The following is a 57,141-nucleotide window of genomic DNA, read 5'->3' on the forward strand; positions in this document are numbered from 1 at the left end:
TGAAGTCATATCAGTTCAAGACTGGATCACTCACCTACCTGCCACGAGGGGGCGGGGTAACCCGCCCCCTCGCCAGGGGTGTACGCCTAGCTACTGCGAAGGGCCATCCAAGATGGTCCGCTGGTTCCGTAGCCGGGTTGGCAGCATTTGGCCGGCGTCAGGCGCACAATCGCGAAAGTCGGAGGGGCCGAGTCCCACGATGGCATGCGCTTCGGTACGGCCGTCGTCTCCCTCCAGGCCGGTGGCCAGGTTGACTGTCAACGTGACGGTCGAGCCGGTCAAGGCGACGGTTGCGGTACCCGTCACCGCAAAGTCTGATATTCTATGCACGTTGTACGTGCCGTCCGCGTTCCTCGGTGCAAAATACCCGCCGTCGATGAAGTGGTCCAGTCCTTGGCCGAATCCGCATACACTCCCCATGGCCGCCCCTGTGGTGCGATCGAGGTCGCTGTTGAAGCCGACCAGGAAGACCATCTCAGAAGCGCTTGGCGAGGCTCCAGCGGCTGGAAGGACGGGAGCCGGGCTCGTCCAGAGGCGAACCTGGAGGGTAGTCGTATCTCAAGCGCCCGCCGGAGGACGGCCCGCGCGCTGAGCGTCCTTCGAGCCGAGGATCTGTCCCAGGCGCCACATCGCCTCGGCCTGGCTCGCTGGCATCCGGTGCCTGTGCGACCACGCGCTCCAGCCACTCCGCCGCCTGCTGGCGGGCCCCGCGGGCGACCGCCGCTTCGGCGGCCCGCACCAGCCAGGCCAGAGCGCGCTGCGGATGCCCCCCTGCCTCCCAGTGGTGCGCGATCCGCGCCGGGTCGGCCGGAGGCCCTTCGAGATGGGACGCCACTGCCCGATTCAGGGCGGCGCTCGCGGCAGCGGGCGCGGAAGCCAGCACGGCTTCCATCAGGAGGTCGTGCGTGAACCGACCCCGCCGTGTGATCTGCGCTGCCTCGAGTTCGGCCACGGCGTCGGCCAGGCGGGTCTCGTTGAAGCGCAGCGCTGTCGCTGCCAGCGCTTCGGTGAACTCCGGGCCGGCGACCGCCATGACGCGCGCCAGCTGGCGCGCGTCCTCGGACAGCCTGTCCAGGCACTGCCGGATCACTGCTCCGACGCGCTGCGGCAGGGGGATGCGTCGGGGTACCTCACCTCCCAGCGCACCTGCTTCGAACAAGGTTTTCATCGTTTCGACGACGAACAGCGGGTTGCCGCCGGTCAACCTCATGACGTCCTCGGCCAGACGGTCAGGGTCCTCGATGCCCATACCGGACAGCAGATCCCTTACGCCGGCCTCATCGAGCGGACGGACCTCGATGAGGACCCCGATCCCCGCCGCTCTCCACCTGCTGTGCCCATTCCGCCGGCATCTCCGCCGGTCGGAACGTGTGGATCCACCGCAGGCCACCGGGCAACGGATCGGTTGAGGTGGTCTTGGACACCAGGTAGTCTCCGAACTCGACCCCGAACTCCAACGCCAGCCGCGTCTTGCCCACCCCCGGCTCGCCGGCCAGGAAAATGACCTCACCGGCGTTCCACGCGGCTTCCATCTGCGCCCACTCCCGCTCGCGGCCGGCCAGCACCGGCGGTCGGAGCAGCGCCGGGGGGGATCGGACTCCTGCGCCCGGCCGTCCCGGGCAGGACGGTGCCTCGCTCGATCTGACGCGCCAGAGCCACGGTCTCGGGCAGGGGATCGACACACAGCGTTTGTCTGAGGATCGCCTGGCAGCGGTGGTAGGCTTGGAGCGCCGCGGGCCGGTCGTTGTTCAGGTAGTGAAGCCGCATGATCCTGCGGTGGGCGGCTTCGGACACCGGCTCCATCTCCAGCAGCACCTGCGCGGTCGCCAGTGCGGCGTTGAAGTCGCCGTCGGCCTCGAACCGGTCGGCCTCGCACTCCAGGGCGGCGCGCTGGGCCTGGCGGACGCGCTCGCGCTCCGCGAGCATCCACTCGTCCAGCTCGTCGCAGTCCGCGTAGTCCATGCCTGCCAAGAGTTCGCCGACGGCGCTCGCGACGGGATGTCCCCGGCCTTGGGCCGACCCTCCGAGCACACGGGTGACGTCTACGTCCACGTTGGGAGCCAGCGCCAGGGGATCCTCCCCTCGGATGATCGGTCCGGTGGCGCGGAGGCGGTGCAGGAGCTGGCAGAGGTTGTTGCGGGCGGCGGACTCGCTGCTGTCGGGCCACAGCAGGCTGGCGGCGAGGGATCGGGAGACCGGCCCCGCGATGCCAGGTAGGCGAGGAGGGCAGCCGTCTTGCCGTCGAGGTAGCAGACGTCCCCGCGGGGCCCATGCAGGCGCGGAGCCCCGAGCAGGTCGAGGCGCCAGGGGTGCTGCCTCGTTGCATGTGTGGCAGTTTTCGAACGCATCTCGAACGCGGCCGGACCGGCTGCGGGCTGGCCGGGACGTGAGGCTGGACCGCCGTCGGAATTCTACGACGCGCGGGGCCGCAACTCCGCCCGCAGTCGCCACAATTCAAGGAACGCGCGCAGGACCACTCTTGGGTTGCCGCCGCTAGGCTTTCCCCACCGCCGCGGGTAGTGCGAGACGCCGACTTCCATGATGCGGGCGCCCCGGTGGGAAAGCCGGCACAGCAGTTCGGTGCTGACGAAGGCGCCCTCGGAGCGCAGGGGGAGGTCTGCGACCAGCGACCGGCGGAGGAGCTTGAACGCGCAGTCGATGTCCCGTACGCGCAGGCCAAACAGCGCCCGCACGAGCAGGTTCCACATCCGACCGAACAGCTTGCGGTGAAAAGGATCGCGGCGGCGGAGGCGGTAGCCGACGACCACGTCCGCTTTGTGCGTTTGGGGCAACAGGCGGCCGATCTCCCGGAGATCGAACTGCGCGTCGGCGTCGCTGAAGAAGACCCACTCGTGGCGGGCGGCGGCAAACCCGGTGCGGAGAGCGGCTCCGTAGCCGCGGTTGCGGTCGTGGCGCACCAGCCGCACCCGCGGGTCTTCCCGTTGCAGGCGGAGGACGACATCAGCCGTGCCGTCGATGCTGCCGTCGTCGACGACGATCACCTCGAACGGCACACCCAGAGCGCTCAGCACGTCCACCGCGTTTCGGACGGTGGTCTCGACGTTGCCCTCTTCGTTGTGGGCGGGGAAGAAGGCGGAGATCCCGGCCGGGAGCCGACCGCCGACCTCCGCCGACCGCCGGCGGTCGCTCACGCGCTGCTGCTCACCAGGATCAGCCCGAAGACGATCGCCGCGATTCCCGCGATACGGACCGCCGGGATGATCTCCTGGAACAGAAACGCCGACGCCAGCAGGACGATCACGTATCCCAGCGACAGCATCGGATAGGCGAGGCTCAGCGGCGCGCGGGACAGGACCACGATCCACAGCACGCTGGCCACACCGTACAGCAAGAAGCCACCGAGGATGTGAGGGCTGGTCGCGATGCGCCACAGCAGCATCCCGACGTCAGGGATCGCTCCCAGCCGTACCGCTCCGGCCTTGAGGAGGATCTGCCCGACGGCACCGAGCACGACGGAGAGGAGGATCAGCAAGACGACCGTCACGTTTCGCCTCGCAAGGTCGGTCTGGTGTTGGAACCAACGGCGGACGGAATCCACGACGCTACACCCAGGAGCGTATCCAGATCCACCACCGCAGCCAGTGCGCGGGCACCGGGTAGGCGGTGAGGACCGGTAGATAGTACACGAACACCAAAGCGGCGACAACCAGATACGCGGTCACCCAGCGCAGTCCCGTCCGCGCCGCCGCGGCGTCTGCCAGGGACAGCAGCGCCAGGTAGGCGAACGGCAGCGCGGGCAGCATGTGATAGACGAACAGCAGCCGCCCGATCACCGCGTAGGGCAGATAGGTCAGACCGAACCCGGCTGCCACGAACACATCCTCCAGCCGCCGGTGCGTCCAGCCGCGCCAGGCCACGAGTGCGATCGCGGGGATGGCTGCCCACCACAACAGCGGGTTTCCCACCGCGAACACGCCGGTCATCGTCCCGCCGGTGGCTTCGTAGTGGTACCACATCGGCCGCAGCAGCAACGGCCACGTCCACCACGCGCTCGTGTACGGGTGCGTCGCCTGGAGCGTGCTGTGGTAACCGTACATGTTGCGGTGCAGGCGCAGCACGTCTCCGAGGGTTTCGCCGCGGGCGAGGTGCGGGGCGTAGGAGGCCGCGTAGACCACCAGCGGCAGGAGCAGCAGCGCGGCCGCAGCGTGTCCAGGCCGCACGCGCATCGCACCGCGTCGCCAGGCGAGGATCGTGGCGAAGACGAGGACGGCGGTGGTCGCCGCGCCGGTCCACTTGGTGGCTGCTGCCCCCCCGGCGCACAGGCCGGCGAGATACAACCACCTCAGGCGGCCGCTGCGCAGCGCCGCCCACCAGAATGCGTAGGCCGCGACGGCGAAGCCGACGAGGAAGATTTCCGGTTTTGCGATGCGCGACTCCACGAGAAAGAACGGCTCGATCGTACCCACGAACGCCAGCAGGACGCCCTTGCGCGGGTTGTCGAAGACCCAGCAGCCCAGCAGGTACAGCGCCGCGATCAACAGGACACCGAACAGAGCCGGTGCCACCCGCCATCCTCGGGGGGTGAGGCCGAACACTCGCACGCCCGCGGCGATCAGCAGCTTGGACAGCGGCGGGTGTGTCCACTCGTAGATCGGCGCGCCGGTGAGGTACTCCTGAGCGGTGCGTGCGTAGTAGATCTCGTCGAAGTACTGCGCAGGTGGCTGATCGACACGCCACAAACGCAGGCCGGCCGCGGCGACGAGCAGCGCGACCACCAGCCAGATCGTCTGCGGATCCCTGGGCCGCGACAGGCTGACCGCGAGGTTCCGATCTCCGACCCCTGAGCCCCGGTCCGTGACCACCGGCCTTGATCGTACCGCTGCTGTTTGACATCGCCAAGGCGCCTGTGGTAGCGTGCGCGCTAGACCAAGGTGGTCAACGGGAAAGGAGGTGGTGCCCACTTGAGTAGAACACCCATCCCGGCCCACCTGGAGGGCGAAGTCTAGCAAGGCAAGTCCCGGCGGTGGGCCGGGACTTTTTGTTCGCCGCGCGGGTCGGCCCGCCACCGCCGACTCCTGTATACTGTCTGTGTCGGCGGCGTAGCTCAGTTGGTCAGAGCACGCGGTTCATACCCGCGGTGTCGTGGGTTCGAATCCCTCCGCCGCCACCACGACGGCCACGGTCATGCTCCCGCCCAGGACGGTCATTCGCCGGATCCAGCGCGACGTCGAACGTCACGGCCTGTTCGGTCCCGAAACCCGCATCCTCGTGGCCTGCTCGGGCGGACGGGATTCTGTGGCGCTGCTGCTGGCGCTGCGCGGATTTGGGGCGCCCTGGCGCCTAAGCCTCGAAGTAGGACACGTCCACCACGGCCTGCGGAAATCCGCGGACGCCGACGCCGCCTTCGTGCAGGGTCTGTGCCGCGACCTCGGGATGCCGGTGCACGTCGAGCGTGTGGAGGGGCTGGACGGCGCCGGCCTCGAAGCCCGCGCCCGCCAGGCGCGCTACGAGGCGTTGAGACGGATGGCGGAACGAGCCGGCGCGCCACTGGTGGCCACGGGCCACACGATGGACGACCAGGCCGAGACGGTCCTGCTCAGGTTGCTGCGGGGAGCGGGTCCCGGTGCGCTGGCGGGGATCCTGCCCCGGCGCACGCTGGGCGGGGGCGTCGACGTCGTTCGCCCCCTGCTGTGGACGCGGCGAGCCGACCTGGAGGTGCTGGTGCGGGATGCCGGGGTCGGCTGGCGCGAGGACGAAACGAACCGCGACTTGCGGATCGCCCGCAACCGCATCCGCCACCGCGTGCTGCCGGTGCTCGCCGAAGAAAACCCCCGCGTCGTCGAGACGCTGGCTCACGTCGCCGAGATCGTAAGAGAGGAGGAAACCGAGTGGGTGGAGCGAACGCTGCGAGCGCTCGCCGCCGTCGCGCAAGCGGAGGGCGGGAGCTGGAGAATCTCGCTGCATCGGTTTCGGGAGCTGCCCGTCGCGCTGCAGCGGCGCGTGCTCCGCGAGGTTGCCGCGCGCGCGGGAAACGAAGACGGGATTTCCTTCGTTCAGTTGGAAAACGTACGGTGGCAGGCCCTGCGCGGTCGGACCGGCAGCGAGACGACCCTGCCGGGCGGCCTGCGGGCGCGGCGCACGTCGGAGGAGCTCGTCATCGGCACACCGTCGGAGGAAGAACTGCCCGCGGTCGAGGTGTGTTTGCCGGTGCCCGGGCGCGTGCTGTCGACCGAACTCGGGTTGCTGGTGGAGACCTCGGTCGAGCCGGCGGACGCGCCGCGGGAACCGCGCGGCACATGGGAGGTCGAGCTCGACCCGGAGGTCGCAGCGTCCGGGCTGGTGCTGCGGAACCGCCGGCCCGGCGACCGCCTGAACCTTCCGGGTGTGCGCGGCGGGCGCAAGGTATCGGACGTGCTCACGGACGCGAAGGTACCGCGCTGGGAACGGGGCCGCGTCGGCGTCATCGCGGCGCCGAGCGGGGAGGTGCTGTGGGTCATCGGGCACCGGGCGGCCGCCCGGGCACGGCCGCGGGTGGGCTCAAAGCGGCGGGTGCGGGTTCGCGCGTGGCCGTTGATCGCATCCAACGGCTGAGCGGAGACCGCGCCGGCCGGATGCTATACTGATCGCGCCGGCCGCGTCTTCCGGTGGGACCGGGCGATCGAGGAGGTCGGTTCGTGGCCAACCGCTACGTGCGAAGCCTGATGGTATGGGCACTGGTCATCACCGTGGTGATGTTCGTGCTGGTGCCCATGTACCGGAGCACGCGGAACGTCCCCCGCCAGGTGGACTTCAGCGAGTTTCTCACCATGGTCGAATCCGGCCAGGTCGCCGGCAGGGTCGTGTTCAACGAGGACGCCAGCACGATCACAGGCCAGCGCAAGGACGGTCAGCCGTTCCGCACCACGTACTCGAAGGAGACCACCGCGCAGGTGCAGGCGCTGTTGCGCGAGAAGGGGATCCCGTTCGGGGTCGAAGCATCCGCCCGCAACTCGCCCTGGCCGAACCTGTTGAGCACCTTCCTCCCGCTCATCTTGATCATCGGCCTGTGGTTTCTGATGATCCGCCAGGCCCAGTCCGGCAGCAACCAGGCGATGTCGTTCGGCAAGAGCCGCGCCCGGCTCCACCAGGAGTCCAAGACGAAGGTGACGTTCGACGACGTCGCCGGCTGCGACGAGGCCAAGGAGGAACTGCAGGAGATCATCGAGTTCCTCAAGCACCCGAAGAAATTCCAGGCGCTGGGCGCGAAGATCCCGCGGGGCGTGCTCCTGGTCGGACCGCCGGGATCGGGCAAGACGCTGCTGGCCAAAGCGGTGGCCGGAGAGGCCGGTGTGCCGTTCTTCTCCATCTCCGGTTCGGAGTTCGTCGAGATGTTCGTCGGGGTCGGCGCGTCGAGGGTCCGGGATCTGTTCGAGCAGGCGAAGAAGAGCGCGCCGTGCCTGTTGTTCATCGACGAGATCGACGCCGTCGGTCGGCAGCGGGGCGCGGGTCTGGGTGGCGGCCACGACGAGCGCGAGCAGACGCTCAATCAGTTGCTGGTCGAGATGGATGGCTTCGACCCCAACGCCGGCATCATCGTGATCGCGGCGACGAACCGTCCGGACATCCTCGACCCGGCGCTGCTGCGGCCCGGCCGCTTCGACCGGCGCGTGGTGGTCGACAACCCGGACACCAAGGGGCGCAAGGCCATCCTGGAGGTGCACCTGCGCGGCAAGCCGCTGGCCGAGGACGTCAACGTGGACGTGTTGGCCAAGCGCACCCCGGGGTTCTCGGGCGCGGATCTGGCGAACCTGGTGAACGAAGCCGCGCTGCTCGCGGCGCGGCGCAACAAGCGCCGCATCACGATGGCCGAGTTCGACGAGGCGGTGGAGCGCGTCATCGCCGGCCCGCAGCGGCGCAGCCGGGTGCTGTCCCAGAAGGAGCGCGAGCTGGTGGCGTTCCACGAGGCCGGGCACGCGATCCTGCGCAAGCTGCTCCCGCACGCCGACCCGCCGCACAAGGTCACGATCGTCTCGCGCGGCATGGCGCTGGGATACGTCATGGGCATGCCGCCGGAGGATCGCTACACGCGTACGCGCGCAGAGCTGCTGGACGAGATCACGGTCGCGATGGGCGGCCGCGTGGCAGAGGATCTGGTGTTCGGCGAGGTGACGACGGGCGCCGAGAACGACTTCGAGCAGGCCACCGACATGGCGCGCCGCATGGTCACCGACTTCGGCATGTCCGAGAAGCTCGGTCCGATGTCGCTGGGCAAGCGGCACGGTCCGGTGTTTTTGGGGCGCGACCTGGTGGAGAGCCGGAACTACAGTGAGGAAGTGGCCTACGAGATCGACAAGGAAGTGCGGCGGATCATCGACGAGTGCTACGGCCGCGCCCGCCGGATCATCGAGAGCAACCGCGACAAGCTCGAGCTCGTCGCACGGGCCCTGCTGGACAAGGAGACGCTGGATGGGGAGGAACTCGAGCGTCTGCTGAGCGGTCGCCCGCTGGACGAGCCGGTGGAGGAACGGCCAGAAGCCGCTCCCGCGCCGACCGCCGCCCCGTCCGTGGCCGCGCCCGCGGCCCCGCTGCGCCCCAAGCCGGAAGCTGGGTAGGGCGGCGGGAGGGGACCTCGTGAGCACCCGCCAGTTGACCTACGGGGCGATCTTCGCGGCGCTATACGTCGTCATCGGGCAGTTCGTGACGCAGTACCTGCCCAACCCGATGATCCCGGGGGCCGTGATCGCGCTGAACATGACCGTCGTCGTGATCGCGGGCATTCTGTTCGGTCCGGCCGTCGGGGGGATGGTCGGCCTGGTCGGGACAGCCGTCAACTTCGTCCTCACGCCGACCGCGGCCAAACCGTTCGAGGGCTGGGCCATCCTGCCCCACACCGCGATGGGCGCGGCCGCTGGCCTGGCCCGCAACGCACACCCGGTGCTCGCCTCCCTCACGATCCTCGTGGGTCACGCGCTCAACGTGCTGTTCTACGTCGCGACTGGGCTGCTGCCCCTCCGCGACGTGATCGTCGCGGGATTCGTTGTGGGCCTGGGATTCGAGACGATCGTCGACGTCGGCGTGATCGTCGCGGCCGTCTACCTGCTGCGGCCGTGGCTGCAGCCGCGCGGCTAGCGTTGCGCTGTACCGTCCGCTGTGAGAGACTGGGTCGTGACCGCGGGCTGTCTATGGGTTTGCGCCCGCGAGCAGGTCCGCCGAACGGAGGACGCGGATCCCCAACCGTTCCCACTCCCGCCGCTTGTCCGCCACCTGATCGGGGAAGACGGGCCGCGCCGCGTCCTCCACGACCGTGACGGCGAACCCCGCACGGGACGCGTCGACCGCGGTGGCGTGGACGCAGTAATCAGTGGCCAGTCCGCAGATGTACACCTCTTCGGTGCCCAGCGCGGTCAGCAGACCCGCGAGCCCCGTCCCCTGGAAGCCGGAGTACGCTTCCTCATCGGGACGCGTGGCCTTCCGCACGATGTGCGTGATCGGCTCGCGGCGCAACGCGGGGTGGAAGTCGGCTCCGGGTGTGCCCTGGACGCAGTGCGCAGGCCACGGTCCGCCGCGGTTCTCGAAGGAGACGTGGTCTGCCGGGTGCCAGTCCTGGGTCGCGACGACCGGCCGACCGGCCCGCTGGAACCGCGACGCCAGCTCGTTCACGATCGGCACGATGCGGTCCCCCTCGGCGACGGCCAGCGCACCCCCGGGGCAGAAGTCGTTCTGCAGATCGACAACGATCAAAGCCGCCCGTTCCACCCTCGGCCTCCTGCGGTTCGCGTCGTGTGCAACGGGGTCGACCTTCGCTCCGGCTATAGTATACTTCGCCTGACCGGTGCTTGCGACCGGAGTCTCGTCGATCTCACTGCGGGACCACCGGTTTGCTCGGAGGTGAGGCATTGGCAAGGGCACGCGACATCCTCCCCATGCGCCCGGTGATCGTGTACGTCGTGGCGGTCGTCGTCTTGGGGCTGCTGCTGGCGGCCTGGCAGTACCGATACGAGCAGGCCCGACGCCCTCCTTCGCCGGACGTCATCGTGCGCAACCTGACGGAGTCGTTCGTCGGCGAGGACACCGTGAAGGCGGTTCGCCTGGAAGGGACGACCGCGGAGATGGAGATCTCGATGGACGGTGTCCGCGCGCTGCCCGCCGACCGCGCCCAGTGGCGGCAGTTCTTCACCGACGTCACGGATGTGGCGGCCGAGCGGCTGTTCCAGCCGCCTCCGCAGCTGGACGATGCGGTGGTGCGGTCCCTGCAGACCGTGGTCATCCGGTACACGCTGCAAGGGCGCGAGGTCGCGCGCGGCACGAAGACCCGAGGCGCCCAGCAGGCCACCGTGACGATGCCGCAGCCGTAGCTTCGGCCGTGTACGTGCTCAACTTCTACTCGACCGTGTTCGCCGAGCAGATCCGGCAGGGGCGCAAGACCGCCACAATCCGACTGGGGGACAAGCGTGGCAAGTATGAGGCGGGGACGCTGGTGTGGGTCACCGTCGGTCGGCGGTTCGGGGAGCGGCAGAAGATCTTCACTGCCGTCATCGATCGTGTCGAGCTCAAGCAGATCCGCGATCTGTCCCCGCGGGAGATCGAGCGAGACCACCCCGAACTGCGGCGGCACGAGGAGCTGATCGAGTTCCTCGCTTCTATCTATGAGCGGCCGGTGGGCATGGACGACTGGGTCACGGTCGTGCACTTCTCGCGGGTCCGAGAATCCAACCACGCCGTCAGGGAGCCGTAGTCGCCTCGCGCGCTCCGACCGCCGGCTTTCGGGGGTCGGAGCGGACGAACTCCGGCGGGACGGCCTCGGCCAGATAGACCTCGGGGCTGCCCGCATAGAACCGCACGCCGGCGTCGTGCGCGCGCCGGGCGTGGATCGTCAGTACAACCGGCTCGGTACCGTGCCGCCGGGCCGCCTCCAGAGCCTGGGCGGGCGTGAGCGAGAGGTGGACGAACCGGCGGCCCTGCGGACGCAGCCCCTCTTTGAGGACCGCCGCCAGCCGATCCCGTGTGGTCCCGTGGTACAACCACTCCGGCGGGCGCACGGGCTCCGACGGGGGCTCGACGTCCACGCTGTGCCCGTAGCGCGCGCGGACACGGCCCTCGCGGAGTTCGAAGCGGCGGCGTCCGGGCAGGGCCAGGACGGCCTCCAGGTCCGCTGCGGTCACCGTCTCCCATCCGCGCTGCGTCCGCACCGCCTCGAGCAGGGCATCGAGCGGGACCCAACCGTGGCGGTCCAAGGCCAGCCCGACCGTCTCCGGTCGGTGCCGCAGGATCAGCGAAAGCAGGCGGCTCAGCCGCTCGGCGCGGTGGCGGTTGTGCACGGTCCGAGGACTCCGGTGAAACGCGAGGACGACCACCCGTATGATACAGGAGCGAAGGCCGGCTGCGGAGGATGGCCGGCCCAGACGGGAGACGGGCGGTGGGACCCAGCAAGCGGATGGCGACCGGCGGTGTGCCGCGGCAGGAGATGCTGGTCGAGTGCGTCCCGAACATCAGCGAGGGCCGTCGGCCGCAGACGATCGCCACCATCGCCGACGCCATCACCGCCACGCCCGGCGTCCGGCTGCTCGACGTCAGCGCCGATGCGTCTCACAATCGCTCGGTGTTCACGTTCGTGGGTCCGCCCGAACCCGTAGTGGACGCTGCGCTGGCGGCGGCGGACGTCGCGGTACGGGCGGTGGACATGCGGACGCACCGTGGCCGCCACCCGCGGATCGGGGCCGTGGACGTCGTCCCGTTCGTACCCCTGCGGGGCGTCGACATGGAGACCTGCGTCGCCCTCAGCCGCTGCTTCGCCCGTGCGCTGTGGGCGCGCCACCGCATCCCGGTGTACTTCTACGGGTACTCGGCGCTGCGCCCGAAACGGCGTTGGCTTCCCAACATCCGGCGGGGCCAGTACGAGGCGCTGAGGACGGAGATCGTCCGTCCGGAGCGGCACCCCGACGTGGGAAAACCCGAGCTGCACCCCACGGCCGGTGCGACCGCCACCGGGGCCCGTGGCTTACTCGTCGCCTGGAACGTCAACATCGTCCCCGCGCGCACGGACGTCGCGCGCGAGATCGCCCGCCGCATCCGTCAGTCGTCGGGTGGGTTCGAGGGTCTGCAGGCGATGGGCGTAGACCTGGCGGAGCGGGGCGTGGCACAGATCTCGATGAACGTGCTCGACTACCGGCGCGCGCCGCTGCACCGCGTGTTCGAGGCGATCCGGACCGAGGCCGCCGCGCGCGGGGTCGAGGTCGCCGGAAGTGAGTTCATCGGGCTGGTCCCCATGGAGGCGTTGCTCGGCGCGGCGCATCGGCACCTCGCCACCCAGGGACTGCCCGAGCCGTCTTTGGCCGACGTCGGCGCCCTCGTGGAGGCCGCCGCGAAGTTTCTGCGCGCGACCAACCTGGACCGGCTGCGCGTCCTCGAAGTGCGGCTGGAGGAAGCGGCCGGCGCATCGAGGGAATAGAAGGTGCGGCGAGGAAGTGGCCGGAAGGGGTCCGCTTCCGATCGACTTCGGGTCGCCCATGGCGGAGGCCGTCGAGGTGAGGTTGGAACTGGAGGGTCACCGGTTCTTTCCCGGTGATCCCGTCGTCCTGTCCTTGCGCGTGCGGAACGGCACCGACGCTCCGACGGTGCTGACCTGGCCAACCACGCAGCGGTACGAATTCGTGGTCGAACGCGCGGGCCAGCGGGTGTGGACCTGGTCCGAAGGGCGCGCGTTCGCCGAGATGCTGGTCGACCAGACGCTGGGTCCTCGCGCCGAGACGGTCTTCCGGGAGGTCTGGCGTACGGCGGATCCCGGCCGCTATCGAGCGCGGGGTATCCTGACGTCAGCCCCCCCGCGCGCGTCGGCGTGGGTGGACTTCGAGGTCGTTCCCGAACCGATGGAGTGAACCGACGCGACAGCACATGGATCGCATCGTCCTGAGGGACATGGCCTTCTACGGCCACCACGGCGCCCTTCCCGAGGAGCGGGAGCGGGGGCAGGTGTTCTTCGTCGATCTGGAAGTGTCTTGCGACCTCCGCGAGGCCGGCACCACCGACGCGCTGTCGGCTACGATCGACTACCGCGACCTGTACGAGCGGGTGCAGGCGGTGGTCACCGGCCCGCCGCTGTGCCTGCTGGAAGCCGTGGCGGAGCGGATCGCGGCGCAGGTCATGGCGATCGGAGCCGTCTGCGCCGTGCACGTCGAGGTACGGAAGCCCCACGCGGACGTGGGGGGCGCTCTCGCGTACGCGGCGGTGCGGATCGAACGGACAAGGCAGCCGCAAATCGGGGAATCATTGGTGTGAGGGCGGACTCGCGTCGGACGGACAGTGAAAGCGGCGCAGCGGAGAGGGTCTTCCTGTCGCTGGGGTCCAACCTCGGCGACCGCGAGGCGAACCTCCGGCGGGCCGTTGCGCTCCTGTCGGAGCACGGGGTCGCGGTCGTCCAGCGCTCGGCGGTGTACGAGACGGCTCCCGTCGGCAGGACGGACCAGCCGCCCTTTTGCAACATGGTGGTCGAGGCTAGGACGTCGCTTGCGCCGCGCGCGTTGCTCGAGCGCCTGCAGGCCATCGAGCGTACCCTCGGCAGGGTGCGGGCCCAACGGTGGGGGCCACGGACGATCGACATCGACATCCTGCTGTACGGGGACCGGGCCGTCGCCGAGTCCGACCTCCAGATCCCGCATCCGCGCATGCGGGACCGCGCGTTCGTGCTCGTACCCCTCGCCGCCATCGCCCCGGACCTGGAGCTGCCCGACGGCACGCGGATTGCTGAACTGCTTCCACGTGTCGGCGACCAGGGGGTCCGGGAGCTGTCCGAATAGGTTCGTGGCAGGATGAAATGGTACGTCGCGGTCAGCGGGAACATGGGCAGCGGCAAGTCCACGCTCACGGCGCATCTCAGCCACCGGCTCGGGTGGCAGCCATTCTACGAAGCCGTGGAGGAGAACCCCTACCTAGCAGACTTCTACGCGCACATGCAGGCCTGGTCGTTCCACAGCCAGCTGTTCTTCCTGCTCAAGCGGTTCGCGCACTGCCGGCGGATCCAATCCCTGGGCGAGCCGGTGCTCCAGGACCGCACGATCTACGAGGATGCCGAGATCTTCGCCCGCAACCTCTACATCCAGGGGCTGATGGAAGACCGGGACTACCGCTTCTACGTCGAGATCTACCAGACGCTGGTCGACCTGTTGCGCCCTCCCGACCTCGTCATCTACCTGCGGGCCTCCGTATCCACCCTGAAACGGCGGATCGCGGCCCGCGACCGGTCGTTCGAGCGGCGCGTGCCCCGCGGGTACCTGGAGCAGCTCAACCAGCGCTACGAGGAGTGGATCGCGCGTTACGAAGCCTCGCCGGTCCTCGAGGTGGACGCGGACACCCTGGTCCTCGACGACCTGGATTGGATGGTCGAAGAGATCCAGGGTCGCCTGCAGACGTTGTTCCCCCTGGCACGCGGCGGCAAGCCGACTGGGGACGGGTCGTGACGTCGGGCGAATCGTTCCTGTGCAACGACGTGAGCGCGGGGCTGCGGACGCGGTACGTGGGGCAGCGCCTGCGCTGGTTCGACACGGTCGGATCCACCAACGACGTCGCGCGCACGCTGGCGTACATGGGCGAGCCCGAGGGCACCGTCGTGGTCGCGCAGACGCAGACCGCCGGCCGCGGGCGGCTGGGCCGCCGATGGGTCTCCCCGCCGGGAGGACTGTGGTTTTCTGTGATCCTGCGGCCGATCGCCGCACCCCACGACGTCCCCCTGCTGGGCCTGGCCGCCGCCGTCGCCGCTAGCCGAGGCATCGAGCGTGCCTGCGGGGTTCGGGTCGGACTGCGCTGGCCCAACGACCTGATCGTCGCCCGAAAGAAGGTCGGCGGCATCCTGGCCGAGGCGGGGCCAGAAATCCGGTGGGTCGTTGTGGGCATCGGGATCAACGCCAACGTGGAACCCGACCGTCTGCCGGAGGGGGCGACCTCCTTGAGTGCCGTGGTCGGCGAGCCCGTGGATCGTGCGGCGCTGCTGCGCGCGATCCTCGCCGAACTGGAGACGGCCTACGAGGCCTTCCGGGGCGAGGCCCGAGCGACGCTGCTGGGGCAGTGGCGGGAACGCGCCACCACGCTAGGCAAGCGGGTGCGCGTCGACCTGCCGTCAGGAACCTACGAGGGCGTGGCCGAGTCGGTGGACGAAGACGGAGCGCTGATCCTGCGCCTGCCAGGCGGACGGACCAAGCGCATCGTCGCCGGCGAGGTCACAGGCTGACGCACTGCGGCGGTTCCTGGTACCGGTTCCTGGTACCGCGGGGGGAGGAAGGCCGAAGATGACCGGGATCACCGACGTGTGGGGCATCCGCGTGGGGCACGCCACGGACTCCGAGGCGGCCACCGGCTGCACCGTCGTGCTCTGCGAGGCCGGCGCCACCGCCGGCGTCGAGGTTCGCGGCGGGGCACCCGGGACGCGGGAGACCGACCTGCTGCACCCGCTGTGCCACGTGCAGCACGTCCACGCCGTGCTCCTGACCGGGGGCAGCGCGTTCGGGCTGGCAGCCGCCGACGGCGTGATGCGCTACCTGGAAGAGCGGGGCGTGGGCTACGACGTCGGCGTCGCCCGTGTCCCAATCGTCCCCGCGGCTGTCATCTTCGACCTGTGGTTGGGCCGCCCCGACGTCCGACCGGGTCCGCAGATGGGCTACCTCGCCTGCCAGGCGGCCTCGGGTGGACCCGTGGAAGAGGGATCCGTCGGCGCCGGCACCGGTGCGACTGTGGGGAAGGTCTGGGGCCCTGCCGGCGCGATGAAGGGGGGTGTGGGGACCTCCGCCCAGACGCTTGCCGACGGCGCGGTCGTCGGTGCGCTCGTGGTGGTGAATCCGGTCGGCGACGTCATGGCACCCGACGGTTCGGTCCTGGCCGGCACGCGCGACCCCCAGACCGGCCGCCTGGTGGGATCCACCGAACTGCTCCGGCAGGGGATCATACCCGCGCGCCTGCGCGGGAACACCGTCATCGGCGTGGTCGCGACGAACATGCAGCTGTCGAAGGTGGACTGCAACCGGCTCGCCCGGATCGCCCACCATGGGCTGGCCGCGGCCGTCTCCCCCTCGCACACGACGCTGGACGGTGATACCTTCTTCACGCTCAGCACCGGCCAGGTCGCCGGGCACTACGACGCCGTGGCGGCCGCAACACCGGCCGTCGTGGCTGAGGCAATCCGCCGGGCCGTCCGGGCGGCCAGGGGAGTGCATGGGATCCCCGGGCTCGCCGACGCCGCTGCATCGGCCCACGGATAGCGGGTTGCGGGCCGGCGCGCCGGGATGTTACGCTCCGCGTGGTGGCCGGCATCCCCTGGGGAGCCGGACCCCCGGCGAACCGACTGGCTTCGGTCCGTCCGGTACTGGTTGGAACCAGACTGGAACGGAGGTGTGAAATGAACCCGTACGCCCCGGCCTCTCCCCACATGCGGAGGGGCCTTCGCTTTGGTGCCCAAGACATCACCATGGTTGGGGTGCTGGGTGCGGTGGCCATCGCGCTCGGCTTCATCCCGGGTCTGGGGTTCATTCCGGCGCCCACGCCTGCGGGCGCGGCCACGACGATGCACATCCCGGCGATCCTCGCGGGAATCTTGCGGGGACCCCTGGCGGGCGCGCTGGTGGGCGCGATCTTCGGGTTCGCGAGCTTCACGCGAGCGACCCTTCCGTTCTTCAAGAACCCGGTGATCGCGTTCGGCCCGCGGATCCTGATCGGCGTGATGGCCTACTACGCGTTCGTCTTGCTGTCGCGTCGCACGTCGCGCGCCGCGGCCGCCGTGATCCTGGGCGCCACTGCCTACACGATCCTGGGGCCCGGCGCGGCGGCGTTCGAGCAGGCGTTTGCGGCCGGCCGGGTGGAGGCCAACTGGCTGGTGAACGCCTACCACGCCGTGGCGTCCGCGATGACCGCGCAGAGCTGGGTCGTGCCCGTGCTGGCCGGTGCAGTGGTCGGTGCGGGGGCCTTCGCACTCCTGCGCGGCGAGAACGCCCCGCCGGCGGCGGCCGCGGTGGTCGGGACGCTCACCAACACCGTCGGCGTCCTGGGGCTGATCATGCTGTTCTTCGGTTGGCCGCTGGGGACGGCGATCTTCATCGGTGCGACGCACGGCCTCCCCGAAGCGCTGCTCGCGACCGTGATCGTCGTCCCGGTCTACCGGGCGGTGAAGGCAGCAGGGCTGGCCGGCGGCCGGTAGCGGGCAGGACCACAGATCGATGCTGCTGGCGATCAACGTCAACAACACCCTCATCAAAGCCGCCGTCTACCCGGACCCGACGCGGGACGGAGACCCCCTGCTGCACTGGCGGATCTCGACCGACTGGGAGAAGACCGAAGACGAGTACGGCATCCTGTTCCGCGATCTGTTCGACCACAGGGGCCTGTCGATGCGGGACGTCAGCGATGTCGCGATCGCGTGCGTGGTGCCCCCGCTGATGGACACGATGGAACGGTTGGCGGAGCGCTACTTCGGCGTGGCACCCCTGATGGTCGGACCCGGCGTGCGGACCGGGATGCGGATCCTGTATGAGAACCCCCGCGAGGTCGGCGCCGACCGGATCTGCAACGCGGTCGCGGCCTATGCGAAGTACGGGGGTCCGGCCATCGTGACCGACTTCGGGACCGCGACCACTTTCACGGCGGTATCGGCCGAAGGCGACTTCCTGGGCGGGGCGATCGCCCCGGGGATCGGGATCTCGATGGACGCGCTGGCCGAGCACACCGCGCAGCTTCCCCGCATCGAACTGGAAAGACCGCGGGCCGTCATCGGCCGGACGACGGTGACGGCGATGCAGTCGGGGATCTTCTACGGCTTCGTCGGACAGGTGGAGGAGATCGTCCGACGCATGCGGCAGGAGATCGGCGGCCGGCCGGTCGTGATCGCCACCGGTGGCTGGGCCGGTCTGCTAGCCGCGGAACTCTCCTGCATCGACCACCATGACCCCCTGCTGACACTGGACGGACTGCGGATCCTCTATCTCAAGAACGCTCCGCGCAGCGGGTAGCACGGCGGCAACGCCCCCCGGCCGTGCTACCCTGTTGGCAGCATGAAGCACGTGGTGGGCGTCAGCCTCGGGTCGTCCCGGCGCGATGCGCGTGCCGAACTGCGACTGCTGGGCGAAGACGTCGTCATTGAGCGGATCGGTACGGATGGCGACAAGCGGCGCCTGGTCCGTCTGCTCCAAGAGCTCGACGGCCGGGTAGACGCGATCGGCCTGGGGGGCATCGACCTGTTCCTGCAGGCCGGCACGCGACGCTATTATATGCGGGATGCGCTGCGATTCGCCCGCCACGTCCGCAAGACTCCGCTCGTGGACGGCAGCGGCATCAAGAACTCCTGGGAACCCCACGTCGTCCTCGACTACCTGCCCCAGCAGATCGGGTACGGGTTTTCCGGCCGCCGTGTACTGCAGGTCAGTTCCGTGGACCGGTACGGCATGGCCTGGGCCTTCTGGAAGGCGGGCGCACAGGTGGTGTACGGCGACTTCCTGTTCGCCCTGGGGTTTCCCATCCCGTTGCGGTCGTTGCGCTCGGTGCACGTCCTCGCCGCCGTCCTGCTGCCGGTCCTCACGAAGCTGCCGCTGGAGTGGCTCTACCCGATCGGCCCCCGGCAGGACAAGATCACGCCGCGTTACGGCCACGCGTTTCGATGGGCGGAGGTGATCGCCGGCGACTTCCACCTAATCCGGCGGTTCATGCCCGACGACCTGACCGACAAGGTCGTCCTGACGCAGACGATCACGCCTCAGGACGTGGCGGAACTCCGACGCCGGGGGGTGGGGATGCTGGTGACGATGGCCCCCGAGCTCAACGGCCGCTCGTTCGCCACCAACCTCCTGCAGGCCCTGGTCGTGGCCTTCGCTGGGAAGGATCCCGACGCGCTCTCGCCGCAAGAATACGTCGACTGGATGTATCGATTCGACTTCCGGCCCAGGGTCGAGTGGCTGAGCGAACCCCGGGCGCCCGACCTCAGGGCGCTGCACGAGCGGCTGCGGGCTGCGGACCGTAACCTGGCCGGCCGCTGAACGCCGAGGACCGAGATGCAACGCTTCGCCTTCGTCATCCACCCCCTGTCCGTCGAGGACTTCACCCGGAAGTTCGGGTTCACGCGCCGGCTGCCCGCGCGCTGGGTGGAAGGGGCGTTCCGCCTCGTGCCGCCGTTCGTGGTCTCGCACATCACGGGGGTCCGGTCTGTGACGGGGACCGAGGCCGAAGGGTGGTTCGTCGGATTGCCTCTGACGCCGCGCACGCTGTTCGCGTCCGACCTGCGCTTCGTGTACCGGCGCCTCCTGCAGTGCGCTGAGCTGAGCGAGCGTCTGGGTGCTGGCGTCATGGGGCTGGGCGCGTTTACGGCGATCGTCGGCGACGCCGGCGTGACGGTGGCCGCCGGCGCGAAGATCGCGGTCACGACGGGCAACTCCTACACTGCCGCCACCGGCGTCGAAGGTGCACTGCTCGCCGCCCAGCGCGTGGGGATCGCCGTCGAGGAGGCTTGCGCGGTGGTCGTCGGCGCGACCGGATCGATCGGTGCGGTGTGCTCGCGGATGCTGGCCCGGAAGGTCCCACGGCTGACCCTGGTCGCCCGGAATCCGCAGCGCCTGGCCAGGCTGCGCGACGTCATCCGTTCCGAGTCGGGAGCCGAGGTGGCGGTGAGCACCGACGTGCGGGGCGCTGTCGCCGACGGCGACGTCGTGCTGACGGTCAGCAGCGCCACCGACGTGCTGATCGAGCCGGAGGACCTCAAGCCAGGCTCCGTCGTGTGCGACGTCGCGCGCCCGCGCAACGTCTCCCGTGCCGTCCACGAGCGCCGCGACGACGTGCTGGTGATCGACGGGAGCGTGATCCGACCGCCCGGCGACGTGGACTTCGGGTTCGATTTCGGTCTGCCCCCCGGGTTGTGCGACGCGTGCATGGCCGAGACCATGATCCTGGCGCTGGAAGGGCGGTACGCGAGCTTCACGCTCGGCCGCGACCTGACCCTGGAGCAGGTGGAGGAGATCGCCGCCCTCGGCCGACGGCACGGCTTCCACCTCGCCGGCTTCCGCCGTTTCGAACGGGCGATCCCCGACGAAGAGGTCGAGCGCATCCGTCGGCGCGCCGGACGCGGCCCCGGGCCGACCCCGGAGGCGGCGCGAAGTTCGGGCGCCCCCATGCCCGGCCTTTGAAATCGGCCCACCGATCGCGTATACTCCTCGGTGAAGGTGACAACCGGTTCGTATGGAACCCGATACGCTGTGGGCCCGCGCTCACGGTGTTTTCTTTTCCCTTGATCGCTGAGGTGTGGGGCACGGGCCGAGTCCGGCAGGGGAGGGATGCGGGTTGGGTATGGCGGACAAGGAGACGTACCTGACGCCCGACGGTCTGCGGAGGATCGAAGAGGAACTGGACTATCTCCGCACGATCAAGCGCCGTGAGGTCGCCGATCGAATCCGACAGGCCAAGGCGTTCGGTGACCTCAGCGAGAACTCGGAGTACGAGGACGCCAAGAACGAGCAGGCGTTCGTTGAGGGCCGCATCCTCACCCTGGAGAACCTGATTCGCAACGCCAAGCTGATCTCCGCCAACGGCCCGACGGACCAGGTGGCGATCGGCGTCCGCGTGCGCCTGCGCGAACTCGACACCGGGGAGGAGTTCGAGTACCAGATCGTGGGGTCCGCCGAAGCCGACCCGGCGAACGACCGGATCTCCAACGAGTCGCCGGTGGGGCAGGCCCTCCTCGGCCGCCGAGTGGGCGAAGTGGTGGAGGTGATCGCTCCGGCGGGCGCCGTGCGGTACGAGATCGTACGGGTCCGGGTGTGACGGGCCCTGGGGTCGGCGGAGGGCAGCGGGTCTGTGTGGCCCGGAAATCGCGCGGGCGATGTCACGCGTTGGACGAGGTGTCAGACGTGCCGGGCGACCGAATAGAGGAGTGAACCTCAAGCACTGCGAATCCGTTCACGAGGAGCACACCGGACAGTTGTAGCGTGGCACAGCGATTGCTGCACCGCTTGCAGGGTGAGTGCTTTCGGCAAGGCAGGGGGCGTTGAATGGCGATGTTCGAGCGATTCACCGAGCGCGCGCGCCGCGTGATCATTCTGGCCCAGGACGAGGCCAAGCGGCTCAACCACAGCGCGGTGGGAACGGAGCATATCCTGCTGGGCATCGTGCGCGAGGGGGAGGGTGTCGCCAGCAAAGTCCTGGACAGCCTGAACATCCCCGCGGATCGCGTCCGGGCGGAGATCGAGAGCGCCATCGGCCGGGGCGACCGCGCGCCCTTCGAGGAAGTCGCCTTCACCCCGCGTGCCAAGAAGGTCCTCGAGCTGGCACTCGACGAGGCCCGCCGGCTTGGCCACAACTACATCGGCACCGAACATTTGCTGCTCGGTCTGATCCGCGAGGGGGAGGGTGTCGCCGCCCGGGTGCTGGAGGCAATGGGCGCGGATCTGGAGCGCGTGCGGGCCCAGGTGGTCTATCTGCTCGGAGAAGAGGGCACGTCCTCGTACCCCAAGGCGTCGAGCAAGACCCCGACGTTGGACGAGTTCGGGCGGGATCTGACCAAGATGGCGCGGGAGAACAAGCTCGATCCGGTGATCGGCCGCGACCGGGAGATCGAACGCGTCATCCAGGTCCTCAGCCGGCGCACGAAGAACAACCCCGCGCTGATCGGAGAGCCCGGGGTCGGCAAGACCGCCATCGTAGAGGGGCTGGCTCAGCGCATCGTGCGGGGGGACGTGCCCGAGATCCTGCGGCACAAGCGAGTCGTGCAGCTCGACCTGGCGGCGCTCGTCGCCGGCACGAAGTACCGCGGCGAGTTCGAAGAGCGCATGAAGAAGGTGATGGACGAGATCCGCAAGGCCCAAGGAGAGGTCATCCTGTTCGTCGACGAGCTGCACACGCTCGTCGGTGCGGGGGCGGCCGAGGGGGCGATCGACGCCAGCAACATCCTCAAGCCATCCCTGGCACGGGGCGAGATGCAGTGCATCGGCGCGACGACCTTGGATGAGTTCCGGAAGTACATCGAGCGCGACGCCGCGCTGGAGCGCCGGTTCGCGCCGATCCTGGTGGCCGAACCGACCGTCGAACAGACGGTGGAGATCCTGCGGGGCCTGCGCGAACGCTACGAGGCGCACCACGGGGTGACGATCAGCGACCCCGCGCTGGTGGCCGCGGCCACGTTGGCCGAAAAGTACATCACCGACCGCTTCCTGCCGGACAAGGCGATCGATTTGATGGACGAGGCCGCTAGTCGCATCCGCCTGCAGGCGAGTTTCCTGCCGCAGGAAGTTCGCCAGGCGATGGATCGTGTCGAGAAGGCGCGCCGCGAGAAGGAAGAGGCGATCAAGAACCAGGACTTCGAGCGGGCCGCCCAGCTGCGCGACCGCGAGAAGGCCCTGCGGCAGAAGTACGAAGAGCTGGAGTCGGCGCGGAGGGCCGAACGCGGTCGGGACATGACCGTCGTCACCGACGACGACATCGCCGAGATCGTGTCGTCGTGGACCGGGATCCCGGTCACCAAGCTCGTGCAGGAGGAGACCCAGAAGCTGTTGGAGATGGAGCAGAAGCTGCACGAGCGGGTCGTCGGCCAGGACGAGGCGGTGGCCGCGGTGTCGCGCGCCGTGCGGCGCGCGCGCGCAGGGCTGAAGGATCCACGCCGCCCGATCGGGTCGTTCATCTTCTTGGGACCCACGGGCGTGGGTAAGACCGAACTGGCGCGAGCGCTGGCCGAGTTCCTGTTCGGCGACGAGAACGCGCTGGTCCGCATCGACATGTCCGAGTACAGCGAGCGTCATACGGTGTCGCGGCTGGTGGGGGCGCCTCCGGGCTACGTCGGCTTCGAGGAGGGCGGCCAGCTGACCGAGCAGGTCCGGCGGCGGCCGTACTCCGTGGTCCTGCTGGACGAGATCGAAAAGGCCCACCCGGAGATCTTCAATGTGCTGCTGCAGATCCTCGACGACGGCCGGTTGACGGACGCCCAGGGGCGTACGGTGGACTTCAAGAACTGTGTGTTGATCATGACCAGCAACGTGGGCGCGCCGCAGATCGAGCGCGACACCCCGATGCTCGGCTTCCGGGCGCTTACGGACGAGCGGGCGGAAGCGCAGCGGGCGTACGAGCGGATGCGCGAACAGGTCATGGAGGAACTTAAGCGCACCTTCCGGCCGGAGTTCCTCAACCGGATCGACGAGATCATCGTGTTCCGCGCGTTGACGCGCGAGCAGATGCACGCCATCGTGGACATTTTGCTCGAGCGCGTACGGCGTGAACTGCGCGGGCAGGGCATGGAGATCGAGTTCACCGGGTCCGCGCGCGGTCTGCTCGTGCAGGAGGGGTTCGATCCCACCTACGGCGCCCGTCCCTTGCGCCGGGCGATCCAGCGACTGGTGGAAGACCCGCTGTCAGACGAGTTGCTCCGCGGGCGGTTCAAGCACGGAGACACGGTCGTCGTGGACGTGCGGGACGGCCGGATCGTCTTCGAGGCCAAGCGCGAACCCGTGGGGGCGCAGGCGGACTGACCACGCGCCGTCGGCACCAAACCGCCCGCGCCCTAGCCCCCGCCGACGGTTTCCTTCAGCACCCCGATGTAGGGCAGGTTGCGGTACAGCTGGCGGTGGTCCAGCCCGTAGCCGACCACGAACCGGTCAGGGATCTCGAACCCGACGTAGGCGATGGGCAGAGACTCTGCGATGCGGCGCACGCGCTTGTCGAGCAGCGTGCAGATGGTGAAGCTCGCCGGCCGCCGGGCGCGGAGCAGCCGGGTCAGGTAGGCGGCTGTCAGTCCGGTGTCGATGATGTCCTCCACGAGGACGACGTCGCGGTCGGTGATCTCCTCGTCGAGGTCCTTGAGCAGCCGTACCGCACCCGTCACGGCGTGGCGGGTGCCGTATGCCGAGATCGCCATGAAGTCGATCTCGTGTGGCGTCGTCATCGCTCGGCTGAGATCGGCGAGGAAGTAGACGCTGCCCCGCAGCACGCCGATGAGAATGGGCCGTCGGCCGGCGTAGTGGCGGTCGAGCTCCGCGGCGAGCTCGCGCACGCGCTGGGCCAGTCTGTCGGCCGGCACCAGCACTTCTGCAACGTCCGCGTCCAGGGGGTTCACCGCGGCTTGGAGGTCGGCCCGCGCAGGCCGTACTTGCTCAGCAGGCGGCGGAAGTCGCGCCCGTAAAAGACCTTGACCTGCACGCCCGGGTACAACTCGCGCAGTCGGCGGATCTTGCGGTTCTTGCGGGTGACCAGTTCCTGGCGGAGCGTCGTCAGCTCGATGTACAGATCGAAGTCGGGTAGGTAGAAGTCTGGGGTGAACCGCTCGGTGACCCTCCCCCGGTCGTCCCACCTCAGGGCGAAGGAGCGCGGCTCGTACTCCCAGCGCAGTCCGTAGAAGTCGAGGATGCGGGCGAACTCGGCCTCGCTCTCGTTGGCGAACGCATGCCCCGGGGACGGGCGCCCACCCGGCCGCGTCGACAGCCTGACACCCTCTCGCCTGGATGGCACTCGGCTCGTATCCCGCAGCGGACAGTTGTTCGCGTCCAGTATAGAGGGGCCACCGCCGCCGGACAACCGCGATCCGTTTGCGCCGTGCGCGCAGCCGTGGGAGAATAGGGCCGAGACGACCTGCCCGTGTTCCAGACCCCGCTCGCGCCACCCGAGGGCCGCGCAGGGCGGATCCATCGGGCCCCGGTCGGCAACGAGGCGTCCGGTCGGGGATCGGCGGCCAATCGCGTACAGAACCTTCAGTGCTGATCGGTCTTGTGGTCACAGGGAGGGGTCCGCCACCGGAGCCGTGCGGGCGCAAGGAGGCAGCGAGATGACGATCGACAACTGGGAACCGGTCCTGCGGGACGCCGAGCAGCGGCTGCGCAGTCCCGACGCGACCGTGCGCAGCGACGCGGCGCTCGCACTGGGCAAACTCGACGCGGAGGAAGCGCCCGACGACCTGGTGGCGCAGGCCATCGACGCGCTCAGCCGCATCCTGGACGATCCGGACGAGTACGTCCGCAAGAGCGCGGTGCACGCCCTCGGGCGGCTGCGCGTGCGGGACGCCAGAGCCCTGCAGGGGATTCGCTTCGCGCTGGGCGACCGCTCGGAGCAGGTCGTGCAGGAGGCGGTCGCCCAGGTGCTGCAGGCGGCCGACCCCGGTTCGGTCGAAGGGCTGATCAAGGTACTGGGCCGCCGTGAGCGGACCCTGCAGCAGAGCGCGATGCAGGCGCTGATCAAGATCGGGCCGGACGCCGTACGCCCGCTGCTGGAGACATTCAAGGATCGCACCCTCCGCCGCCGGGTGCACAACCAGGTGCTGCGGATCATCATGGACATCCGCAACCGTGCGGTCGAGCCGCTGCTGGAGGCACTGCAGGACGACAACTTCCACGTACGGGGCTACGCGCTGGCCCTGCTCGGCAAACTCGGCGACGAGCGCGCGGTCGAGCCGATGGTCCGGCTGTTCCTGACAGACCCGCGGATGCAGGAGACGGTGGTCAACACGCTGCCGCGCCTGGAGGAGCGGGCGGTGATCGAGGCGCCGCACGGTGACCGGGATGTCCACCTCCCCAAGGAGGTGGCGGCCGCCTTCCGCCGCCTGGCGGACGAGGAGGAGGTGAGGGCCTTGCAGGAAGCGATCGAGAGCCCGAACCCCAAGGTCCGGAAGTTCGCCATGCGGGCGCTGTTCGAGGTGCAGGGGCCTCAGTCTCGGGAACGCCTGCTCGCGTTGCTGGCCGACGAGGACGTCGAAGTGCAGCGGCTGGCCGTCAAACTGCTGGGCAAGCTACACGACAAGAGCATCATCGAGCCGCTGCTGGGCCTGCTGAAGTCCAGACCGCAGTTGGAAGAGACGGTGTGGAACACGATTAAAGTCCTGACCGATCTGAGGGAGTACGAGGCGCTGCGCTCGCGCGTGGCGCGGGAGAAGGCGGGGGTCCCCGCGCGACCGACCGTGCGCGTCTTCAAGAAGGAGCGCGACGTCTCCCCGGACTGGTGGCGGGACCAGGACTGAGGCGGGAGTCGCCCGGCGCGCTGGCTGTTGGGGTGTTCGAGCTCCGATCGGCACTTTGGGACCTTCCATGTACCTCGTCTGTCTGATCACCGCGTCCACACCGGACGAGGCGTCACGGATCGCGCGCGCCCTGGTGGAAGAACGCCTGGCGGCGTGCGTGAACGTCGTGCCGGGGATCCGTTCCGTGTACCGATGGCGGGAGGCGATCGAGGAGGCTGACGAGCTCTTGCTGGTGGCCAAGACCACCGCGGCATCGTTCGAACGCCTACGCGAACGCGTCCTCGCGCTGCACAGCTACGAGGTTCCGGAGATCGTCGCGCTGCCGATCGAAAGCGGCCACCCGGACTATCTGATGTGGATGGCGGAATCCGTCGGCGGCAGCGCGGCCGGCCGCTGACCCATGCACATCCTCGTGACCAACGACGACGGCATTCAGTCCGAGGGGCTGCACGCGCTGGTGCGCGCGCTGGAGACGGTCGGGATCGTACACGTCGTGGCGCCCCACCACGAACGGTCGGCGAGCGGACACGCGATCACGCTGCACAAGCCACTGCGCGCGTTCGCAGTCGAGATTCCCGAATCGCGCGCAGCGGCATGGGCGACGACGGGGACGCCGGCGGACTGCGTGGTGCTGGCGGTCTACGACCTGCTGCCGCAACGCCCCGACCTCGTCCTCTCCGGCATCAACGTCGGCGCCAACATCGGACACGACCTCACGTACTCCGGTACGGTCTCCGGGGCGATGGAGGCGGCGATTATGGGGATCCCGGCGATCGCCGTATCGGTGGATGCGCTGGATGAGGCTCGCTTCGACGTCGCGGCGTCGTTTGCGGCCGCGCTCGTCCAGCAGGTTTGCAGGCACGGCATGCAGGAGGACACGCTGCTGAACGTGAACGTGCCGAACCGTCCTGCCGACCAGATCCGTGGCGTGGCCCTGACGCGACAGAGCGCCGGCCGGTACATCAACCGGCTGGAGCGTCGGGAGGATCCTCGCGGCCGTCCCTACTACTGGCTGTTGGGCGAGCGCGCGACCGGGCAGGCGCCGGAGGGGACCGACAGCCACGCCCTGGCGGCCGGTTACATCTCGGTCACGCCGGTGCAGATGAACATGACCAACGAGTCGATGCGACTGGCCATGCAGGCGTGGGAGCTGGACAGGCTGTTGACGCGCGGAGTGCGAAGCCGACGGTCCTAAAGCGGGGCTCGTCTTCGTCAAAACGGCAGGATTTCCGCCGTTGCGGGTCGAACGCAGCGACAATCGCAGCATCGCATCGGAGCCAACGATCGTGCCGATCATCACCCTCGACGCGGTCACGAAGGTCTTTCCCAACGGCATCGCGGCGCTGCAGGACGTCTCCCTCTCGGTCGAAGAGGGGGAGTTTGTCTTCGTCGTGGGGCCGACCGGCACGGGCAAGTCCACGCTGCTCCGCCTGCTGTACCGGGAAGAGGTCCCCACCCGCGGGGCGATCCACGTCGCCGGGTTCGCCGTCCACGCCCTGCATCCCGCCGCCATCCCCCGGCTGCGCCGCGCGATGGGGGTCGTGTTCCAGGACTTCAAGCTCCTCCCGGGCCGCACCGTCTTCGAGAACGTCGCCTTCGCGCTGCGCGTGACGGGGACGCCGCCGGACTGGATCCCCGGCCGCGTCCGGGCCGCTTTGGAACTGGTCGGTCTCGTGGACCGCGCCGACGCGTTTCCGCACCAGCTGTCCGGCGGCGAACAGCAGCGCGTGAGCATCGCGCGCGCGATCGTCAACCACCCGCCTTTGCTCCTGTGCGACGAGCCCACTGGCAACCTGGATCCGGACACCTCGTGGGAGATCGTCAAGCTGCTTTCGCGCATCAACCTGCGGGGGACCACGGTCGTGATGACGACCCACAACAAGACCATCGTGGACATCCTGCGCCGCCGCGTGGTGGAGATGCACGGCGGACGGATCGTCCGCGACGAGGCGCAGGGTCGGTACGCGTCGGGGCGCACGAGGGAGGCGCCGGGGCGGTGATGCCCACCCAGACGCCCGCTCGCCCCGTGGACTCCGGCATGGCGGACGCACCGGCGAAGGCCCCGGTCTTCCGCCCGGCCCCGCGCCCTGCCAGCGTGCCCCTGCGCGCTCGCCTGCGCGCGCTGGCCGCGTCGGTCGGTTACGCCGTCCACGAGGGCGGGGTGGCCTTCCGTCGCAACGGGCTGATGAGCACCGCAGCGGTCACCACGATCCTCGTGGCGCTGCTGGCACTGGGGGCGTCGGTGCTGCTGGCGATGAACCTCAGCCTGCTGGCGGCGCGGGTGCAAGAGCAGCTCGTCGCGGTCGTCTACGTCAAGGACGGCATCAGCCCACAGCGCATCGAGGCGCTGCGCCGCGAGATCGAGCAGACGCCGGGGGTGGCCAGCGTCACGTTCGTATCGCGCCAGCAGGCCCTGCAGCGCCTGCAGGCGTCCTTGGCGGACAACGTGGATCTGCGCGACGTCGTCCGGACCAATCCCCTGCCGGACTCCTTCGAGGTGCGCGCCATTCGGGCGGCCGATCTGGCGACGGTGGCGCGCGGCCTCGCCGACCTCCCCGGCGTGCAGGACGTCACCTACGGCGCCGACGTCACCGATCGGGTCGTCGCGGCCTCCCGCCTGGCACGCGGCGTCGGGGTCGGAGCGACCGCTCTGCTGGCGGCCGTCGCGCTCGTGGTGATCCTCAACACGCTCCGACTGACGATCGCGTCGCGCCGTGCTGAGATCGAGATCATGCGGCTGGTCGGTGCGACGAATGCGTTCGTGCGCGGGCCGTTCGTCGTGGAAGGCCTGCTGCAGGGAACGATGGCGGCGTGCGTGGCGCTGGTCGTCTTGGGCGTCGGGTACGCGGTCGTGCTGGATTGGGTGCTGGAGGCGTGGCCGGTCCTGCCGGCGGTCGGCCTGTCCGCGGCGCTGCCGGTCCTGGCGAGGGCGTTGCTGGTCGGAGGCGCGATCGTCGGCGTGGGGGGGAGCCTGCTGGCGATCGCCCGTTTCCTGAGGGTGTAGCGGTGAGGCGGGCCCGGCATCGCGCAGCGGCAGCGGTGGTGGCGGTCCTCGTGGCGGCCATACCCGTGCAGGCGGGGACCGCCACCGTCCAGCAGAAGCGGCAGGAGCTGGACGAGATCCGCCAGCAGCTGGACGAAAAGCGCCGCGAACTCCGTCGTACGCGCCGGGCCGAGCGGAGCGTGTTGGGCGAACTGCGGCAGATCGAAGACACGCGCGATCGGTTGGCGGCCGAACTGCGCGACCTCGAGTCCCGGCTGCGGTTTGTGCGCAAACGGCAGGAAGCCACGGAGATCCGCGTGATGGCGCTCACCGAGCTTCTCGCGCTGCGCGAGAAGCAGCTGGCCGGCCGCCTGCGCGACATCTACCGATGGGGGAGGACCGGTTACGTCGACGTCCTGCTCGGGGCAGCCGACTTCGGGGAACTGGTGACCCGATTCCACTTCCTCGGTCGGATCGTGAGCGCCGATGCTGATCTGATTCGGAGGACAGCGCGTGAACGCCAGACGTGGCAGGCGCTGCGCGAAGAACTGACCGAGCAGCGTTCGGAGATCGAGTCACTCGTGCAGGAAGTGGCCGCGCGAAAGCGGTCGCTGGAGGCGCAGGAGGAGAGCAAGCGGGCGCTGCTGCGGCGGATCGAGCGGGAGCGCGCGACCTTCGAGAACCTGGTCGCGGAGCTCGAGGAGGACTCGCGCCGGCTGGAGCGCCTCATCCGGCAGCTGACCCCGTCAACCGGTCCGGACCCGCACCGCCTGGGGTTGCGCGTGCGCGCGGGGTTTTTGTGGCCGGCGCGCGGGGCGATCACGTCGGGGTTCGGGCTGCGCCGGCACCCCATCTTCCGTCTCACGCGCATGCACAACGGTGTGGACATCGCCGCGCCTTGGGGGAGCCCGGTCCTCGCCGCCGCGCCGGGCAAGGTCCTCTACACCGGCTGGTTCGGGGGGTACGGTAAGATGGTGCTGCTCGACCACGGGTCCGGTGTCACGACCCTCTACGGACACCTGTCACAGATCCTGGTGCGCACCGGCCAGGTCGTGGCCCGCGGACAGGTGATCGGGCGCGTGGGCAGCACCGGCTACAGCACCGGGCCGCATCTCCACTTCGAGGTCCGCGTCGACGGACGGCCGGTCGACCCGCTGGGAAGGTAGACACAGGATCGGGAACCGATGACCAGGGCGTCTTGGCCCCGGTGCGTCGGTCGGAGGGTGCCGAGATGAGGAAGCCACATTCCGCCGTCCCATGGCTGGCAGGGCTGGTGGCCTTGCTGTTGGTGTTCTCGGCGGGCTACGCGCTGGGGTCGCGCAACGCGGTCGAGGCCGCCGACCCGCGTAGCGAGGGGTTGCGGATGCTGCAGGCGCTCGCCGACGAACTGCAGCGCACCTACATCCAGCGGAATCTCGACTGGCGCAAGCTGTACGACGGTGCCGCGCGCGGGATGCTGGAAGCGTTGGGCGACCCCTATACCGCGTTCTTCGACCAGCAGGGTTTCCGACGGTTCCAGGAGGACTTCCGGGGCTTTTTCTTCGGGATCGGGATCTTCATCGAGAAGAAGGACCGGCGGCTTGTTGTCGTCTCGCCGATCGAGAACACGCCGGCGGCGCGCGCCGGATTGCGCGCCGGAGACCACATCACGCACGTGGACGGCGTTCCCACCGACACCATGCCAATCGAGGAGGCCGTGGCGCGCATCCGGGGCCCCAGGGGCACGCAGGTGAAGCTGCGGATCGTGCGCGGTGAACAAGCCTTCGAGGTCGCGATCACCCGCGACCGGATCGAGATCGTCAGCGTGCAGGACGAGCGGGGGCTGTCTGACAACGAACGTGAGCTGATCCGCCGCGCCAACGTCTCCTACATCCGCATCCTAGCCTTCCACCAGGACACCGCCGAGCGGTTCGCGCAGCAGATGCGCCGGGTGCAGGCCGCCTCGACGGCGGGTCTGATCCTGGACCTGCGCTTCAATCCCGGTGGGCTGGTGGACCAGTGCACCCGGGTCGCGGACCACTTCGTGCCGCGGGGTCCGATCCTGTACGAGGTGGACCGCAACGGTCGGAGCCGCGCGGTCAACGCCACACCGCGCGAGAAGTACCGCAAGCCCGTGGCCGTACTGGTCAACGAGGGGACGGCTTCATGCAGCGAGATCCTCGCCGGTGCGCTCCAGGACTCGGGCGTCGCCACCCTGGTGGGCCAGCGGACGTTCGGCAAGGGCGTGATCACCTCGGTCGTCGACTTGCCGGGGGGCCGCGGCGCGACGATCACGTCGGCCAAGTATCTGACGCCGGCCCGGCGCGACGTGCACTCGAAAGGCATCCAGCCGGACGTCGTCGCCGGGGCCAAGGTCGAGGGCAGAAGCGAGGCCGAGGCCAACGCGATCCGGCTCGAGCAACTGCGCCGGGCGATCGAGGCGATCCAGAGAAGGTGAGTTCCCCTTGGGACACAGGCGGGGCGGACGAGCACGTGGCGGGGGCCGCAAGGGCCGCGCCCTGAAGCGGCTGCCCCTGCTCGGGGCGGTCGTGCTGGTCGTGGTCGCCGGTGTTTTCGCCTGCGTCCGCGTCGCCCCAGAGACCCGCTCGCCCGCACCTCCGCCTGTGGCCACCGGCACGCCCCCGTCGGTCGTGCCCTCACCGGCTCCCACGGCACCCGCCGCCGACTTCCGCGATCTCGATCCGCGAGCCGACAGCCTCCGCGACGAGGTGCTGGCGGCCCTCCCAGACGGCGCCGAGGCTCAGCCGCAGGCCGAAGAGGTCCGCCGGGAAGGGTCTTTGCGCTGGCGCCACGTCGTGTACACCGTCACGGTACCGACCACGGCGAACCTCAAGGTGGTTACCGGCCACCTCGTGCGCGCGGCGGAGGAATCCGGGGGCGTCGTCGTAGCCAGCCGGCCCCAGGACTCTGGTCAGGTGATCGAGATCGGGTTAGAAGCAGAGGGCAAAGTCCTGCCCGTCCTGCGGATCCTCCTCAGACTGAGAACGGGCTCCGTCGTGCCGTTCGCCCAGCCCCGGGTGGCGATCATCCTCGACGACGCCGGAGGCAACCTCGGCGAGCTGACCCGGGCGCTGGCGATCGGCCGGCCGGTGGCGCTGGCGATCCTGCCTGGGTTGCGCCACTCGACGGAGCTCGCGCGCGAGGCCACGGCGAGCGGCCTGGTGGTGATGCTGCACCAGCCGATGGAGCCGGACGACGCCGCGAAGGTCGAGCTGATGGGCCCCGGCGGCGTGCACGCGGCCATGACGGACGAGCAGATCGCGCGTGTGGTGGCCCAAAACCTCGACGGTCTGCCGGGGGTGGTCGGCGTCAACAACCACATGGGTTCGCGCGGCACCGCCGACGCGCGGGTCGTGCGCGCGGTGCTGCGGGTGGTCCAACAGCGCGGGTTGTTCTTCGTCGACTCGCGAACGTCGCCGCACAGCGTGGTGGACCAGGTCGCGGCCGAGCTCGGGGTGCCGGTCGCGGCGCGGGCGGTGTTTCTCGACAACAGCACCGACCCGGAAGCGATCCGCACACAGGTCCGGCTGCTGATCCGCGTCGCAAGGGAGCGCGGCAGCGCCGTCGCGATCGGTCACGCGAACCGACCGAACACCGCGGAGGTCCTCCGGGACATGGTGGCGGAGATCGAATCTGCGGGCGTGCGGATTGTGTCGGTGAGGGAGATCGTCGGCGCCCGGCGGTAGGCCGCCGGTTGGAGTTTGCCATGGACGCCCCCAATGCGCTGGAGACTGCCCGAGGGCAGGTGCGCGCTGCGTGCGAGCGGCTTAAGCTGCCCCCGGACGTCTACGAGATCCTCAAGGAACCCCTGCGCGTCCTGGAGGTCAACATCCCGATCCGCATGGACGACGGGAGGATCCGCAACTTCCGGGCCTTCCGTGCCCAGCACAACGACGCCTTGGGCCCCACGAAGGGGGGGATTCGATACCATCCCGACGTGACGCTCGAGGAGGTCAAGGCCCTGGCGATGTGGATGACCTTCAAGAACGCCCTGGCGAACATCACCTACGGCGGGGCCAAGGGCGGGGTGATCTGCGACCCGAGATCGCTCAGCGAGGGTGAGCTGGAGCGGTTGAGCCGGGGATACATCGCGGCGATCGCACGCATCGTCGGACCCGAGCAGGACATCCCGGCCCCGGATGTCTACACCAACCCGAAGATCATGGCCTGGATGATGGACGAGTTCAGCCGGCTGCGCGGGTTCTACACGCCAGGCGTGATCACCGGAAAGCCGACTACCATCGGCGGGTCGGCGGGGCGCGATACCGCGACCGCCCGGGGCTGTGCCTTCGTGGTCCGGGAGGTCGCCCGCGAGCGGGGCGTTGAGCTGCGCGGCGCGCGGGTGGCCGTGCAGGGCTTCGGCAACGCCGGCGCGCACGTCGTCGCTTTCCTGTCGGAGATGGGAGCCCGCGTCATCGCAATCAGCGACTCGCGGGGCGCGGTGTTCGCAGAAGACGGCATCTCGCCCGGTGCGGCCATCCGGCACAAGCAGGAGACCGGATCGGTCGTCGACCTGGAGGGGACCAGGCCGATCGGGCAGGAGGAGCTGCTGACGCTGCCGTGTGAGATCCTCGTGCCGGCGGCGCTGGAGAACGCGATCAACGCCGATGTGGCGCACCGGGTTCGGGCGCGCATCGTAGCCGAGGCGGCCAACGGTCCGACGACCCCCCAGGCCGACGAGATTCTCTTCCGGCGCGGCGTGACGGTGATCCCGGACATCCTGGCGAACGCCGGCGGGGTCGTGGTCTCCTACTTCGAGTGGGTGCAGAACCTGCAGCACTACTACTGGAGCGAGGACGAAGTGACGCGCCGTCTCGAGCAGGTCCTTGTTCGGGCCGCGACCAACGTGCTCCGTCTGGCGGCGATGGACCAGATCTCCCTGCGCGATGCGGCGTACGTCATCGCGGTCAAGCGCGTCGCCGACGCGATGAGGGACAGGGGCTGGTACTGAGACCGTCGCCCCACGGAGGAACCGCACCCTGCGACCCGGAATCCTCGCAGAGTGCTGCGCCAACTCTTCGTCTGGCTCTCCGAGCGCAAGGATCTGCAGGCGTTCGTCACCCGCAACCGTCTGGCGCATCGGGCCGCGCGGCGCTTCGTCGCCGGCGACACGCTGGAGGATGCCTGCCGCGTGCTCGGTGAGCTCAACACGCAGGGGATGCTCGCCACGCTGGACTTTCTGGGCGAGCGCACGACCAATCCCACAGAAGCCCACGCCGCCGCCGCGATGTATCGCCGGGTCCTCGCCACGATCGCACAGCGCCGACTCGGCGCCAACGTCTCGTTGAAGCTGACGCAGATGGGCATCGACCTGTCGTGGGATCTGTGCATGGAGAACATGGTGGGCATCTGCGACGAAGCCGCACAGTACGGCAACTTCGTCCGGATCGACATGGAGAGCAGCCACTACACGCAGATGACCCTCGACCTGTACCGCGAGCTCCGCAGGCGGGGATACGGGCCGGACACGGTCGGCGTCGTGATCCAGGCGTACCTGTACCGCAGCGAGCGAGACGTGGAGGATCTGATCGCCGAGGGCGCCCGCGTCCGCCTGTGCAAGGGGGCCTACGCCGAAGCGCCCGACGTGGCCTACCCCCGCAAGCGGGACGTGGACCGCAACTTCGTACGGCTGATGGAGCGCCTGCTCGTGGCCGGGCGCTACCCGGCGATCGCCACGCACGACGAGGCCATCATCAACCACGCCAAGCGGTTCTGCCGACAGCGGGAAATTCCACCGACTCGGTATGAGTTCCAGATGCTGTACGGCATCCGGCGGGATCTGCAGAGGCGGCTGGTGCGGGAGGGTTACAACCTCCGGATCTACGTGCCCTTCGGCACCGAGTGGTACCCGTACTTCATGCGCCGTCTGGCGGAGCGACCCGCCAACGTGGGTTTCCTGCTGCTCAGCCTCCTCCGCGAACGGTGAGGCCGGGCGGCGCGGGCAGGAAGGGCGGAGTCAGTCGGTCACATGGCGAGCAGGAGGTCGATGGCGCGGCGAGAACGTTATTCCTGACCGCGCAGCACCCGCGGGAAAAACCTCGGCCCGGTCCGGGCGAACGGCGGAACAGGGCTTCAAAGGGGGGTGGAGCCACAGCGTCGAGGAAGCGAGTAGACAGGTGTTGCGAAGTTCGTGAAGTATAGTATGAGATTGTCTGGTGAAAAGTGTGGATACCGTGCCGGATCTTGCCCGGCAGATACCATGCGGAGAGGAGGGAAGGGATGAACAGACCGAGGGTTTGGGGCACGGTCGTTCTGGCGTTGCTGGTCGCCTTGACCTCGTACGCCGCAGCCGCTCCCGTGCGGCTCGGGCCGGTGACCGACCCGATCGGGGTCGTGCGGGTCGCGCGCGGACAGCCAATCATCATCGCCTACTGGTTGGTCATCGCAGGTCCGAACGCCAGTTTGGGGGTGGACAGCCGGCGCGGCATCGAGCTGGCTATCGCCGACAAGCGGACAGTCGCGGGGCACCCGATTCGGCTGATCGGTGAGGACTCGGGCTGCAATGCCGAGGGCGGGGTGACCGCGGCCACGAAGATCGCGGCCAACCGGCAGGTCGTCGCCGCCGTCGGTTCGAGTTGCTCCAGCGAGGCGGTCCCCGGGGCTCCCATCCTGTGGCGCGCCGGGATCGTGACGGTGTCCCCGTCCAACACCGCGCCGCGGCTGACCGCACCGGACCGCGGCCCCACCTACGACGGCTACCTTCGGACGGCGCACAACGACCAGGTACAGGGGCGTGTGGCAGCGCACTTCGCCTACCACGCGCTTTCCTCCCGCCGGGCGGCCACGATTCATGACGGCAGCCCGTACGCGGAGGGGCTGGCGAACGTGTTCGCCGACGTCTACCGGCGTCTGGGTGGCACGATCACGGCCCAGGAGGCGATCTCGCCCGGTGACACCGACATGCGGCCGGTGCTCACCCGGATCGCGACGGGGCGCCCGGACGTCATCTACTACCCGATCTTCGTGGCCGAGGGCGGGCACATCACCCGGCAGGCCAAGGAGGTGTCGGGTCTGGAGCGCACGCGGCTGATGGCTGCCGACGGGACGTTCTCTCCGGACTTCCTCCGGGCGGCCGGCCCGGCGGCCCGCGGCATGTTTCTGAGCAGCCCCGACCTCAGCGAGGAGGCGCTGGGCCCGCGCTACACCGAGTTCCTGCGCAAGCACCAGCAGCGCTACGGCGAGCGGCCTCTGTCGGCCTTCCACGCGCACGCCTACGACGCGGCGATGATGATCTTCGCCGCCATCGAGCGGGTGGCGCGCAAGGACGCCGCCGGGAATACCTACATCGGCCGGAGGGCGCTGCGTGACGCGCTGTTCGCGACGCGGAACTTCCGCGGGATCACCGGCAACCTGACGTGCAACCAGTTCGGTGACTGCGCGGACCCGAAGATCGCGGTGTACGAGGTGGTGTCGGCGGATCCGGCCCAGTGGAGCCCGGGGACGGATCCCCGGAAGGTGTGGCCGCGCCGGTAGGGACGCGACCCGGCAGCCAGAACGCGGGGGGATGCGTGGCAATCCCGTCGTCGGTTGCCCCATCCCCCCGTGGGCTTTTTCGCGACGGCTGGTAGTCTCTGTGAAGATCGGGCACGGCACACCGACGGCGGGGGCGTAGCGTGCAGAGGACGGGGATCCTGCGGCTGAACTTCGTCGACGCCTTTTTGTGGGCGTTCCGAATCGGGGTCGTCGCGATCGTCGTGTGGGGCACCATCGGGACGCTGACGACCGGGCGCTACACCCGGGAGCAGTGGGCGGACTTCGCGATCTTCGGGCTGTCGCAGGGAGGCATCTACGCGCTAATCGCGCTGGGCTACACGATGGTGTACGGAATCCTGCGTATGATCAACTTCGCCCACGGCGAGGTGTTCATGAGCGGGTCGTACACCGCTTACTTCGTCGCCGCCCCGTTGGCGGCGTCCGGATTCCTGGACCGCCACCCGATCCTTGGACTGTTGCTCATCCTCGCGGTTTCGGTGGCGACGTCGACGAGCGTGGCCGTCCTCGTGGAGCGTGTGGCCTACCGTCCGCTGCGCCGAGCGCCACGCCTGGTGCCGCTGATCACCGCGATCGGCGCCTCGTTCTTCCTGCAGTACGCATTTCGCGGGCTGTACGGATCCGGGTTCCGGGCCTACCCGGAAATCGGGATCCTGCGGGGCGAGTGGGCGATCGGGGGGATCACGATCCTCAAGACACAGGGGGTCGTCATCGTCTCGGCGGCGGTGATGATGGCCATCCTGTACGCGATCGTGATGCGCACCAAGGTCGGCAAGGCGATGCGCGCCGTCTCGGAGGACAAGGAAGCGGCGGCGCTGATGGGGATCAACGTCGACCGGATCATCGTCACCACCTTCGCGATCGGCGGAGCGATGGCCGGCGTGGCCGGCATCCTATACGCACTGGTGTTCAAGCAGGTCCACTTCTTCATGGGCTTCGTCCCGGGGATCAAGGCGTTTACGTCCGCGGTGCTCGGCGGGATCGGGAACATCCCCGGCGCGATGTTGGGCGGGATGTTCCTGGGTGTCGTCGAGTCCATCGGCCCGGCCCTGTTCCTGGACGGGCTGGGGATCGTCGCACCTTACCAGCTCAAGGACGTGATCGCGTTCACGATGCTCGTGATGGTCCTGATCTTCCGCCCGTCGGGGATCCTCGGCGAGCGGCTCGCGGGCAAGAGGGCGTAGCGTTGCGGACGCCGGTGAGCGGGGGGAACGAGTGATGACGCGCGGACGTCCGGCGCGGGGCTGGCTGGCGGTCGGAGCCGTCTTGGGAATCGCCGCAGTCTTCGTCTCGATCACCGGCATGGTTGAAGCACTCCACCAGCGGTGGGTCGTTGCCGATGTCCTCTCTCTGGGCCAGGTGTTACTGCTCCTGGCGCTGGTCGGGGCGGGTTACCTGGCGGCACTGCGCACCCCGGCGGGGCCTGTGGTCGTCCTGGCCGGAGGGGGTGTCGCCGGCGGTGTGGCAGGGATGTGCCTCGCGGGGTTCGTGGTCGTCGGCGCGGCGGTCAACCTCCGCGCGATGTTCGTCAATGCCTCGCCGACGCTGTTCGAGCTACTCCGCATGGGGCGCGAAGTCCCTTCCGCGGCCGTGTGGCTGGTACTCGGGGGAGCGGTCTTCGGACTGCTCGGCTCCCTCGCGTACCTGCTGCCGCTGGGGTTGCGGCGTCCGCTGCTGTGGGGCGTGTGGAGCATCCTGTTGCTCAGCCTCTTCCAGGACCTGCTCCAGTTGGTCCTCCAGGCAGAGGGGCTGCCGGCGAGGGTCAGCGAGTTCGTGTTCGCCGCCCAAGGTCTCACGACGGCGGGAGCGGTGTCCGGCGGTGCAGCGGCGGCGGTGGCGGTGGCGCTCTGGCGGCAGCGTGCTGCGGCGGTCGGCTCGCGGGTGGCGGCTCTGCCGCCGGCCGGCCGGTTCGCGATCCGGCTGGTCCTCGTCGGCGTGGGGATCGCGGCGCTGGCGCTGCTGCCCATCGCGGGGGGGTCGTTCATCGCCCAGGTGCTGGTGATCGTAGGGCTGTACACCCTGATGGGCCTGGGACTGAACCTCGAGGTGGGGTTTGCCGGACTCCTGGACCTGGGGTTCGTGGCGTTCTTTGCGATCGGTGCGTACACCGTGGGCCTGCTCACCTCCGTCGGGGAGCTGGGCATCGCGCAGTGGTCCTTCTGGACCGCCGTCCCCGTCGCCGTGCTCGTCTCGTTGATCGCGGGCGTGATCCTGGGCATCCCGGTGCTGGGCATCCGGGGCGACTACTTGGCGATCGCGACGCTGGGGTTCGGCGAGATCGTACGCCTGCTCGTGCTGTCCGACGCCCTGCGCCCGTGGCTGGGAGGATCGCAGGGGTTGCTGGCCATCCCCAAACCCACCATCGGCGGTTTCGAACTGGTCGGGCCCGAACACCTCTTCTACCTGACACTCGTCAGTTCGGCGGTCGTCGCCTATGTGGCGTGGCGTCTGCGCGACTCCCGGCTGGGCCGTGCCTGGATGGCCATCCGGGAAGACGAGGACGTCGCCCAGGCCCTGGGGATCAACCTGGTCAGCGTGAAGCTGCTCGCCTACGGACTGGGAGCAGCATTCGCGGGAGTGGGCGGGGCCATCTTCGCGGTGATGGTGGGGTCCGTCTTCCCGCACAGCTTCCAGTTGTTGATCTCGATCAACGTCTTGGCGCTGATCATCGTCGGTGGGATCGGAAGCATCCCCGGCGTCATCGTCGGCGCGGCGGCGTTGGTGGGTCTGCCCGAGCTGCTACGGGAGTTCGGGGAGTTCCGCTTCCTCGTCTACGGCGCGCTGCTCGTGGCGATGATGCTGCTGCGACCGGAGGGACTGTGGCCGGCGGCACAGCAGCAGCGCGAACTCCACGAGGTGGGCGAAGAACCGCAGGTCGTGGCCGCCGAACCCGCTCCCGAACCGGCGCTCGCCGCGGCGGAGACGCAGGTCGGAGGCTAGCGTGGCAATTTTGACCTCCGTGGGCATGACCAAGCGCTTCGGCGGCCTGGTGGCGATCAGCGGGCTCGACCTGGAGGTCGCCGAGCAGTCGATCCACAGCATCATCGGCCCCAACGGCGCCGGCAAGACCACGTTCTTCAACTGCGTCACCGGCTTCTATCGGCCGGAGGAAGGACAGATCCTGTTCCGCGACCGCCGGATCGACGGCCTGCTGCCGGACGAGATCGCGCGGCTGGGGATCTCGAGGACGTACCAGAACATCCGGCTGTTCGCCAACATGACGGCCTTGGAGAACGTGCTCGTTGGCCAGCACATCCACCTGAAGTCGACGTGGGTTGGTGCGATCTTCGGTTCGCCCTACACGCGGCAGGAGGAGCGGGCGGCCCACGAGGAAGCGCGGCGGCTGCTGCGGTTCGTGGGGCTGCGGGGCCGAGGAGACTTCCTGGCCAAGAACCTGCCCTACGGGGAGCAGCGCCGGCTGGAGATCGCCCGCGCGTTGGCCACCAGGCCGAAGCTATTGCTGCTGGACGAGCCGACGGCGGGGATGAACCCGGTCGAGACGCTGGAGATGATCGCGTTCATCCGGAAGCTGCGCGACGAGCTGGGCATCACGATCCTGCTCATCGAGCACCACATGCGTGTCGTGATGACGATCTCCGACCGCGTCACCGTGCTCGACTACGGGATGAAGATTGCCGAGGGCACGCCCGGCGAGGTGCAGAACGATCCGCGCGTGATCGAAGCCTACCTCGGCACGCGAAGGGCTGCCACGGGCTAGTCAGGGCGGCCCGAGGGACCTGAGGATGCCGTTGCTGGAAGTCCAAAACCTCCACGTCTACTACGGCAACATCCAAGCGCTGAAGGGCGTCTCGTTGAGCGTCGAGGAAGGTGAGATCGTCACCCTCATCGGTGCGAACGGGGCCGGCAAGAGCACCACGCTGAACACGATCAGCGGTCTGCACAGGCCGCGGGAAGGGCAGGTCCGCCTCCGCGGCGAGGACCTGACCAAAGTGCCCGCACATGACATCGTCGCCCGGGGCGTCGTCCAGGTGCCGGAGGGAAGGCGAATCTTCGGCCGGCTCAACGTCGTCGAGAATCTGGAGATGGGGGCCTTCGCGCGCACCGATGCGGACGGCATCCGGGCCGACCTGGAGCGGGTGTTCGCGATGTTCCCGCGCCTGCGCGAGCGGGCGGCTCAGGTCGCGGGTACGCTGTCGGGCGGCGAGCAGCAGATGCTGGCGATCGGTCGCGCGCTCATGGCGAGGCCGCGTGTGCTGCTGATGGACGAACCCTCGATGGGCCTGGCCCCGGTGCTCGTCGAGCAGATCTTCGACGCGATCCAGGAGATCAACCAGCAGGGGACGACGATCCTGCTGGTCGAGCAGAACGCCTACATGGCCCTGCAGGTGGCCCACCGAGGGTACGTGATGGAGACGGGGACGATCGTGCTCGCCGGACCCGCCGCCGACCTGCAGGCCAACCCGGACGTCAAGAAGGCCTACCTGGGCGGCTGAGCGGAACGGTGTGGGATGACAGGGCCCGTCAGGGCGCGTACGTCACCAAATCCCGCGGATAGCGGAACCGGACACTTCGGCCGCCACCTACACCCAAAGTCGTCCAGCCCGCGCCGGTCATGTCATCGAGCCGCACCACACGGTGGTTCCAGGTGTCGATGACCGTGATGCGGCCGGACGCGTCGACCTCGACACCGGAGGGGAACAGGAACTCTCCCCGGCCGTTCCCGCGCCGCCCGAACGCCACCCAGCCGGCCCCGCGCATGTCGTCCATCCGCACGATCCGGTGGTTGCCGCGGTCAGCGACGTAAATCCGATCCGACCCGTCCACGGCCACCGCGGCAGGAAAGAAAAACATCCCGACGCCGTCGCCCGGCCCTCCGAACACCTGCCAGCCGACGCCGCTGAGTTCGTCCATCCGCACGATCCGGTGGTGGTGGCTGTCGGCGACGTAGATCCGGCCGCGCCGATCGAGCGCGACCCCCGATGGGAATGCGAAACGGTATCCGCCCTCACCCTGTCGCGGAAGCGACATCCAGCCACCACCCGTGATGTCGTCCGTGCGGACGATGCGGTGGTTGCCCTGGTCGGCCACGTAGATCCGACCCAGCGCGTCCACGGCGACTGCCGTGGGGAACGCGAACCGGCGCGGGCCGTCCCCAAACCTGCCCAGCGAAGTCCACCGGGCCCCGGAGATGTCGCGTACGCGTACGATGCGGTGGTTTGCGGCGTCGGCGACGTACAGCCGGCCCTGACGATCGACGGCGACGCTCTGGGGATGGGCGAACTCTCCTAGGCCGCGGCCGGACCGCCCCAGGGCATACCACGCGCCCGTGGTGTCCACCCGGACGATGCGGTGGTTGCGGGAATCGGGGACGTACAGCGGCGGGCGATCCGGCGTCGGCGGTCCGCCGACGGAGAGCGCCACCGCCACACACAGGACGGCTGCGGTCCACGGGTTCGTCACGACGTCCCGCCGCCGGGCCGGCACCGCACCCACCTCCCAGAGTAGACGCGTCCCGGAGAAAAGCAAAGCAGCCCTTCGGCGCTCCCCGTGACCCGGCCGTTACAGCCGACGGGTTCCATGGAAACGAGATCCGCGCAGACCAGACGAGGACACGGGAGGGAACCGGCATGTCCGTGCGCACTCTGCTCGCCGCGATCCTGGTGGTTGCGTTCGTCGTAACCTCCGTCGGGTTTGCCCCGGCGCAGTCCCGCACCGTGATCGACGTGTCGATGACGTCCTTCAAGTTCGAGCCGTCCGTCATCCGGATCCGTGAGGGGGACACGGTGGTGCTGCGGTTGTCCAACGACGACACCCAGGGTCGTCCGCACAACATCGCCTCCGCGTACTTCAGCGACCTCGAACTCACGGTCCGGGGCGAGGCCAGGCAGGGTCGGACGGCGGACGGTCGCAGGTTCATCTTCGTGGACGCGGGCAAGAAGGCCGAGGTTGAGTTCGTCGCAAGGGCTTGGCAGACGGAGGAAATTGCGTTCGCGTGCACCATCACCAACCACGCCGCCCGCGGGATGACGGGCAGCTTCGTCGTCCTGCCCCGACAGTAACCGGACGCATCGGCCCACCCCGATCGAGCAGGGGCCGCCTGTGTCCGCCGTCGAACACAGCGCACGTGGGCACGGCGGACATCCCGGTGATCGTCGTGCACGGCGGCGCGGGGACGATCGCCCCCGAGCGGCGGGCACGCGTGCGCGAGGGTTGTCTGGGCGCGGCGCGCTTAGGCTGGGAGATCTTGCGGTCCGGCGGGGACGCGTTGTCCGCGGTCGTCGAGGCGGTTGCGGCCCTGGAGGACGACCCGGAGTTCAATGCCGGGCGTGGGTCGGCCCTCACGCGGGCGGGGACGGTCGAAATGGACGCCGCGGTCATGCAGGGGTGCGACCGTGGGGCGGGTGCGGTGGGTTGCGTGGGGACGGTGCGGAACCCGGTCCGGCTGGCGAGGGCGGTCATGGACACCGAGCACGTCCTGCTCGTGGCCGACGGCGCCGACGCGTTGGCCCGGGAAGTCGGGCTGGAGACGGCGAGCACCGAGTACTTCGTGACCGAACGCCAGCGCCGGCGACTCGAAGAGTACTTCCGGGGCCGCACCGTCCCGCACACGGGGACGGTCGGGGCGGTCGCCGCGGACGCACTGGGGTGTGTCGCCGCCGCCACCTCCACGGGCGGCCGAGTGGGTCAGCGGCCGGGCCGCGTGGGGGATACGCCGATCCCAGGCGCCTGAACCTACGCCGAGCCGGCGGGCGCGGCGTCGGGGACCGGGGAAGGCGAGTACTTCATCCGGGCGCTGGCAGCCTACCACGCGGTCCGTGCCCTCCCGGCAGGCGGGCAGGCGGCGGCTGAGCAGGGCTTGGCCGCGGTCGCGGACCTCGGGGGTACCGGCGGGCTGATCGTCGTCTCCGCGGCCGGTCAGATCGGGGTGGCGTCCAACACCGCCCACATGGCCTGGGCCTGGATCCGCGACGGCGCGGAGGCAGCCGGCGTCTGAGCGCCTATAGGTCCCACCTCCACTCCCAGACATTCCACGGCAGGTAGTACGTCGCCAGCCCGGTCGGCCTAACGTTGCGCAGGCGGCGGTGCGAGGCGGTTAGGTCCAGCCGGAAGTACAAAGGCAGGTAGGGCAGTTCCTCGGCGAAGATCTCCTGTTGGCGTCGGAACAGGGCGACGCGCCTCCGTTCGTCCAGCTCGGAGGCCAACTGCTCCCACAGGCGGTCGTTCTCGGCGTTGCGCCAGCCCACGCGGTTGTCCCCGACCCATCCGTTCTCGCGGGTCGGGATCTGGCTGCTGTGGAACCGGTTGACGGGGATGGACTCGGGCGTGAACAGGCTGGCGTACATCGCCAGGTGCGGGAACTGTCGCTGCGGCACGACGGTGCCGAAAAACACCGAGGCCGGCCGATTGTCAATTCGCAGTTCGATGCCGACCTGCTTGAGCTGGTCCCGCATCGCGAGCTGGATCTGCTCCCGCGTGGTGTTGCCGGCGGTGGTCATGATCGTCATCTCGACGCGCCGACCCGCCCGGTCGCGCAGGATGCCGTCTGGGCCGGGCACGAACCCGGCCTCCGCGAGCAGGGCGCGCGCCCGCGCCGGATCGTGGTTGTACTTCTTGACGTTGGCGTTGTGCCCGGGGTGACCGGGGGCCACCCAGGTGTGGGCGACCGGCTGTCGGCCGCCCGGGCAGGAGACGCTCGCGAGCGCCGGACGGTCGAGCGCGTGCGCGATCGCCTGGCGCACCCGTTTGTCCCGCAGCCACTCGTTGTCCAGGTTGAAGTTGATCCACTCGACGGTGACCGACTCGCGGTAGTGAGTGTCCATCTGCGGGTTGCGCTGCTCGATCTGGCGCATCTGCTCGCAGTTGAGGTTGGCGATCTCCGCCCCGTCGACGTTGCCCGCGATCACGTTGGCCTGCAGCACCGTCGCGTCGAGGATGAAACGGAACGTCAGACGACGGATCGCCGGCGCCCCCAGGGGGAACCGGTCGTAGGCCTCCAGGGCGATGTGGCTGCCCGGTACCCACTCCACGAAGCGGTACGGTCCGTGCCCCACCGGAGCGCGGAAGTAGGGGTGCGCCTTCAGCCTGCTGGGGTCGCGCAGGTAGTCCCGCTCGAGGATGTGCCGCGGCAGGGGGTAGGGCCCACCGAACGGCTCCGCGCCGGCGAACGGCCACAGTTCGTTCCACTGCACGACCATCGTGTAGGGGTTCTGCGGGTCGGGGACCGAGACGTTGTCCACCTTGTTGAGGATGAACTTGCTGATTGCCGGCGTGCGGGGATTGCGCAGCATCCCGTACGTAAAGCGCCAGTCCAGTGCGGTTACCGGCCGGCCGTCGTGCCACGTGAAGCCCCGCCGCAGCCGCCACGTGACCCGCATCTTCTGGTTGGGCAACAGCTGCCAGTCGCCGTCCCGGAGGGTGGGCAGTTTCTCGGCCATCATCGGGACGCGCTGCCACCTCTCGTTGAACGGCGCAACGAACGCGAACAGCGCGTTGTGGACCACTCCGGCCGCCGCCATGATGGAGAACGGGCCCAGCATGTCCGGCTCCTGGGCCATCGCAATCGTCACGGTGTCGCGGCGGGCCTGGGCGTCGGCGGGCAGGGTCGCGCTCGCCAGGACCACCGCGGCAGCGAGCAGCACCGACGTTTTACGCTTCTTCATCCGGTCACCTCTCGCACACCCAGGGTACCCCCCACTTCGCGCCCCACCCCGGGCGCTCCTTTGGTCAGTCCCCGATGTCTGTTCGCCGGTACGCCCAGCGTGAGAAGTCGACGTCCTCGACCGGATGCCCCAGCTGGCGGAGCATTGCCATCACCTGCGCCCGGTGGTGCACCTCGTGGTAGAACATCTGGAAGGCGATCCGCTGGGGGGTGGTGGCGACCCGGACGCGGCCTCCGCCCGGCAGCGCCACCGTGTACTCGATGGGGCGGTCCCAATCGGTCTCGGACTGCAGCCACGCTCGGGTGCGCGCCTCGAGGTCTCGCCAGTCCGCCTCGAGGCTCGCGAAGTCCGGGTACCGCTCCTCGCGGAAGGGGATCTCCTCGCGCCGAAAATCCTCGCCACGCGCACGCGCGTTATAGATCCACTCTGCGGCGGCCACGTGGACCAGGGTCGCCCGGATCGACTTCAGGCCGAAGGGGAATTCCCGCGCGTACTCGTCTTCGCTCAGCTCCCGGGCGCGGTCCAGGACCTTCGCGCGCGCCTGGCGCAGGACGTCGTAGTGCTCGATCGGATGCATCGCCACCTCCCGTGTGCGGATGCGGACGGCTTCGACTTTGACGATGCGGTGACCTGCCGGTATACTCACCGGTACGGGCGACGATCGGAAGCAGAGACGGGGCAGGGCCCCGTCCGGTAGGCGGAAGGGCCCTTTAGAGACCGCGGCGCAGGGTGGAAGCCGCGGGGCGCCGACCGCCGAACCTCGTCCGGGAGCCGCTGCGGCGAAGGGTTTCGTAGCCGCGGCCGTGAGCCCGCGTGAAGGGCGTCGAGTGGGCAGCCTGGGGCCATAGCTCAGCTGGGAGAGCGCTTGCATGGCATGCAAGAGGTCAGGGGTTCGAATCCCCTTGGCTCCACCACAGTCCCCTTGCGCTCCCCTCCTGGAGGCAGGGGAGGGGCTGCCAACCAGGGTGGTACCGCGGAGCCAAGCCGGTCTCCGTCCCTTAGGGGCGGAGACCTTTCCATTTGTGGGGGTGATCGGCATTGCATGCGGGGGCGTACGTGTGGCACAACGGTCGGCTGGTCCAGTGGGAGCGGGCGACGGTCCACGTGATGGCGCACGGGCTGCACTACGGTTCTTCCGTCTTCGAGGGCATCCGTGCGTACGAGACGCCGGACGGCGCCGCCGTCTTCTGCCTCGAGCCGCACGTGCGGAGGCTGTTCGACTCATGCCGGATCTTCCGGATGGAGATCCCTTACGCGCCCCACCAGATCCGCGACGCCATCCTGGACACCGTGGCGGCCAACGGTCACGCTTCCTGCTATATCCGCCCGCTCGTCTACCGAGGAGCGGGTTCGTTCAGCCTCGACCCCCGCAAGTCGCCGGTGGAGGTTGCCATCCTCACGATCGAGTGGGGACGGTACCTGGGCACGGAGGCGCTGGAGCGGGGGGTGGACGTGATGGTGTCGTCGTGGCGGCGGATGGCGCCGTCCACGTTCCCCGCCATGGGCAAGATCGGGGGCAACTACGTCAACTCTCAGCTCATCGCGATGGAGGCGGTGGACAACGGGTACGTCGAGGGCATCGCCCTGGACGCAGCGGGCAACGTCAGCGAGGGCAGCGGGGAGAACGTCTTCGTCGTCCGGGATCGGACGATCCTCACCCCGTCGCCGGCCCACTCGATCCTGCCGGGCGTGACGCGCAACGTCGCCATTACGTTGGCGCACGAGCTGGGATACGAGGTGCGCGAGCAGGCGATCCCGCGCGAGATGCTCTACTTGGCCGACGAGATCTTCTTTACCGGGACCGCGGCAGAGATCACCCCGGTGCGATCGGTCGATCGGGTGCCCGTGGGTGGAGGCGGCCGCGGCCCGATCACGGAGCAGATCCAGCGTGCGTTCTTCGACATCGTGACGGGGCGTGTGCCCGACCGGCACGGATGGCTGACGAGGATCGGCGGTCGGCGGCCGGCGGTCGATGGCGAGGCGAACGTACAACTCCCGACGGACGGGGCGTGAGGACGATGGCCGACAGATACGACCACGAGGCGGTCGAGCGGAAGTGGCAGACCCGGTGGGAGGCAGACGGGCTGTACCGTACACCGTCGCGCGCCGACCGACCGAAGTTCTACTTTCTGACCATGTATCCGTACCCCAGCGGCGACCTGCACATCGGCCACTGGTACGCCATGGCGCCGTCGGATGCGGCCGCGCGCTACCGCCGCATGCGGGGGTTCAACGTGCTGTTCCCGATCGGGTTCGACGCCTTCGGGCTTCCGGCGGAGAACGCGGCGATCCGGCACGGCATCCACCCGCGGACGTGGACGATGGGTAACATCGAGCGGATGCGGGCGCAGCTGCGATCGATGGGCGCGATGTTCGATTGGTCTCGCGAGATCGTCACCTGCGACCCCGACTACTACCGCTGGAACCAGTGGTTCTTCCTGAAGTTCTACGAGGCCGGCCTCGCCTACCGGGCGATGGCGCCTGTGGACTGGTGTCCGAACTGCAACACCACCCTGGCGCGTGAGCAGGTCGTGGGGTCCGATCGGCGCTGCGAACGCTGCGGCACGCCGGTGATCAAGCGCGACCTGGAGCAGTGGTTCTTCCGCATCACGAAGTACGCGGAGGAGCTGCTGGACTTCTCCGGCATCGACTGGCCGGAGCGAGTTGTGACGATGCAGCGGAACTGGATCGGCCGCAGCGAGGGGGCGGAGGTCACGTTCGTCGCCCACGCCCCCGACGGGACGGCGCACGACGTGGCGGTGTTCACCACGCGCCCCGACACGCTGTGGGGGGCCACGTTCATGGTCCTGGCGCCGGAGCACCCGCTGGTCGACGTCCTGACGGCCGACGATCGCCGGGCCGAAGTCGAAGCGTATGTCTACCAGGCGCGCCGCCAAAGCGAGGTCGAACGCCTGTCGACCGAACGCGAAAAGACCGGAGCGTTCGTCGGTGCGTACGCGACGAACCCGGTCAACGGCCTGCGCATCCCGATCTGGATCGCCGACTATGTGCTGATGGGCTACGGAACCGGGGCGATCATGGGGGTCCCCGCCCACGACGCGCGCGACTTCGAGTTTGCACGCGCCCATGGGCTGCCGGTACCGATCGTCATCCAGCCGGAGGGCGAACCGCTGGTTGAGCCGTTGGCGGGGGCGTACGAGGGGCCGGGCAGGATGGTGAACTCCGGGCCCTTCGACGGTACGCCCACCCCGGAGGGGATTCCCCGGGTGATCGCCTGGCTGGAGGAAACCGGCCGGGGTCGCCGCGCTGTACGGTACCGGCTGCGCGACTGGCTGATCAGCCGGCAGCGCTACTGGGGCACGCCGATCCCGATCGTGTACTGTCCTTCGTGCGGCACCGTACCGGTGCCCTACGGCGACCTGCCCGTGCTGCTGCCCGAGGATGTGGACTTCATGCCCACGGGCGAGTCGCCGCTGAAGCACCACGAGGGCTTTCGTCGGACCCGGTGCCCACGGTGCGGCGGGCCGGCCGAGCGGGAGACCGACACGATGGACACCTTCGTCGACTCCTCCTGGTACCAGTACCGCTACCTGTCCCCGGGCTACCAAGCCGGGCCGTTCGACCCGGACGAGGCGGAGTACTGGCTGCCCGTGGACCAGTACACGGGAGGCGCGGAGCACGCGGTGATGCACCTGCTGTACACTCGATTCTTCACCAAGGCGATGCGCGACCTCGGACTGGTGACATTCGGAGAGCCGATGCTGCGGCTGTTCAACCAGGGCGTCATCCTGGGGGAGGACGGCGAGAAGATGAGCAAGTCGCGCGGCAACGTCGTCGACCCGGACGAGCAGGTGGCCAGATACGGCGCCGACGCCGTGCGGGCGTACCTGATGTTCATGCGTCCGTGGGAAGAGGGCGGACCGTGGAGCAGCCGCGACATCGAAGGCGTGGCGCGCTTCTTGCGGAGGGCGTGGGAACTGATCGTGGGCAAGGGTCACGAGACCGGTCGGGGGATCGGTGAGCGATCCCTGGCTGACGACGACCTGGTCCGCCGGACCCACCAGACGATCCGGAGGGTCACGGAAGACTTCGAGACGTTCGGCTTCAATACGGCTATCGCCGCGCTGATGGAGTTCGTCAACCACCTGTACCGGGTGCGGAGGGCGGCAGCCGAGTCCGAGGCGTGGCGGGAGGCGATCCGGTCGCTCGTCCTAATGCTAGCGCCCGTCGCCCCGCACACGGCGGAGGAGATGTGGGAGCGGGTCGGCGGGGCCTACAGCGTCCACACGCAGCCGTGGCCGACCTACGACCCGGAGCTGGCGAAGTCGCCCGAAATCGTTCTGGTCGTGCAGGTCAACGGCCGGGTCCGCGACCGCCTGACGGTGCCGGCGGACGTCAGCGCCGATGTCGCACGCGACATGGCCCTGCGCAGCGAGAAGGTCCGCGCGTACGTCGACGGCGGCAAGGTGCGTGACGTGATCTACGTACCCGGCCGACTGGTGAACGTGGTGGTGGATTGAGTGCGGGTGGAGGGAGAGTGCCCGCGGCCACCGACGGTCGACGGGGGAGTTCCGACGCGTGGGGCTCGTGAGGTCACGAACCTAAAGGACGACAACTCCCGCTTCTTCTCCTGTCCCTCCCGGGAAGGGCTGTCCGTCAGCCACAGCAAGAACCACGTCCCCACAGACGTGCTCGCCCGGTACGAGCGGATGCAAGGTCACGGGGCTCTCTACCCCATGGACTGGAACGCCTTCGGCCTGCCGGCCAAAACGTAGCCCTGCCGCGCGGCCGCCACCTACGGGACACGACCCGCGAGCGCGCCGGCAACTACGGCAGCTCGATATCGTCATCGCCCCCCGGTTCCTGGTCGTCGTTCCTGGTACCGGGTACGGGGGAGGGGGCGGCAGACCCCGGAAAACTTTTTGGCGAACCCCCCTTGCAGGCGCCGCAGATGTCTGCTATTATCACAAACAATCATGAAAACAGATGAATTACCGCTCACCGCATCACACCTGCCGCTGGCCGTAGACGGCCGGCTGCCCGAGCCCCTGCATGCCCAGCTGGCGGAGCAGATCCGTTGGTTGGTGGCCCTCGAGGAGCTCAAGCCGGGTGACAGGCTGCCCACCGTCCAGGATCTGGCTGACCACTTGCGGGTGCACCGGAACACGGTGGCCGCCGTCTACGCGAGCCTGCAGGAGGAAGGCTACTTGGTGTCGCGCCGGGGGGTGGGCACGTTCGTGGCGGAGAGTGAGACGACCCGGCTGGCGGTGCAGCGGGCGGCGCTGCGGGAGGTGGTCGACCGGGCGCTGGAGCGGGCGGTGGAGTTGGGGTTCACCGCCACGGAGTTCGCCGAGGCGGCGGCCGCCCGGGCGCGCATGCACGAGGCTAGGAAATCCCAGCGGGCGGTTCTGTTCGTCGAGTGCAACATCCCGGAGATCGAGCAGCACAGCGCTACCCTCGCCCGCGAGCTCGGTGTGGACGTGGTGGGCGGCCACCTGGACGAGGTCCGCCGGGACCGCGCGGCGTTCCGCCGTCGGGCCGCCGAGGTGGGTTGGGTGGTGACGACGTTCTTCCACTTCGAGGAGGTCCGGCGCATCGTGGGGCGCAGCGCAGAAGTGGTGGGCGTGGGCGCCGGGCTCGAGATTCGGTTTTTGCGGTCGCTGGCTCAGCTGCGCGCGGGCACCCGGGTAGCGGTTTGCTGCCTGGACCGCGAGCGGGCCGCGAAGGTTCGCACCCTGGTGGTGGGCGCGGGCGTCCGGCACCTCAAGATCGCGTCGGTGGGCGTCGACGACCCCGACCGCTTCCGACGCGCCCTGGAGGAGGCGGACGAGGTGTACGTGTCCACCGCCGCCTACCCCGTGGCGGAGCATTTGGCGGGGAGACAGGCTCGGCTGCGCACGTACCAGATGGAACTTGACCGTGCCAGCGTGGAGATGCTGCGGGCGAGGCTCGCGGAGGCCCCGCCGGTGTCGGAGGCTCTGCGGAGGCGGGCATGAGTGCGGGGGCGACGGGGGGTTGGGTAGCGTCGCGGCTGGCGTGTGTCCGGGCGGTACGCCAGACCCCGCCAGTTCTGCCAGCCTGTCGGGAGGGAGCGGCACGGCGCATGGTGGACCAGCAGGTTCGGGTACTTCCGTCGGTGGAGAAGCACCTGCCGGTGGGGTTGTCGTCGTGGACGTCCGTGCTCCGGGCGCCGGAGGGGCGGGAGGGGAAGGAGACGGGATGAACACCGGCCAGGGTATACGGGACGGCCTGGACGTGCGGGTGTGGCTGGCATTGCTGACCGTGTATTTGGTTTGGGGCGCCACGTACCTAGGAATACGGCTGGCTCTGGAGGGGTTTCCGCCGTTCCTCCTCGGAGCGGGGCGCTACGCCGTCGCAGGCGTAGCATTGTACGCCTTGCTGCGGGCCCGCGGAAAGCCGGCTCCCACCCCACAGGAGTGGAAGGGCGCGGCCGTGGCGGGATCGCTGCTGTTCGCGGGGGGAAACGGGCTGGTGACGTTCGCACAGCAGTGGGTGCTGTCCGGGCTTGCGTCCGTGGTCCTGGCCACCGTCCCCCTGTGGGCTGCGGTGTTCTCCGGGCTGTCGGGGCGGTGGCCGGGCGGGTGGGAGCGGGTGGGCCTGCTGGTGGGATTCACGGGCGTGGTGCTGCTCCAGTGGGACCGGGACCTACGCAGCCAGCCGTTCGGCGCGGCCGTACTTTTGGTAGCGGCCGTCCTGTGGGCAGCGGGGTCCGTGTGGAGCCAGCGCACGCGCCTTCCCTCAGGACCCATGGGGAGCGCAGCTCAGATGCTGGCCGGAGCGGCGGCGCTCCTTGCCCTCTCCGTGCTGAGTGGGGAGCGTGTGGCAGGTCCCCTGCCCGCCGGCGTGTGGGCAGCTGCCGCATACCTGACGGTGTTCGGGTCCCTGTTGGGTTTCAGCGCGTACGCCTACCTGCTCCGAAGAGTGCGCGCGAGTCTGGCGACCAGCTACGCGTACGTGAACCCCCTGGTGGCTGTCACGTTGGGGGCGACGGTGTTGGGCGAGAGCATCAGCCCGCAGGGGCTGGGAGGGATGGCGCTGATTCTGGCCGGCGTGTCCTTGGTGCTGGTGGGACGGGGCGAGTCCGGCAAACTTGAGCGAGTGCTGGTAGAGGTCACAGACGGTGGAGGTGGGCGGTGAACGGGAACTGGTGGTTGCTGGCGGCACTGGCGGCTCAGCGGATGGAACAGAATCTCCGCGACGCAGAGACTGCGCGGATGGCGCGGCGGGCGGAACCGGCACGGATCCGGCGCGACCGAGGGATCAGCGCGCGAAGCGTGCTGTTGGGCGCGTGGGCCGCGCTGGTCGCGGCGGTGCGCGTGGTAGGCAAGGCCGTCTGGTGACCCGACCCGAAAACCGGGCGCCTTGTGTAGTCGTGACGGTTCCTGGTACCGGTTCCAGGTACGGGCAGGTGTGCGCAGGCATTCGACCGCCGAGCGTGATCCCCCCTCAGTGCGCGTTGCGGCTTGCGGAGAACGCGGGGTCGAAAGCGGCCTTGGTCCCCATCGGGGCCGCCGGGGTGGAGGGCCAGCTCCATACTTTCGTCCCGCACCCGGATCTCCGCCCAAGCCTGTGCGCCACGTGCTCGCTGGTGGACCGCGGGACCTTCTAGAAAACGTTTTTCTTACACCCACCTATCGGGTTTTCGCCCGATGGCAGCCTGCCGGGTGTACACCCGATGGCGCCGGCCGATTCTGCGACGTACCATGGACCGCCCAGGGAGGATCTAGGGCTCCACCCGGCTCGAGAGGGACAGCACCCCTGCACGCAGCAGGTGTGGCGGCCTCCGCATTTTCTGACCCACGGGAAGAGGTGGATCTGTTGGACCCGACCCTCCGCCTGACCCGCCGGGAGTTCCTCTCCGCCCTCCCGGTAGCCGCCATCGCAGGCCTGGAACTTCCCGAGACCCTCCTGAGCTTCGCGGTGCTGCAGCCCTCGAGCCTGGTCTGACCCCGCTCCAGCGCTACCCCAACCGCGACTGGGAGACGGTGTACCGTGAGCTGTACACTCCGGATCTCACCTTCCACCACCTGTGCGCGCCCAACGACACCCGTGGATGTCTGCTGCGGGCCAGCGTGAAGAACGGGGTGGTGGTGTACGCGGATCCCAGCTTCGGCTACGGCAAGGCCACCGACCTCTACGGCAACCAGGCGTCCGCCCGGTGGGACCCACGCATCTGTATCAGCGGGCTCGCGTACGTGCGCCGCTTCTACTCCGACCGCCGCATCAAAGGGCCCGCGGTGCGCAAGGGCTTCAAGGAGTGGGTGGCCGCGGGAAAGAGGAGTTCGTCCGCGTGAGATGGGACGAGGCGTTCGCGTACGTGGCGAAGGCGCTTGTGAACATCGCACAGACCTACTCCGGAGAACTAGGCAAGCAGCGGCTCCTGCGTCAGGGTTACGACCCCGACATGGTGGAGGCCATGGAGGGAGCTGGCACCCGCACCCTCCCTGCACCGCTCCGCAACGCGACCCGGGTCGTGGAACAGGACAGCACGTTCTTCTCCCCGCGGAACAGGACGCCCAGCTGGTGCCCCGCGCCCTGCGCGAGGCGTGGGACGACTTCGTGGTGTGGGACCGGAACAGCAACTCGCCGAAGGCGGTAACACGGGACCACGTAGGCCGCCACTTCGCGGCCATGGGGTTGGGTCCGGCCCTGAAGGGCGAGTTCCAGGTCACCCTCCGCGACGGCAAACAGGTGGCCGTGCGGCCCGTGTTCGACCTCCTGAAGCAGTACCTCGTGGACACGTGGACCCAGGAGAACACCCACCGCGTCACCGGTGCGCCCCCGGATGCGGTGACGAACCTGGCGCGCCAGATCGCCCAGAACAGGACGAAGACCCTGTTCGTGACGGGGATGGGCCCAACCACTTCTTCAACTGCGACCTGAAGGACCGCGCCATCATCCTGGTCTCCGCCCTGACCAGCAACGTGGGGCACTTCGGCGGTACCGTGGGCAGCTACGCCGGCAACTACCGGCTGGCATTGGTCCCCGGCATCGTGCAATACATCAACGAAGACCCCTTCCACCCGGAGCTGAACCCCGATCGTCCCGCCCGGACTCGGACTTACGTGAAAGGCGAGTCCGCCCACTAGTTCAACTACGACGACCGGCCTCTGCGGTTGGGAACGAAGCAGTTCACCGGAAAGACCCACATGCCCACACCCACCAAGTCGGCCATGTGGGTCCTCTCCAACTCCATCTTGGGCAACGCCAAGTGAGCCCACAACGTCATCGTGAACACCCTCCCCAAGATCGAAATGCTGGTGGTGGCGGACTGGTTCTGGACGGCCACTTGCGAGTACGCGGACGTGGTGTTCGCGGTCGACAGCTGGGCCGAGCGCAAGCTGCCGGACGTGTACGGGTCGGTCACGAACCCCTTCCTGCAGGCCTGGCCGCCCGTTCAAGGGCCGGCGGCCCCAGCGGCAGGCAGCCGCGGTGTTCGACACCAACAAGTGCATCGCCTGCCAGACCTGCACCATGGCCTGCAAGACCACGTGGACCTCCGGCAAAGGGCAGGAATACATGTTCTGGAACAACGTGGAGACCAAGCCCTGGGGTTCGTACCCCCTCGCGTGGGACGTCCGCGTCCTCGAGATGCTGGGGCCTCAGGCGTGGGAGGGGAACGTATTCCCGGGTCGGACCCTGTTTGAGGCCGCGCCCGGGGGCGAGCGCGCGGTGGGCTACCTGCCCGAGGACCTGGACTACGCGTACCCGAACCGGGAAGAGGACGAGACCAACGTCCCCATCACGGAGGAGCGCTTCTACCTGCGGCTGCCGCACGACGCGTGGTTCTTCTACCTGCCCCGGATCTGCAACCACTGCACGTACCCCGCCTGCCTGGCCAGGTGCCCGCGGACGGCCATCTACAAGCGGCCGGAGGACGGCATCGTGCTGCTGGACCAGCAGCGGTGCCGCGGGTACCGGGAGTGCGTGAAGAACTGCCCGTTCAAGAAGGTCTTGTACAACCACACCACCCGGGTTTCGGAGAAGTGCGTGCTGTGCTTCCCCGCGGTGGAGTGCGGCCTCCAGCCCCGCTGCATGTGGAACTGCATCGGCAAGATCCGCACCTTCGGGTTCGTGAGCACCCCGGACCGGGCGAGGGCGGACAACCCCGTGGACTTCCTGGTCCACGTGCGGAAGGTGGCCCTGCCCGTGCTGCCGCAGTTGGGTCTGGAGGCCAACGTCTACTACGTCCCGCCGGTGCACGTAGGAAACGTACGCTTCCTGCAGATGCTCTTCGGGCCCGGGGTGGAGCCCGCCGTCGCCGCGTACCGGCGGGCCATGGAGGGCAAGGACGACCAGCTCCTGGGCGTGCTGCTGGCGGTGTCCACGGACCGCATCGTGCACCGCTTCCAGGTGAGACGGGGTCACGCCTACGGCTACGACGAGGGTGGGGAGGAGTTGGTGCGGGTACCGCTCCACGAGCCGACCATGGTCAGACCGGAGTACGACCCCCAGCACGGGGCCTACCGGTACAACGGTATGTACGCCTCTTTGAGCGGGGTGCCGTACCGCCCTACGAAGCCAGCCACACCGCCTCGGAGCTGCACCTCATCGGGGGTCCCAACGTCCAGCAGATCGCGGACGTGGCGGGGTTCTACCGAGCCTTCGGTTTTCAGGCCAGAGGCGAGCGTCCCGATCACCTGGGTGCACAACTGGAGTTCTTGGTCTGGGTGTGCACCCAGGAAGCGTACGCCAACCTGACGGGGTGTGCCGAGGACGCCGAGGTGTGTGCCCGTGCTCGCCACTCGTTCCTCCGCGATCACCTAGCGAGCTGGCTTCAGGTGCTCGGCAGCAAGGTTCAGCAGGCAGCCCGCGACCCGCGTTGCACCATCTGATGGCTCTGTTGGGCGTCGTGGTACGAGCCGACGCCGCCGAACTGCTCGACGCTTCTGTCCCCCCGCAGGCGCCCGTAGGGTGAGTCCTCCGGGCCGCCACCGAGCTCATCTCCTCCCCCCTGGTACCTGACCGGCGTGACAGCGGTTCCTGGTACCGGTTCCAGGTACCCGGATCTAAATGCTTGACGGGCGCCTGCAACTGATGCTACCGTTGCAACCAAACTAGCGCTACGGCCATGGAGGACTCGTACCTCACGGTACCCGAAGTAGCCCGGCTCCTTCGAGTTCACCGTACCACGGTCTGGCGCTGGGTCGTCTCCGGGAGGTTGCGTGCGTACCGTGTGGGCGAGCGCACGCTGCGCATCCGCCGCGAAGACGTCGAAGCCTTCCTGCGGCCTACGACACCTTCTCCTCAGCCGGCTCCTCGCGTCACGCAAACCTCCGGGCCCGCGGTACGGTTTCTTTCGGTACGGTCCGTACTTCGCGTCTCAGGGGGGAGGGGAGCTGGGATGTATCCGCCCAGGTTCGACTACGCAGTACCCACCACGCTGCAGGAAGCGCTGGACATTCTGAGCCGGAGAGGGGACGAGGCCAAGGTCCTGGCAGGCGGTCAGAGTCTCATACCCCTGATGAAGCTGCGCTTCGCGCAGCCCGCGTGGCTCTTGGACATCAACCGGGTCACCGAGCTCGAGTTCGTCCGCGACGGACCCGACGGCTTGAGTGTGGGGGCGCTCGCCCGCCATCGACACCTGGAGCGGTCCGAAGCGGTACGCGCCCGCTACCCCACGGTAGCTGCGTGTGCGTCCCAGGTGGCCGATCCGCTGGTCCGGAATCTCGGTACACTCGTGGGCAGCCTCTGTCACGCAGACCCCCAAGGCGACTGGGGCGCTGTGGCGGTGGCTATGGACGCACAACTGATGATCCGCAGCCTCCGCGGACACCGAATCGTTCCGGCGACGGAGTTCTTCTTGGGACCCCTCACCACCGTTCTGCAGCCGGATGAGCTGGTTACGGAGGCCCGCTTTCCCGCCGTCCCCGGCCGGATGTTCGGCACCTACCTGAAGCTCGAGCGCAAGGTCGGGGACTTCGCGACGGTGGGGGTGGCTGTCTTCCTCACGCTGTCGGACGGGCGAGTGGCCCGCGCGGGCATTGGGCTCACCGCCGTCGGGCCCATGTACGTCAAGGCGCGGGGAGCCGAGTCCCTCCTGCTGGGCCAGGCCCTCACGGACGAACTCGCTGCCGAGGTCGCGCGCAAGGCTGCGGAGGAAGCGGACCCCGCCAGCGACCACCGGGGCAGCGCGCACTACAAGCGTCAGGTGGTGCGGGTGTTCGTGCAGCGGGCGC

The 57,141-nt window shown here is 69.0% G+C and carries 59 protein-coding genes, 2 tRNA genes and 2 pseudogenes (1 of these 63 only partly in view); 48 read left to right on the top strand and 15 right to left on the bottom strand.

Going from position 1 to position 57,141, the window contains the following annotated elements; translation table 11 throughout:
- Nucleotides 1–90: 90 nt before the first annotated feature.
- From QN163_03630 to QN163_03660, 7 genes are all read right to left on the bottom strand, one after another.
- Nucleotides 91–474, bottom strand: a complete 384-nt coding sequence (locus tag QN163_03630; GenBank protein ID MDR5683102.1) for a hypothetical protein — start codon at nt 472–474, stop codon at nt 91–93.
- Nucleotide 475: 1 nt separating this feature from the next.
- Complete coding sequence (locus QN163_03635) at nt 476–1,249, bottom strand: hypothetical protein (protein MDR5683103.1); 774 nt, start codon at nt 1,247–1,249, stop codon at nt 476–478.
- Between the two features lie 28 nt (nt 1,250–1,277).
- Complete coding sequence (locus tag QN163_03640) at nt 1,278–1,532, bottom strand: hypothetical protein (protein MDR5683104.1); 255 nt, start codon at nt 1,530–1,532, stop codon at nt 1,278–1,280.
- Nucleotides 1,507–2,052: a BTAD domain-containing putative transcriptional regulator gene (locus tag QN163_03645; protein ID MDR5683105.1), complete on the bottom strand. Its 546-nt coding sequence runs from the start codon at nt 2,050–2,052 to the stop codon at nt 1,507–1,509. Before QN163_03645 ends, QN163_03640 begins: the two co-directional genes overlap by 26 nt.
- Nucleotides 2,053–2,411: 359 nt before the next feature.
- Complete coding sequence (locus QN163_03650) at nt 2,412–3,152, bottom strand: glycosyltransferase family 2 protein (protein ID MDR5683106.1); 741 nt, start codon at nt 3,150–3,152, stop codon at nt 2,412–2,414.
- Nucleotides 3,149–3,505 carry a hypothetical protein gene (locus tag QN163_03655; protein ID MDR5683107.1) on the bottom strand — a complete coding sequence of 119 codons (357 nt, stop codon included), beginning with the start codon at nt 3,503–3,505 and terminating at the stop codon, nt 3,149–3,151. Before QN163_03655 ends, QN163_03650 begins: the two co-directional genes overlap by 4 nt.
- A gap of 58 nt (nt 3,506–3,563) precedes the next feature.
- Nucleotides 3,564–4,823, bottom strand: a complete 1,260-nt coding sequence (locus QN163_03660) for a phospholipid carrier-dependent glycosyltransferase (GenBank protein ID MDR5683108.1) — start codon at nt 4,821–4,823, stop codon at nt 3,564–3,566.
- 231 nt (nt 4,824–5,054) lie between these two features.
- Here QN163_03660 and QN163_03665 point away from each other — a divergent pair.
- The 4 genes from QN163_03665 (at nt 5,055) to QN163_03680 (ending at nt 9,069) form a co-directional block, all read left to right on the top strand.
- Nucleotides 5,055–5,131, top strand: a tRNA-Met gene (locus QN163_03665).
- Nucleotides 5,104–6,552 (top strand): tRNA lysidine(34) synthetase TilS, encoded by a 1,449-nt coding sequence (gene tilS / locus QN163_03670; GenBank protein MDR5683109.1) that lies wholly within the window; start codon nt 5,104–5,106, stop codon nt 6,550–6,552. The genes QN163_03665 and tilS overlap by 28 nt, the downstream gene beginning before the upstream one ends.
- A gap of 110 nt (nt 6,553–6,662) precedes the next feature.
- Complete coding sequence (gene ftsH / locus QN163_03675; GenBank protein MDR5683110.1) at nt 6,663–8,552, top strand: ATP-dependent zinc metalloprotease FtsH; 1,890 nt, start codon at nt 6,663–6,665, stop codon at nt 8,550–8,552.
- A gap of 19 nt (nt 8,553–8,571) precedes the next feature.
- A complete protein-coding gene (locus QN163_03680) occupies nt 8,572–9,069 on the top strand; it encodes an ECF transporter S component (GenBank protein MDR5683111.1) in 498 nt (165 codons plus the stop codon).
- 51 nt (nt 9,070–9,120) lie between these two features.
- Here the strand turns inward: QN163_03680 and QN163_03685 are convergent, their stop codons facing one another.
- On the bottom strand, nt 9,121–9,696 hold the full coding sequence (locus QN163_03685) for an isochorismatase family protein (protein MDR5683112.1): 576 nt from the start codon (nt 9,694–9,696) through the stop codon (nt 9,121–9,123).
- Between the two features lie 140 nt (nt 9,697–9,836).
- Between QN163_03685 and QN163_03690 the strand changes: the two genes are divergently transcribed.
- Together QN163_03690 and QN163_03695 are read left to right on the top strand one after the other, a co-directional pair.
- Nucleotides 9,837–10,295 (top strand): hypothetical protein, encoded by a 459-nt coding sequence (locus QN163_03690; GenBank protein MDR5683113.1) that lies wholly within the window; start codon nt 9,837–9,839, stop codon nt 10,293–10,295.
- Nucleotides 10,296–10,303: 8 nt separating this feature from the next.
- Complete coding sequence (locus tag QN163_03695) at nt 10,304–10,675, top strand: ASCH domain-containing protein (GenBank protein ID MDR5683114.1); 372 nt, start codon at nt 10,304–10,306, stop codon at nt 10,673–10,675.
- Here QN163_03695 and QN163_03700 read toward each other — a convergent pair.
- Nucleotides 10,662–11,258 carry an RNA 2'-phosphotransferase gene (locus tag QN163_03700; GenBank protein ID MDR5683115.1) on the bottom strand — a complete coding sequence of 199 codons (597 nt, stop codon included), beginning with the start codon at nt 11,256–11,258 and terminating at the stop codon, nt 10,662–10,664. The genes QN163_03695 and QN163_03700 overlap by 14 nt on opposite strands.
- Before the next feature lie 98 nt (nt 11,259–11,356).
- Between QN163_03700 and ftcD the strand changes: the two genes are divergently transcribed.
- The 13 genes from ftcD to QN163_03765 all read left to right on the top strand — a co-directional run bounded on the left by ftcD (nt 11,357) and on the right by QN163_03765 (nt 23,411).
- On the top strand, nt 11,357–12,388 hold the full coding sequence (gene ftcD / locus QN163_03705; protein MDR5683116.1) for a glutamate formimidoyltransferase: 1,032 nt from the start codon (nt 11,357–11,359) through the stop codon (nt 12,386–12,388).
- 16 nt (nt 12,389–12,404) lie between these two features.
- Entirely contained in the window at nt 12,405–12,815 is a 411-nt protein-coding gene (locus QN163_03710) for a BsuPI-related putative proteinase inhibitor (GenBank protein MDR5683117.1), read from the top strand.
- A gap of 16 nt (nt 12,816–12,831) precedes the next feature.
- Complete coding sequence (folB, locus tag QN163_03715) at nt 12,832–13,215, top strand: dihydroneopterin aldolase (GenBank protein ID MDR5683118.1); 384 nt, start codon at nt 12,832–12,834, stop codon at nt 13,213–13,215.
- A complete protein-coding gene (folK, locus tag QN163_03720; GenBank protein ID MDR5683119.1) occupies nt 13,212–13,733 on the top strand; it encodes a 2-amino-4-hydroxy-6-hydroxymethyldihydropteridine diphosphokinase in 522 nt (173 codons plus the stop codon). Before folB ends, folK begins: the two co-directional genes overlap by 4 nt.
- A gap of 12 nt (nt 13,734–13,745) precedes the next feature.
- Nucleotides 13,746–14,393: a deoxynucleoside kinase gene (locus QN163_03725; GenBank protein ID MDR5683120.1), complete on the top strand. Its 648-nt coding sequence runs from the start codon at nt 13,746–13,748 to the stop codon at nt 14,391–14,393.
- The gene (locus QN163_03730) at nt 14,390–15,160 is read left to right on the top strand and encodes a biotin--[acetyl-CoA-carboxylase] ligase (GenBank protein MDR5683121.1); all 771 of its coding nucleotides are present in this window, start codon (nt 14,390–14,392) and stop codon (nt 15,158–15,160) included. The genes QN163_03725 and QN163_03730 overlap by 4 nt, the downstream gene beginning before the upstream one ends.
- Nucleotides 15,161–15,218: 58 nt before the next feature.
- The gene (locus QN163_03735) at nt 15,219–16,184 is read left to right on the top strand and encodes a P1 family peptidase (protein ID MDR5683122.1); all 966 of its coding nucleotides are present in this window, start codon (nt 15,219–15,221) and stop codon (nt 16,182–16,184) included.
- Between the two features lie 137 nt (nt 16,185–16,321).
- The gene (locus tag QN163_03740; GenBank protein ID MDR5683123.1) at nt 16,322–17,116 is read left to right on the top strand and encodes an ECF transporter S component; all 795 of its coding nucleotides are present in this window, start codon (nt 16,322–16,324) and stop codon (nt 17,114–17,116) included.
- 19 nt (nt 17,117–17,135) lie between these two features.
- A complete protein-coding gene (locus QN163_03745; GenBank protein ID MDR5683124.1) occupies nt 17,136–17,924 on the top strand; it encodes a type III pantothenate kinase in 789 nt (262 codons plus the stop codon).
- A gap of 42 nt (nt 17,925–17,966) precedes the next feature.
- Nucleotides 17,967–18,944, top strand: a complete 978-nt coding sequence (locus QN163_03750) for a quinate 5-dehydrogenase (protein MDR5683125.1) — start codon at nt 17,967–17,969, stop codon at nt 18,942–18,944.
- 15 nt (nt 18,945–18,959) lie between these two features.
- Nucleotides 18,960–20,084: a shikimate dehydrogenase gene (locus QN163_03755; protein ID MDR5683126.1), complete on the top strand. Its 1,125-nt coding sequence runs from the start codon at nt 18,960–18,962 to the stop codon at nt 20,082–20,084.
- A gap of 160 nt (nt 20,085–20,244) precedes the next feature.
- The gene (gene greA, locus QN163_03760) at nt 20,245–20,718 is read left to right on the top strand and encodes a transcription elongation factor GreA (protein MDR5683127.1); all 474 of its coding nucleotides are present in this window, start codon (nt 20,245–20,247) and stop codon (nt 20,716–20,718) included.
- A gap of 233 nt (nt 20,719–20,951) precedes the next feature.
- Complete coding sequence (locus tag QN163_03765; GenBank protein ID MDR5683128.1) at nt 20,952–23,411, top strand: ATP-dependent Clp protease ATP-binding subunit; 2,460 nt, start codon at nt 20,952–20,954, stop codon at nt 23,409–23,411.
- Between the two features lie 32 nt (nt 23,412–23,443).
- Here the strand turns inward: QN163_03765 and hpt are convergent, their stop codons facing one another.
- The gene (hpt, locus tag QN163_03770) at nt 23,444–23,959 is read right to left on the bottom strand and encodes a hypoxanthine phosphoribosyltransferase (protein MDR5683129.1); all 516 of its coding nucleotides are present in this window, start codon (nt 23,957–23,959) and stop codon (nt 23,444–23,446) included.
- A 32-nt stretch (nt 23,960–23,991) separates the two neighbouring features.
- Entirely contained in the window at nt 23,992–24,387 is a 396-nt protein-coding gene (locus QN163_03775) for a hypothetical protein (GenBank protein MDR5683130.1), read from the bottom strand.
- Nucleotides 24,388–24,700: 313 nt separating this feature from the next.
- Here QN163_03775 and QN163_03780 point away from each other — a divergent pair, with 313 nt between their 5' ends.
- The 15 genes from QN163_03780 to QN163_03850 all read left to right on the top strand — a co-directional run bounded on the left by QN163_03780 (nt 24,701) and on the right by QN163_03850 (nt 40,813).
- Nucleotides 24,701–25,885, top strand: a complete 1,185-nt coding sequence (locus QN163_03780; protein MDR5683131.1) for a HEAT repeat domain-containing protein — start codon at nt 24,701–24,703, stop codon at nt 25,883–25,885.
- Nucleotides 25,886–25,952: 67 nt separating this feature from the next.
- Nucleotides 25,953–26,282 (top strand): divalent-cation tolerance protein CutA, encoded by a 330-nt coding sequence (gene cutA / locus QN163_03785; GenBank protein MDR5683132.1) that lies wholly within the window; start codon nt 25,953–25,955, stop codon nt 26,280–26,282.
- Between the two features lie 3 nt (nt 26,283–26,285).
- Nucleotides 26,286–27,080: a 5'/3'-nucleotidase SurE gene (surE, locus tag QN163_03790; GenBank protein ID MDR5683133.1), complete on the top strand. Its 795-nt coding sequence runs from the start codon at nt 26,286–26,288 to the stop codon at nt 27,078–27,080.
- Nucleotides 27,081–27,177: 97 nt separating this feature from the next.
- Nucleotides 27,178–27,885, top strand: a complete 708-nt coding sequence (gene ftsE / locus QN163_03795; GenBank protein MDR5683134.1) for a cell division ATP-binding protein FtsE — start codon at nt 27,178–27,180, stop codon at nt 27,883–27,885.
- A complete protein-coding gene (ftsX, locus tag QN163_03800; GenBank protein ID MDR5683135.1) occupies nt 27,885–28,889 on the top strand; it encodes a permease-like cell division protein FtsX in 1,005 nt (334 codons plus the stop codon). The genes ftsE and ftsX overlap by 1 nt, the downstream gene beginning before the upstream one ends.
- Before the next feature lie 2 nt (nt 28,890–28,891).
- Nucleotides 28,892–30,034 carry a peptidoglycan DD-metalloendopeptidase family protein gene (locus tag QN163_03805; protein ID MDR5683136.1) on the top strand — a complete coding sequence of 381 codons (1,143 nt, stop codon included), beginning with the start codon at nt 28,892–28,894 and terminating at the stop codon, nt 30,032–30,034.
- Nucleotides 30,035–30,099: 65 nt separating this feature from the next.
- Nucleotides 30,100–31,305, top strand: coding sequence for a S41 family peptidase (locus QN163_03810; protein ID MDR5683137.1), 1,206 nt, complete (start codon nt 30,100–30,102; stop codon nt 31,303–31,305).
- A gap of 7 nt (nt 31,306–31,312) precedes the next feature.
- Nucleotides 31,313–32,554 carry a divergent polysaccharide deacetylase family protein gene (locus QN163_03815; protein ID MDR5683138.1) on the top strand — a complete coding sequence of 414 codons (1,242 nt, stop codon included), beginning with the start codon at nt 31,313–31,315 and terminating at the stop codon, nt 32,552–32,554.
- A 20-nt stretch (nt 32,555–32,574) separates the two neighbouring features.
- The gene (locus QN163_03820) at nt 32,575–33,819 is read left to right on the top strand and encodes a Glu/Leu/Phe/Val dehydrogenase (GenBank protein MDR5683139.1); all 1,245 of its coding nucleotides are present in this window, start codon (nt 32,575–32,577) and stop codon (nt 33,817–33,819) included.
- A 51-nt stretch (nt 33,820–33,870) separates the two neighbouring features.
- The gene (locus tag QN163_03825; protein MDR5683140.1) at nt 33,871–34,794 is read left to right on the top strand and encodes a proline dehydrogenase family protein; all 924 of its coding nucleotides are present in this window, start codon (nt 33,871–33,873) and stop codon (nt 34,792–34,794) included.
- A 293-nt stretch (nt 34,795–35,087) separates the two neighbouring features.
- A complete protein-coding gene (locus QN163_03830) occupies nt 35,088–36,341 on the top strand; it encodes a branched-chain amino acid ABC transporter substrate-binding protein (protein MDR5683141.1) in 1,254 nt (417 codons plus the stop codon).
- Between the two features lie 140 nt (nt 36,342–36,481).
- Entirely contained in the window at nt 36,482–37,543 is a 1,062-nt protein-coding gene (locus QN163_03835) for a branched-chain amino acid ABC transporter permease (protein ID MDR5683142.1), read from the top strand.
- 34 nt (nt 37,544–37,577) lie between these two features.
- Nucleotides 37,578–39,299 (top strand): branched-chain amino acid ABC transporter permease, encoded by a 1,722-nt coding sequence (locus tag QN163_03840; GenBank protein MDR5683143.1) that lies wholly within the window; start codon nt 37,578–37,580, stop codon nt 39,297–39,299.
- 25 nt (nt 39,300–39,324) lie between these two features.
- Nucleotides 39,325–40,077 (top strand): ABC transporter ATP-binding protein, encoded by a 753-nt coding sequence (locus tag QN163_03845; protein ID MDR5683144.1) that lies wholly within the window; start codon nt 39,325–39,327, stop codon nt 40,075–40,077.
- A 25-nt stretch (nt 40,078–40,102) separates the two neighbouring features.
- Nucleotides 40,103–40,813, top strand: coding sequence for an ABC transporter ATP-binding protein (locus QN163_03850; protein ID MDR5683145.1), 711 nt, complete (start codon nt 40,103–40,105; stop codon nt 40,811–40,813).
- A 28-nt stretch (nt 40,814–40,841) separates the two neighbouring features.
- Here the strand turns inward: QN163_03850 and QN163_03855 are convergent, their stop codons facing one another.
- A complete protein-coding gene (locus tag QN163_03855; protein MDR5683146.1) occupies nt 40,842–41,804 on the bottom strand; it encodes an NHL repeat-containing protein in 963 nt (320 codons plus the stop codon).
- Nucleotides 41,805–41,947: 143 nt separating this feature from the next.
- On the opposite strand from QN163_03855, the gene QN163_03860 reads away from it, so the two are divergent.
- Together QN163_03860 and QN163_03865 are read left to right on the top strand one after the other, a co-directional pair.
- Entirely contained in the window at nt 41,948–42,379 is a 432-nt protein-coding gene (locus QN163_03860) for a cupredoxin domain-containing protein (protein ID MDR5683147.1), read from the top strand.
- Between the two features lie 95 nt (nt 42,380–42,474).
- Nucleotides 42,475–43,314 (top strand): annotated as a pseudogene (locus QN163_03865) (isoaspartyl peptidase/L-asparaginase).
- Nucleotides 43,315–43,318: 4 nt separating this feature from the next.
- Here QN163_03865 and QN163_03870 read toward each other — a convergent pair.
- Together QN163_03870 and QN163_03875 are read right to left on the bottom strand one after the other, a co-directional pair.
- Nucleotides 43,319–44,980, bottom strand: a complete 1,662-nt coding sequence (locus QN163_03870) for a peptide ABC transporter substrate-binding protein (protein ID MDR5683148.1) — start codon at nt 44,978–44,980, stop codon at nt 43,319–43,321.
- 64 nt (nt 44,981–45,044) lie between these two features.
- Nucleotides 45,045–45,557, bottom strand: coding sequence for a DinB family protein (locus tag QN163_03875; GenBank protein MDR5683149.1), 513 nt, complete (start codon nt 45,555–45,557; stop codon nt 45,045–45,047).
- A 261-nt stretch (nt 45,558–45,818) separates the two neighbouring features.
- On the opposite strand from QN163_03875, the gene QN163_03880 reads away from it, so the two are divergent.
- The 10 genes from QN163_03880 (at nt 45,819) to QN163_03925 (ending at nt 53,845) form a co-directional block, all read left to right on the top strand.
- Nucleotides 45,819–45,894: transfer RNA gene (locus QN163_03880), tRNA-Ala, on the top strand.
- A 142-nt stretch (nt 45,895–46,036) separates the two neighbouring features.
- The gene (locus QN163_03885; protein ID MDR5683150.1) at nt 46,037–46,993 is read left to right on the top strand and encodes a branched-chain amino acid transaminase; all 957 of its coding nucleotides are present in this window, start codon (nt 46,037–46,039) and stop codon (nt 46,991–46,993) included.
- A 5-nt stretch (nt 46,994–46,998) separates the two neighbouring features.
- On the top strand, nt 46,999–49,461 hold the full coding sequence (gene leuS, locus QN163_03890; GenBank protein MDR5683151.1) for a leucine--tRNA ligase: 2,463 nt from the start codon (nt 46,999–47,001) through the stop codon (nt 49,459–49,461).
- A complete protein-coding gene (locus QN163_03895; protein ID MDR5683152.1) occupies nt 49,462–49,716 on the top strand; it encodes a hypothetical protein in 255 nt (84 codons plus the stop codon). It begins immediately after the preceding gene.
- A gap of 201 nt (nt 49,717–49,917) precedes the next feature.
- Nucleotides 49,918–50,937, top strand: coding sequence for a GntR family transcriptional regulator (locus QN163_03900; GenBank protein MDR5683153.1), 1,020 nt, complete (start codon nt 49,918–49,920; stop codon nt 50,935–50,937).
- A gap of 223 nt (nt 50,938–51,160) precedes the next feature.
- A complete protein-coding gene (gene yedA / locus QN163_03905; GenBank protein ID MDR5683154.1) occupies nt 51,161–52,099 on the top strand; it encodes a drug/metabolite exporter YedA in 939 nt (312 codons plus the stop codon).
- On the top strand, nt 52,096–52,302 hold the full coding sequence (locus tag QN163_03910) for a hypothetical protein (GenBank protein ID MDR5683155.1): 207 nt from the start codon (nt 52,096–52,098) through the stop codon (nt 52,300–52,302). The genes yedA and QN163_03910 overlap by 4 nt, the downstream gene beginning before the upstream one ends.
- Before the next feature lie 469 nt (nt 52,303–52,771).
- A complete protein-coding gene (locus QN163_03915; protein MDR5683156.1) occupies nt 52,772–52,909 on the top strand; it encodes a hypothetical protein in 138 nt (45 codons plus the stop codon).
- A gap of 38 nt (nt 52,910–52,947) precedes the next feature.
- Nucleotides 52,948–53,256, top strand: a complete 309-nt coding sequence (locus QN163_03920; protein MDR5683157.1) for a hypothetical protein — start codon at nt 52,948–52,950, stop codon at nt 53,254–53,256.
- 229 nt (nt 53,257–53,485) lie between these two features.
- Complete coding sequence (locus QN163_03925; protein ID MDR5683158.1) at nt 53,486–53,845, top strand: hypothetical protein; 360 nt, start codon at nt 53,486–53,488, stop codon at nt 53,843–53,845.
- A gap of 211 nt (nt 53,846–54,056) precedes the next feature.
- Here QN163_03925 and QN163_03930 read toward each other — a convergent pair whose 3' ends face one another.
- Nucleotides 54,057–54,329, bottom strand: a complete 273-nt coding sequence (locus tag QN163_03930) for a hypothetical protein (protein ID MDR5683159.1) — start codon at nt 54,327–54,329, stop codon at nt 54,057–54,059.
- 65 nt (nt 54,330–54,394) lie between these two features.
- Here QN163_03930 and QN163_03935 point away from each other — a divergent pair.
- Together QN163_03935 and QN163_03940 are read left to right on the top strand one after the other, a co-directional pair.
- A pseudogene (locus QN163_03935) lies at nt 54,395–55,411 on the top strand (4Fe-4S dicluster domain-containing protein).
- A gap of 895 nt (nt 55,412–56,306) precedes the next feature.
- Nucleotides 56,307–57,141 carry the 5' portion of a xanthine dehydrogenase family protein subunit M gene (locus QN163_03940; GenBank protein ID MDR5683160.1) on the top strand. Its footprint extends 32 nt past the window's final position, so 835 of the gene's 867 nt are visible here — the first part of the coding sequence; it begins with the start codon at nt 56,307–56,309; its stop codon lies off the right edge, out of view.

It is taken from the genome of Armatimonadota bacterium, from assembly GCA_031432545.1.
GTDB lineage: Bacteria > Sysuimicrobiota > Sysuimicrobiia > Sysuimicrobiales > Sysuimicrobiaceae > Caldifonticola > Caldifonticola tengchongensis.

Excerpts from the sequence above, each read along its gene's own strand:
- QN163_03725 (MDR5683120.1), top strand. The coding sequence starts at position 13,746 with ATGAAATGGTACGTCGCGGTCAGCGGGAACATGGGCAGCGGCAAGTCC.
- QN163_03740 (MDR5683123.1), top strand. The coding sequence starts at position 16,322 with ATGAACCCGTACGCCCCGGCCTCTCCCCACATGCGGAGGGGCCTTCGC.
- QN163_03830 (MDR5683141.1), top strand. The coding sequence starts at position 35,088 with ATGAACAGACCGAGGGTTTGGGGCACGGTCGTTCTGGCGTTGCTGGTC.
- QN163_03765 (MDR5683128.1), top strand. The coding sequence starts at position 20,952 with ATGTTCGAGCGATTCACCGAGCGCGCGCGCCGCGTGATCATTCTGGCC.
- QN163_03870 (MDR5683148.1), bottom strand. The coding sequence starts at position 44,980 with ATGAAGAAGCGTAAAACGTCGGTGCTGCTCGCTGCCGCGGTGGTCCTG.
- QN163_03820 (MDR5683139.1), top strand. The coding sequence starts at position 32,575 with ATGGACGCCCCCAATGCGCTGGAGACTGCCCGAGGGCAGGTGCGCGCT.
- surE (MDR5683133.1), top strand. The coding sequence starts at position 26,286 with ATGCACATCCTCGTGACCAACGACGACGGCATTCAGTCCGAGGGGCTG.
- QN163_03745 (MDR5683124.1), top strand. The coding sequence starts at position 17,136 with ATGCTGCTGGCGATCAACGTCAACAACACCCTCATCAAAGCCGCCGTC.
- ftsX (MDR5683135.1), top strand. The coding sequence starts at position 27,885 with ATGCCCACCCAGACGCCCGCTCGCCCCGTGGACTCCGGCATGGCGGAC.
- leuS (MDR5683151.1), top strand. The coding sequence starts at position 46,999 with ATGGCCGACAGATACGACCACGAGGCGGTCGAGCGGAAGTGGCAGACC.
- QN163_03755 (MDR5683126.1), top strand. The coding sequence starts at position 18,960 with ATGCAACGCTTCGCCTTCGTCATCCACCCCCTGTCCGTCGAGGACTTC.
- QN163_03850 (MDR5683145.1), top strand. The coding sequence starts at position 40,103 with ATGCCGTTGCTGGAAGTCCAAAACCTCCACGTCTACTACGGCAACATC.
- QN163_03630 (MDR5683102.1), bottom strand. The coding sequence starts at position 474 with ATGGTCTTCCTGGTCGGCTTCAACAGCGACCTCGATCGCACCACAGGG.
- cutA (MDR5683132.1), top strand. The coding sequence starts at position 25,953 with ATGTACCTCGTCTGTCTGATCACCGCGTCCACACCGGACGAGGCGTCA.
- ftsH (MDR5683110.1), top strand. The coding sequence starts at position 6,663 with ATGGTATGGGCACTGGTCATCACCGTGGTGATGTTCGTGCTGGTGCCC.
- greA (MDR5683127.1), top strand. The coding sequence starts at position 20,245 with ATGGCGGACAAGGAGACGTACCTGACGCCCGACGGTCTGCGGAGGATC.
- yedA (MDR5683154.1), top strand. The coding sequence starts at position 51,161 with ATGAACACCGGCCAGGGTATACGGGACGGCCTGGACGTGCGGGTGTGG.
- QN163_03875 (MDR5683149.1), bottom strand. The coding sequence starts at position 45,557 with ATGCATCCGATCGAGCACTACGACGTCCTGCGCCAGGCGCGCGCGAAG.
- folB (MDR5683118.1), top strand. The coding sequence starts at position 12,832 with ATGGATCGCATCGTCCTGAGGGACATGGCCTTCTACGGCCACCACGGC.
- QN163_03640 (MDR5683104.1), bottom strand. The coding sequence starts at position 1,532 with ATGGAAGCCGCGTGGAACGCCGGTGAGGTCATTTTCCTGGCCGGCGAG.
- QN163_03900 (MDR5683153.1), top strand. The coding sequence starts at position 49,918 with ATGAAAACAGATGAATTACCGCTCACCGCATCACACCTGCCGCTGGCC.
- QN163_03840 (MDR5683143.1), top strand. The coding sequence starts at position 37,578 with ATGACGCGCGGACGTCCGGCGCGGGGCTGGCTGGCGGTCGGAGCCGTC.
- QN163_03750 (MDR5683125.1), top strand. The coding sequence starts at position 17,967 with ATGAAGCACGTGGTGGGCGTCAGCCTCGGGTCGTCCCGGCGCGATGCG.
- QN163_03860 (MDR5683147.1), top strand. The coding sequence starts at position 41,948 with ATGTCCGTGCGCACTCTGCTCGCCGCGATCCTGGTGGTTGCGTTCGTC.
- QN163_03845 (MDR5683144.1), top strand. The coding sequence starts at position 39,325 with ATGACCAAGCGCTTCGGCGGCCTGGTGGCGATCAGCGGGCTCGACCTG.
- QN163_03635 (MDR5683103.1), bottom strand. The coding sequence starts at position 1,249 with ATGGGCATCGAGGACCCTGACCGTCTGGCCGAGGACGTCATGAGGTTG.
- QN163_03780 (MDR5683131.1), top strand. The coding sequence starts at position 24,701 with ATGACGATCGACAACTGGGAACCGGTCCTGCGGGACGCCGAGCAGCGG.
- QN163_03810 (MDR5683137.1), top strand. The coding sequence starts at position 30,100 with ATGAGGAAGCCACATTCCGCCGTCCCATGGCTGGCAGGGCTGGTGGCC.
- QN163_03735 (MDR5683122.1), top strand. The coding sequence starts at position 15,219 with ATGACCGGGATCACCGACGTGTGGGGCATCCGCGTGGGGCACGCCACG.